The 57,671-nt window shown below is 48.7% G+C and carries 52 protein-coding genes, 1 pseudogene and 1 riboswitch (1 of these 54 running past the window's edge); of the genes and pseudogenes, 13 read left to right on the forward strand and 40 right to left on the reverse strand.

The features are described 5' to 3' along the window. A protein-coding gene (locus tag BBR47_RS21735) for a PadR family transcriptional regulator (RefSeq protein WP_015892572.1) crosses the window boundary here: on the reverse strand, positions 1–394 show its 5' portion. It extends 179 nt beyond the left edge of the window; 394 of the gene's 573 nt are visible here — the first part of the coding sequence; the start codon lies at positions 392–394; its stop codon lies beyond the left edge, outside the window. A gap of 240 nt (positions 395–634) precedes the next feature. On the opposite strand from BBR47_RS21735, the gene BBR47_RS21740 reads away from it, so the two are divergent. Then, positions 635–1,915 carry an MFS transporter gene (locus BBR47_RS21740; protein ID WP_015892573.1) on the forward strand — a complete coding sequence of 427 codons (1,281 nt, stop codon included), beginning with the start codon at positions 635–637 and terminating at the stop codon, positions 1,913–1,915. Positions 1,916–2,034: 119 nt separating this feature from the next. Here BBR47_RS21740 and BBR47_RS21745 read toward each other — a convergent pair whose 3' ends face one another. From BBR47_RS21745 to BBR47_RS21750, 3 genes and pseudogenes are all read right to left on the reverse strand, one after another. Then, positions 2,035–2,286 carry a hypothetical protein gene (locus BBR47_RS21745; protein ID WP_015892574.1) on the reverse strand — a complete coding sequence of 84 codons (252 nt, stop codon included), beginning with the start codon at positions 2,284–2,286 and terminating at the stop codon, positions 2,035–2,037. Next, positions 2,274–2,388 (reverse strand): annotated as a pseudogene (locus BBR47_RS31665) (GNAT family N-acetyltransferase); the annotation flags it as partial. The pseudogene BBR47_RS31665 and the gene BBR47_RS21745, both read right to left, overlap by 13 nt. 29 nt (positions 2,389–2,417) lie before the next feature. Then, positions 2,418–3,872 carry a PLP-dependent aminotransferase family protein gene (locus BBR47_RS21750; RefSeq protein ID WP_015892575.1) on the reverse strand — a complete coding sequence of 485 codons (1,455 nt, stop codon included), beginning with the start codon at positions 3,870–3,872 and terminating at the stop codon, positions 2,418–2,420. 137 nt (positions 3,873–4,009) lie between these two features. Between BBR47_RS21750 and BBR47_RS21755 the strand changes: the two genes are divergently transcribed. Then, a complete protein-coding gene (locus BBR47_RS21755; protein WP_015892576.1) occupies positions 4,010–4,912 on the forward strand; it encodes a DMT family transporter in 903 nt (300 codons plus the stop codon). A gap of 363 nt (positions 4,913–5,275) precedes the next feature. On the opposite strand, the gene BBR47_RS21760 is transcribed toward BBR47_RS21755, so the two are convergent. The 4 genes from BBR47_RS21760 to BBR47_RS21775 form a co-directional block, all read right to left on the reverse strand. Continuing rightward, complete coding sequence (locus BBR47_RS21760) at positions 5,276–6,358, reverse strand: glycoside hydrolase family 15 protein (protein ID WP_015892577.1); 1,083 nt, start codon at positions 6,356–6,358, stop codon at positions 5,276–5,278. A 166-nt stretch (positions 6,359–6,524) separates the two neighbouring features. After that, positions 6,525–7,349, reverse strand: a complete 825-nt coding sequence (locus BBR47_RS21765; RefSeq protein ID WP_015892578.1) for an inositol monophosphatase family protein — start codon at positions 7,347–7,349, stop codon at positions 6,525–6,527. A 285-nt stretch (positions 7,350–7,634) separates the two neighbouring features. Beyond that, complete coding sequence (locus BBR47_RS21770; RefSeq protein ID WP_015892579.1) at positions 7,635–7,847, reverse strand: YbdD/YjiX family protein; 213 nt, start codon at positions 7,845–7,847, stop codon at positions 7,635–7,637. Further along, positions 7,844–9,934, reverse strand: a complete 2,091-nt coding sequence (locus tag BBR47_RS21775; RefSeq protein ID WP_015892580.1) for a carbon starvation CstA family protein — start codon at positions 9,932–9,934, stop codon at positions 7,844–7,846. Before BBR47_RS21775 ends, BBR47_RS21770 begins: the two co-directional genes overlap by 4 nt. Before the next feature lie 256 nt (positions 9,935–10,190). On the opposite strand from BBR47_RS21775, the gene BBR47_RS21780 reads away from it, so the two are divergent. Next, the gene (locus BBR47_RS21780; protein ID WP_015892581.1) at positions 10,191–10,676 is read left to right on the forward strand and encodes a hypothetical protein; all 486 of its coding nucleotides are present in this window, start codon (positions 10,191–10,193) and stop codon (positions 10,674–10,676) included. A 59-nt stretch (positions 10,677–10,735) separates the two neighbouring features. Here the strand turns inward: BBR47_RS21780 and BBR47_RS21785 are convergent, their stop codons facing one another. The 5 genes from BBR47_RS21785 to trxA form a co-directional block, all read right to left on the reverse strand. Then, the gene (locus BBR47_RS21785) at positions 10,736–11,518 is read right to left on the reverse strand and encodes a LytR/AlgR family response regulator transcription factor (RefSeq protein ID WP_015892582.1); all 783 of its coding nucleotides are present in this window, start codon (positions 11,516–11,518) and stop codon (positions 10,736–10,738) included. Next, entirely contained in the window at positions 11,493–13,220 is a 1,728-nt protein-coding gene (locus tag BBR47_RS21790; protein WP_015892583.1) for a sensor histidine kinase, read from the reverse strand. The genes BBR47_RS21785 and BBR47_RS21790 overlap by 26 nt, the downstream gene beginning before the upstream one ends. 165 nt (positions 13,221–13,385) lie before the next feature. Then, positions 13,386–13,796 carry a GNAT family N-acetyltransferase gene (locus BBR47_RS21795; protein WP_015892584.1) on the reverse strand — a complete coding sequence of 137 codons (411 nt, stop codon included), beginning with the start codon at positions 13,794–13,796 and terminating at the stop codon, positions 13,386–13,388. Between the two features lie 306 nt (positions 13,797–14,102). Then, positions 14,103–15,194, reverse strand: a complete 1,092-nt coding sequence (gene hppD / locus BBR47_RS21800) for a 4-hydroxyphenylpyruvate dioxygenase (RefSeq protein ID WP_015892585.1) — start codon at positions 15,192–15,194, stop codon at positions 14,103–14,105. Between the two features lie 226 nt (positions 15,195–15,420). After that, positions 15,421–15,738: a thioredoxin gene (gene trxA, locus BBR47_RS21805; protein ID WP_015892586.1), complete on the reverse strand. Its 318-nt coding sequence runs from the start codon at positions 15,736–15,738 to the stop codon at positions 15,421–15,423. 290 nt (positions 15,739–16,028) lie between these two features. Here trxA and BBR47_RS21810 point away from each other — a divergent pair, with 290 nt between their 5' ends. Both BBR47_RS21810 and BBR47_RS21815 read left to right on the forward strand, forming a co-directional pair. Beyond that, a complete protein-coding gene (locus tag BBR47_RS21810; protein ID WP_015892587.1) occupies positions 16,029–16,427 on the forward strand; it encodes an RrF2 family transcriptional regulator in 399 nt (132 codons plus the stop codon). Between the two features lie 102 nt (positions 16,428–16,529). Continuing rightward, positions 16,530–17,210 (forward strand): class I SAM-dependent methyltransferase, encoded by a 681-nt coding sequence (locus tag BBR47_RS21815; RefSeq protein WP_041749564.1) that lies wholly within the window; start codon positions 16,530–16,532, stop codon positions 17,208–17,210. Positions 17,211–17,877: 667 nt separating this feature from the next. Here BBR47_RS21815 and BBR47_RS21820 read toward each other — a convergent pair. Beyond that, positions 17,878–19,296, reverse strand: a complete 1,419-nt coding sequence (locus BBR47_RS21820) for a hypothetical protein (RefSeq protein WP_015892590.1) — start codon at positions 19,294–19,296, stop codon at positions 17,878–17,880. Positions 19,297–19,429: 133 nt separating this feature from the next. Here BBR47_RS21820 and BBR47_RS21825 point away from each other — a divergent pair, with 133 nt between their 5' ends. Further along, positions 19,430–21,094, forward strand: a complete 1,665-nt coding sequence (locus BBR47_RS21825) for a M14 family metallopeptidase (protein ID WP_015892591.1) — start codon at positions 19,430–19,432, stop codon at positions 21,092–21,094. A 62-nt stretch (positions 21,095–21,156) separates the two neighbouring features. On the opposite strand, the gene BBR47_RS21830 is transcribed toward BBR47_RS21825, so the two are convergent. The 4 genes from BBR47_RS21830 to BBR47_RS21850 all read right to left on the reverse strand — a co-directional run bounded on the left by BBR47_RS21830 (position 21,157) and on the right by BBR47_RS21850 (position 25,588). Beyond that, positions 21,157–22,038 (reverse strand): methyl-accepting chemotaxis protein, encoded by an 882-nt coding sequence (locus tag BBR47_RS21830; protein WP_015892592.1) that lies wholly within the window; start codon positions 22,036–22,038, stop codon positions 21,157–21,159. 30 nt (positions 22,039–22,068) lie between these two features. After that, positions 22,069–23,526 carry an aldehyde dehydrogenase family protein gene (locus tag BBR47_RS21835; protein WP_015892593.1) on the reverse strand — a complete coding sequence of 486 codons (1,458 nt, stop codon included), beginning with the start codon at positions 23,524–23,526 and terminating at the stop codon, positions 22,069–22,071. A gap of 85 nt (positions 23,527–23,611) precedes the next feature. Further along, positions 23,612–23,697: riboswitch (cyclic di-GMP riboswitch) on the reverse strand. A 175-nt stretch (positions 23,698–23,872) separates the two neighbouring features. Next, complete coding sequence (locus BBR47_RS21845) at positions 23,873–24,808, reverse strand: methyl-accepting chemotaxis protein (protein WP_015892594.1); 936 nt, start codon at positions 24,806–24,808, stop codon at positions 23,873–23,875. Positions 24,809–24,832: 24 nt separating this feature from the next. Then, positions 24,833–25,588, reverse strand: a complete 756-nt coding sequence (locus BBR47_RS21850) for a hypothetical protein (protein ID WP_015892595.1) — start codon at positions 25,586–25,588, stop codon at positions 24,833–24,835. Between the two features lie 85 nt (positions 25,589–25,673). Here BBR47_RS21850 and BBR47_RS21855 point away from each other — a divergent pair, with 85 nt between their 5' ends. Beyond that, positions 25,674–27,086, forward strand: a complete 1,413-nt coding sequence (locus tag BBR47_RS21855) for an RsmB/NOP family class I SAM-dependent RNA methyltransferase (protein WP_015892596.1) — start codon at positions 25,674–25,676, stop codon at positions 27,084–27,086. Positions 27,087–27,163: 77 nt separating this feature from the next. On the opposite strand, the gene BBR47_RS21860 is transcribed toward BBR47_RS21855, so the two are convergent. The 6 genes from BBR47_RS21860 to BBR47_RS21885 form a co-directional block, all read right to left on the reverse strand. After that, positions 27,164–27,409 carry a hypothetical protein gene (locus BBR47_RS21860; RefSeq protein WP_015892597.1) on the reverse strand — a complete coding sequence of 82 codons (246 nt, stop codon included), beginning with the start codon at positions 27,407–27,409 and terminating at the stop codon, positions 27,164–27,166. 152 nt (positions 27,410–27,561) lie between these two features. Further along, positions 27,562–28,200, reverse strand: coding sequence for a LysE family translocator (locus tag BBR47_RS21865; RefSeq protein ID WP_015892598.1), 639 nt, complete (start codon positions 28,198–28,200; stop codon positions 27,562–27,564). A 5-nt stretch (positions 28,201–28,205) separates the two neighbouring features. Continuing rightward, on the reverse strand, positions 28,206–28,640 hold the full coding sequence (locus tag BBR47_RS21870; protein ID WP_015892599.1) for an Lrp/AsnC family transcriptional regulator: 435 nt from the start codon (positions 28,638–28,640) through the stop codon (positions 28,206–28,208). A gap of 192 nt (positions 28,641–28,832) precedes the next feature. Next, the gene (locus tag BBR47_RS21875; RefSeq protein WP_015892600.1) at positions 28,833–29,993 is read right to left on the reverse strand and encodes an MFS transporter; all 1,161 of its coding nucleotides are present in this window, start codon (positions 29,991–29,993) and stop codon (positions 28,833–28,835) included. Further along, positions 29,983–30,819 (reverse strand): MerR family transcriptional regulator, encoded by an 837-nt coding sequence (locus BBR47_RS21880; RefSeq protein WP_041749913.1) that lies wholly within the window; start codon positions 30,817–30,819, stop codon positions 29,983–29,985. Before BBR47_RS21880 ends, BBR47_RS21875 begins: the two co-directional genes overlap by 11 nt. Positions 30,820–30,950: 131 nt before the next feature. Continuing rightward, a complete protein-coding gene (locus BBR47_RS21885) occupies positions 30,951–32,432 on the reverse strand; it encodes a DEAD/DEAH box helicase (RefSeq protein WP_015892602.1) in 1,482 nt (493 codons plus the stop codon). Positions 32,433–32,751: 319 nt separating this feature from the next. On the opposite strand from BBR47_RS21885, the gene BBR47_RS21890 reads away from it, so the two are divergent. Together BBR47_RS21890 and BBR47_RS21895 are read left to right on the forward strand one after the other, a co-directional pair. After that, the gene (locus BBR47_RS21890) at positions 32,752–33,285 is read left to right on the forward strand and encodes an RNA polymerase sigma factor (protein ID WP_015892603.1); all 534 of its coding nucleotides are present in this window, start codon (positions 32,752–32,754) and stop codon (positions 33,283–33,285) included. Then, a complete protein-coding gene (locus BBR47_RS21895; RefSeq protein ID WP_015892604.1) occupies positions 33,272–34,378 on the forward strand; it encodes a DUF4179 domain-containing protein in 1,107 nt (368 codons plus the stop codon). The genes BBR47_RS21890 and BBR47_RS21895 overlap by 14 nt, the downstream gene beginning before the upstream one ends. A 57-nt stretch (positions 34,379–34,435) precedes the next feature. Here the strand turns inward: BBR47_RS21895 and BBR47_RS21900 are convergent, their stop codons facing one another. The 7 genes from BBR47_RS21900 to BBR47_RS21930 form a co-directional block, all read right to left on the reverse strand. Further along, positions 34,436–35,515, reverse strand: a complete 1,080-nt coding sequence (locus BBR47_RS21900; protein ID WP_015892605.1) for a M42 family metallopeptidase — start codon at positions 35,513–35,515, stop codon at positions 34,436–34,438. 30 nt (positions 35,516–35,545) lie between these two features. Then, on the reverse strand, positions 35,546–36,823 hold the full coding sequence (locus BBR47_RS21905; RefSeq protein WP_015892606.1) for an MFS transporter: 1,278 nt from the start codon (positions 36,821–36,823) through the stop codon (positions 35,546–35,548). Between the two features lie 75 nt (positions 36,824–36,898). Further along, positions 36,899–37,501, reverse strand: a complete 603-nt coding sequence (locus tag BBR47_RS21910) for a TetR/AcrR family transcriptional regulator (RefSeq protein WP_015892607.1) — start codon at positions 37,499–37,501, stop codon at positions 36,899–36,901. A gap of 150 nt (positions 37,502–37,651) precedes the next feature. Further along, positions 37,652–39,088 (reverse strand): dipeptidase PepV, encoded by a 1,437-nt coding sequence (gene pepV, locus BBR47_RS21915; protein ID WP_015892608.1) that lies wholly within the window; start codon positions 39,086–39,088, stop codon positions 37,652–37,654. Next, positions 39,075–39,806: a GTP pyrophosphokinase gene (locus tag BBR47_RS21920; RefSeq protein WP_015892609.1), complete on the reverse strand. Its 732-nt coding sequence runs from the start codon at positions 39,804–39,806 to the stop codon at positions 39,075–39,077. The genes pepV and BBR47_RS21920 overlap by 14 nt, the downstream gene beginning before the upstream one ends. 133 nt (positions 39,807–39,939) lie before the next feature. After that, entirely contained in the window at positions 39,940–42,021 is a 2,082-nt protein-coding gene (locus BBR47_RS21925) for a methyl-accepting chemotaxis protein (RefSeq protein ID WP_015892610.1), read from the reverse strand. A gap of 122 nt (positions 42,022–42,143) precedes the next feature. Further along, on the reverse strand, positions 42,144–42,617 hold the full coding sequence (locus BBR47_RS21930; RefSeq protein WP_007722846.1) for an N-acetyltransferase: 474 nt from the start codon (positions 42,615–42,617) through the stop codon (positions 42,144–42,146). A 200-nt stretch (positions 42,618–42,817) separates the two neighbouring features. Here BBR47_RS21930 and BBR47_RS21935 point away from each other — a divergent pair, with 200 nt between their 5' ends. Next, positions 42,818–43,411 carry a TetR/AcrR family transcriptional regulator gene (locus tag BBR47_RS21935; protein WP_007722843.1) on the forward strand — a complete coding sequence of 198 codons (594 nt, stop codon included), beginning with the start codon at positions 42,818–42,820 and terminating at the stop codon, positions 43,409–43,411. A gap of 38 nt (positions 43,412–43,449) precedes the next feature. Here the strand turns inward: BBR47_RS21935 and BBR47_RS21940 are convergent, their stop codons facing one another. From BBR47_RS21940 to BBR47_RS21945, 3 genes are read right to left on the reverse strand one after another with little or no spacing between them, the layout of a single operon-like run. After that, entirely contained in the window at positions 43,450–45,126 is a 1,677-nt protein-coding gene (locus tag BBR47_RS21940) for a peptide ABC transporter substrate-binding protein (protein WP_041749566.1), read from the reverse strand. A gap of 3 nt (positions 45,127–45,129) precedes the next feature. After that, positions 45,130–45,303: a hypothetical protein gene (locus BBR47_RS31380; RefSeq protein WP_016743111.1), complete on the reverse strand. Its 174-nt coding sequence runs from the start codon at positions 45,301–45,303 to the stop codon at positions 45,130–45,132. Next, entirely contained in the window at positions 45,263–46,591 is a 1,329-nt protein-coding gene (locus BBR47_RS21945) for an ATP-binding protein (protein WP_015892614.1), read from the reverse strand. Before BBR47_RS21945 ends, BBR47_RS31380 begins: the two co-directional genes overlap by 41 nt. A gap of 181 nt (positions 46,592–46,772) precedes the next feature. On the opposite strand from BBR47_RS21945, the gene BBR47_RS21950 reads away from it, so the two are divergent. Beyond that, positions 46,773–49,265, forward strand: a complete 2,493-nt coding sequence (locus BBR47_RS21950) for a DUF3656 domain-containing U32 family peptidase (RefSeq protein ID WP_015892615.1) — start codon at positions 46,773–46,775, stop codon at positions 49,263–49,265. Positions 49,266–49,296: 31 nt separating this feature from the next. Next, positions 49,297–49,527 (forward strand): DUF1128 domain-containing protein, encoded by a 231-nt coding sequence (locus tag BBR47_RS21955; RefSeq protein WP_015892616.1) that lies wholly within the window; start codon positions 49,297–49,299, stop codon positions 49,525–49,527. A 65-nt stretch (positions 49,528–49,592) separates the two neighbouring features. On the opposite strand, the gene BBR47_RS21960 is transcribed toward BBR47_RS21955, so the two are convergent. From BBR47_RS21960 to fabF, 3 genes are all read right to left on the reverse strand, one after another. Beyond that, positions 49,593–50,666 (reverse strand): DUF4179 domain-containing protein, encoded by a 1,074-nt coding sequence (locus BBR47_RS21960; protein WP_015892617.1) that lies wholly within the window; start codon positions 50,664–50,666, stop codon positions 49,593–49,595. Then, positions 50,641–51,189, reverse strand: a complete 549-nt coding sequence (locus BBR47_RS21965; RefSeq protein WP_016743115.1) for a sigma-70 family RNA polymerase sigma factor — start codon at positions 51,187–51,189, stop codon at positions 50,641–50,643. Before BBR47_RS21965 ends, BBR47_RS21960 begins: the two co-directional genes overlap by 26 nt. A gap of 127 nt (positions 51,190–51,316) precedes the next feature. Continuing rightward, positions 51,317–52,549 carry a beta-ketoacyl-ACP synthase II gene (gene fabF / locus BBR47_RS21970; protein ID WP_015892619.1) on the reverse strand — a complete coding sequence of 411 codons (1,233 nt, stop codon included), beginning with the start codon at positions 52,547–52,549 and terminating at the stop codon, positions 51,317–51,319. Positions 52,550–52,692: 143 nt separating this feature from the next. Here fabF and BBR47_RS21975 point away from each other — a divergent pair, with 143 nt between their 5' ends. Further along, a complete protein-coding gene (locus BBR47_RS21975) occupies positions 52,693–53,556 on the forward strand; it encodes a helix-turn-helix transcriptional regulator (protein ID WP_041749567.1) in 864 nt (287 codons plus the stop codon). Between the two features lie 337 nt (positions 53,557–53,893). Here the strand turns inward: BBR47_RS21975 and cimA are convergent, their stop codons facing one another. The 3 genes from cimA to BBR47_RS21990 all read right to left on the reverse strand — a co-directional run bounded on the left by cimA (position 53,894) and on the right by BBR47_RS21990 (position 57,669). Beyond that, the gene (cimA, locus tag BBR47_RS21980) at positions 53,894–55,516 is read right to left on the reverse strand and encodes a citramalate synthase (RefSeq protein ID WP_015892622.1); all 1,623 of its coding nucleotides are present in this window, start codon (positions 55,514–55,516) and stop codon (positions 53,894–53,896) included. 119 nt (positions 55,517–55,635) lie between these two features. Further along, positions 55,636–56,475, reverse strand: a complete 840-nt coding sequence (locus BBR47_RS21985) for an alpha/beta hydrolase (protein WP_015892623.1) — start codon at positions 56,473–56,475, stop codon at positions 55,636–55,638. Between the two features lie 102 nt (positions 56,476–56,577). Next, on the reverse strand, positions 56,578–57,669 hold the full coding sequence (locus tag BBR47_RS21990; protein WP_041749568.1) for a YheC/YheD family protein: 1,092 nt from the start codon (positions 57,667–57,669) through the stop codon (positions 56,578–56,580). Positions 57,670–57,671 lie beyond the last annotated feature (2 nt).

Genomic DNA, 57,671 nt, shown 5'->3' on the forward strand with positions numbered 1-57,671 from the left:
CAAGAAAATCCAGTCGTTTCCGTAAAGCAATGACGGCCTCTTCCTTCCCGATATGGGGCAAAGCAGCCAAACCGAGATCGAAGCGGTTGTCACGTTCCCGTGTAGACGACAGACTATCAAAAATTTCATTTCTCAGCTTACGTGTACCCACTTCGGTGAGGGCAAACCGGGTCGGCGCAGGCCCCTTACCGGATTTCTCGTCGGATGTCTCAGGTGCGATCCATCCTTTATCGCTAAGTTTCTTCAATCCTGTATATATCGAAGTTGTACCGATATTTGCCCATTCTTTATAACCTCGCTGTTCGACTACCTTCATAATATCGTATCCGGAAGCTTGGCGATGTTCCGCGATCAATTGCAGGAGCATGAATTCGACATTCGATAATCTATGCATAGAGAGACTCCTTATCTTGAGTATTTCATATATGAAATATAACGCAGGTGTAATAAAAATTCAATAACCGAATCTTCTGCGGCACTTGAGCTCGCGGCATCGACCGATCATGCCGATCTTTTTTTTGACGTCGTGCTTTGACTATGATAATGAAAGAGCAAGATCTTGAAACATAATTTCCCCTATACTAAAAATACGAAAAATGGCAATTAGTTGTGACGAAAAATTGGGGGAACGAACATGAGTAACAAGGTGGAAGGATTGTTAACGAACACAGATTTTCGCAGGCTGTGGATTGGGCAAACGGCATCACAGTTTGGGACTCAGGTTGCATTATTAGGTATGCCATTAGTGGCAGCTCTCTATTTAGGGGCCAGTCCCATGCAAATGGGGTTGCTTGGTTTTGCCGAGTATGCGCCATTTATCCTTTTCGGTTTGCTCGCTGGTGTATGGATAGATAGATTTCCTCGGCGACCCATTCTTGTCGCCGCTAACTTTTTCAGGGGTGCATTACTGCTCATAGTGCCGCTGACAGCCTTAACCGGATTCCTGAATATGACAGTGCTATATTTGATAGCCTTTATAGTGGGGATCTGTACTGTCTTTTTCGATGTCGCCTATACATCCTTTTTGCCTTCCATTGTGAGCAAGGAGCAGCTTGTTAATGGGAATAGCAAACTAGAGACAAGTAAATCTACCGCGCAAATTGCTGGGCCGGGTTTATCAGGTGGACTGGAACAGTTAATCACCGCTCCTTTTGCAATATTATTCACTTCGGTATCCTTTTTTGTATCCGCTGTGTACATAGCCCGGATTCGCAAGTTGGAGACAGTCGTGACAGATGCGAAAAAACAAAAAAACATGTGGCTGGAAATCAAAGAAGGGCTGCATACGGTTTACACAAAACCGTTGCTGTGGGGAGTGGTGCGCTGCTCAACAATCTTTAACCTTTCCTGGAATGTTATTTTTAGTGTTTATGTTCTATATGCATCGCAAGAACTCAAAATCAGTGCGAGCATTGTTGGCATCATTTATGGAACGCTAGGAGTAGGGTACCTATTTGGCTCTCTGCTTACCCAAAGGGCTGTACGTCGTTTTGGAGTAGGTCCAACTATTGTGGGTTCCGCTACGATCGCAGCAAGTGGCGGTTTGCTTGCTCCATTAGCAGTAGGATCAGAATTAAGCATGGCGTTGATTATGATGACGGGACAGCTTCTTTTCGGAATGGGTGTCTCCATGTTTAGCATTAGTACCGTCAGTTTACGTCAAGTAATTGTACCCGATGCCCTGCAAGGTCGCGTGAATGCTACCTTTCGCTTTATCTCGTGGGGTTCTTTACCGCTAGGCTCGTTGATTGGAGGGATGATAGGGGGGACAATGGGTTTACGGTTCGCTTTATTTGCGGGTGGCATTGGATTGTTAGCTTCGGCTTGTACATTATTGTTCACCCCATTTTTACAACTGCGTATGAAATCATTTCATGAAGTAACATTGGAAAAAGATGTGTCTATAAAGAGCTAAGGAGTTTGCCTTAAGAAGTATGAAACTAACAGGTATTCAGGAATGTATTTTTGCTCCTGAATACCTTTTTAAAATTATCCCGGTTGATCGCTACCAACCAGAAAGACCTTCTTTACTGGCTAGTACGTAATGCCGAGCTCTGCCGCTAACACGAGAAACATCGCGTGCGACCATAGGAGCGGTACAGCGGGGTGCCCTGTTCTCTCCACCCACATCTCATAATGAGCCGGGGAAAGCAAATGCTCCTGTACTTGTTCAGGCAGTCCGTTCACTTGCCGCTGGGACACAATCCACGCCGCTATCTTTTCGGCTTCTTCACGCCTGCCCGTTTTCACGTAATACCAGCCCAACCACGCAGATCTGTCAGCCACTTCTTCTTCTCAGCTACTGAATGTTTGTATTGTTTTGCACCTAATGCACAGCATATGTGCTCCGCTTCTATTATTCTTTTTCGTGATTTCTATATACCCCATTGTTTACCGCCTCCACCTTTCCTCTGCTTTTATCTATGATCGCGGACGATTTGACCAAGCCTCTCAATGCCAGATTCAAAATCGGCGATCGAAGCGTACCCATACGAGAGCCGCACATACCCTTCTTTCGTCTCCCCGTAAATGTTGCCCGGATTCAGCAGAATGCCCTGGCGTTTGGCTGCTGTAAAGAGCTCCATCGTCGAGAGCTTTCCATTCATTTTCAGCCAAATGAAAAATCCTCCGTCAGGTACTTCCCACGTCGCGAGCTCACTCATGTGCTTCGTAAGTGCCCGGATGGCAGCCGCTCGTCTTGTAATGAGCTGCTCTCTGACCTTGTGTACATGCCTCTCATACAAGCCACTTGCCAGCCACTCCTCCGCCACACGTTGTGATAGTGAGCTGACTCCGTAATCCGTCTGCATCTTGATATCGGCCAGGCGTTCGATAACTGGCTCGGGCCCCACTACCCATCCAATCCGCAAGCCGGGGGTCAATGTCTTTGACAGGCTCCCGATGTACAGGACATGTCCGTGTTTATCTCTAGCCTTGAGCGGCAGCGGTGGAGGCTCTTTCGTCCACAGCTCGCGGTAAATGTCATCCTCGATAATCGGCAGACGCTCTTCTTCACATACCCGCAGCAGCTCCAGCCGACGTTTTTCTGTCATCAGGATGCCTGTTGGATTATGAAAGCAAGGATTGGTGTACAGAATCGCCCCATGCTCCTCTTTTCGCCTCGCATAGATCGCCTGTGCAATCATCCCCTGACGATCCATCGGCAATCCGGCAAGCTCCATCCCCCCCGACTGGAACACATGCAAGGAATTGAGATACGAAGGCTGTTCCAAAAACACAGTTGAACCTCGATGCAATAACCCAACCGAAATGAGCTGGAGCGCCTGCAATGCACCAGACACGATTAAGACAGAAGACGGCGAAGCTGTAATTCCTTGTCGTCCGACATAATCACTGACCGCTTGGCGCAGGGGAAGGTACCCTCTCGGCTCTTCATATCCAAATCCGCTAAGGTTCCTCGTTACCCGCTCCATGACTTGCTTCATCGTATCGACTGGAAACATGTCTGGGGAGAGCTCTCCTTTGCTCAGCTGAATCAGGTCTGTCTGGAATTCACGCTTATTGATTTCTTGCACCGACGTCATACTTGGCTTGTGCAATCCAGATCTGACGTACTTACTCCAATCCGGCGGTGGTGTCGTAGCCAACAGCGTCCAGGTATTATTGACAACGACAGTGCCCATTCCCAGCTTGCCCTCGATCAACCCGTCTGCGGTCAACTCCTCCAATGCCGCAATGACCGTGCTCCGATTGACTTCGAACGCTTGTGCCAAGTCGCGTTGGCTGGGGATTTTGCTGCCAATCGGCCATTCTCCTGTAGATATTTTTCCTTTGATAAAATCAATAATTATCCGATATTTCGGCAACCGTTTCTCTCTGTGCAACCTGATCGATCCCTTCCTCTTCCTCATCTTCATAGGTAAAAGTGGTTGGTTTTTTTGATAGCCGAGTGGTTGCAGATATTTTACCACTTCTTGTTTACCATGGAAAAGAAAGAAGAAGCAGAGAATAGCAGGTTGGTTTTTTCATTCGAAGGAGGGAAGTTATCTTGTTTCATCCTGTCAGAAGTCGTATTTTCGCTGCACATGCCATCAGCATTTTGTTATGGGCCTCGGCCTTTGCCGGTATTCGCGTTGGGCTGCAAGCATACTCGCCGGAGCATCTCTCGCTGCTTCGCTTTCTGATTGGTTCTCTTTTTCTCGGGATACTCACACTGTTTTTCCGCATCCGTCTGCCGGAGTTAAAGGATGTCCCAGCTATCCTTCTGCTTGGGGGCTTGGGTTTCGCCGTTTACCATACAGCGCTCAACTACGGGGAGATGAGCGTAAGTGCAGGGGTAGCCAGCCTTTTGGTCACGACGACGCCGATCTTTTCCGCTCTCCTCGCTCTCCTATTCTTCCGGGAGCATTTCGGTGTGAGAGGCTGGTTCGGTGCACTGATCAGTTTTCTAGGAGTCGCCATCTGTACGATTGGCACAGGAGAGACCCTTCAAATAACAGACGGAATATTCTTGATTTTGTTGGCAGCCAGTAGCGAAAGCATTTACTTTGCGTTTCAGAAGCCACTCGTAGAAAAATACGGCGTTCTCGCGTTTACCGCCTACACCTTATGGGCAGGTACCTTCTGCATGCTCTTCTTTCTGCCCGGACTTGGCACAGCGATAGCCCAAGCGCCTTGGGATGTGACACTCAGTGTTGTGTATTTGGGCATTTTCCCTAGCGTTGTTGCTTATTTGTCCCTCGCCTATGTGACTTCTGTCGTTGGCACCTCGGAGGCTACTACCTCCCTTTACATGACGCCAGTGCTCGCTTTTCTGATTGCTTGGGTGTTGCTGGGTGAAGGTCCTACGCTTGTGACGATGGCTGGTGGCGTTGTGACGCTTGTCGGTGTCCTGCTCGCAACGATGAAGCCTCGGTTATCCAGAAGCACATTCAAACACCAACCCTTTTAGAAACGCCAGTATTTCCATGCTTGTCGCTATAGGCGTATCGATCGGAATCAAATGCTTGGAGCTTGGAATGACTACCGTTTTGCTTTGCGGATGCCTCGTAACCATTTGGATCAGAGAGAGCTTCACATCGAGCTTTGACTCAGTCTCCGCCGGGAGAAACAGAACCGGGCATCTCATTTGTGCGCAGGCATCCTCAAAGTGCAAATCACAGACTGTCTCTATGCTCAGCGAGGCAGGTGCTCACCCTGTCTGTGATAGCCAAGCTGCTTGCGAGTATTCCAACAGAGTCCTGAGCTGAGCATAGCAACAACTGGTGTCAATAGATGTCAGCAATAAGAAAAACCAGGAAGACCCTCTTCCTGGCTAGTACGGAATGCCGAGCTCTGCCGCCAGCACGAGAAACATCGCATGCGACCAAAGGAGCGGTACAGCGGGGTGCCCTGCTCTCTCCACCCACATCTCATAATGAGCCGGGGAAAGCAAATGCTCCTGTACTTGTTCAGGCAGTCCGCTCGCTTGTCGCTGGGAAACAATCCACGCTGCTATCTTTTCGGCTTCTTCACGCCTGCCCGTTTTCACGTAATACCAGCCCAACCACGCAGATAACAGCAGCCACTGCCCCCCGCCGTAATACGTATCAGCCGGGTAGCGATGCACGCCGTGTCCTGCGCGCAGTTCCTCTTCTATGGCCTGCACGGTCCGGATCATAAGCGGATCATTCACGTCGACGATCCCATACGGCAGTGCCAACCAGAGAAGACTTGCATCCACAGAAGGATCCCCGACGGATTTTATCAATCGCCCATTGGCTGTGCCATGCTCGCGTATGAATTGGCGGATGGTCTCTCCTTGCTGAGCGAGTTCGAAAGCTCGTTCGGGCAAATAAGGCTCCATCACCTTGATCCCGGCATAAATGGCTCCCAGCGTCACTGGATGGATTCGGTCTCCTCCCTCTTCCCAGCAATCAAAGTTCGGGAGCTGCCAGCACGCCACGACATAGTCAATCGTCAGTTCAATCGATGGCTTGAGCTCGTGAATCAAGTCATGCTCTCCACTCATCCGCACATGCTCAGCCAGCCCCCACAGCCATGTCCCGTAGCCATCGAGCTGAAAGCTGCCCCATTCACCTGCCACTTCTTCTCCGTCCGCTGTATAGCGCGTATGCAAAAAGCGGTCTCTTCCCGCATCATTTTTGTCTAATCCATTTTTTACTGCCGAAATGGCTGTTCTTGCCTTTGTCTCATGCTTTCGGATCACATCATTACACCATTGGTAAAACTTGCGGGCACTCTCATGCTTGCCGATACGATTCATCGCGTAGGCCGTAAATGTTCCATCGCGGAGCCACGCATACTGATAGTGGACAAATGCGGGTGAAGCGAGATACGCCCCGGTACTCGCTTGATGCTGTAGGATCAACTTTACACTTTCCTCGATCAGGGTCATGGTTATCCCCCCTTATTCGGACAAGCCGACTTCGTAACAAATACAGTCGCTGCTCGTCTTCGGGCTATGCTTTTATAGCATATGCACCCGACATCCAAACGAAAACCCAAGATGCATAGCAAAAGAAAACCCACTGGATGCGCATGTCCGGTGGGTTCTTGTACACTTAATTTTGTGAAGGTACATCGGTATGTTCCGATTTCAGGAACTGCTGCAGCTCCTCATAAAAAGTCGGATTGCAAGCCATCACGCTGCTTTTTTGGTCGTACGGTAGTGGTGTCCCCGTCATGGTCGTCACCCGACCTCCAGCTTCCTCTACAATAATGCGAGCTGCCCCAAAATCCCACGCATTGAGCTGCATACTGACGTAGCCATCCAGTCTTCCCGCAGCCACATACGCCATTTCCAGAGCGGCGCTTCCCAAGAGGCGCATTCCGCGAACCTTCCCAGCAAGCTTTTTCACAATCAAATCAATGCCGATCTGCTCAGCACGCTTGTTCCAAAATACGCTCGTACATAACAAAGCTTGCTCTAGGCTCACTTCTCGATTCACTTGCAAGGGACGATCATTGAGAAAAGCCCCTTCCCCTTTTACCGCATAAAACAACTCGTCTCTGGAAGGATCATAAACCGCTCCGACCATTCCCTCTCCCTTATGATACACAGCAATGGAAACGGAAAAATTGATTTGCTGATGCACAAAATTGGTCGTACCATCAATCGGGTCGATGACCCAAAGCGTGTCATACTGCTTGTAATCCTCCACATGTGCACTCTCTTCTCCAAGAATGCCGTGATCAGGGAAGCGTGCAAGAATCATCTGAATGACGTGATTCTCCACTTCTTTATCTACGGCTGTAACAAGATCGGAGGCAGATGTTTTATACTCGACGGTAAAAGGCTCCTTCATTCGCTTCAAACTCAGCTCACCCGCTGAACGGGCGCATTGCAAAGCGAGCTCCTTGAGAGCCGCCAGTGTTGATGCTTGCACACGTATCGCCACCTAAAACTTGACTTATTTTTTCGCAAAGCACGCCCTTTTCTTCCAGAAAGAGAGGCTTCGATGTTTTAATTGAATATGATGAGACAGCTCGTGTTAAAAAACGGTCATGCTATATGATTTAGTGTACCATACTTTACCTGCTGTTACACCACACGTTAGCCATGGGGAGTGTGCCTGAAATGTCGTTGCTTCACCCAACTCCCGAATTATTGAAAAAGGGTGTATCCCTCGTCAATTTCTGACTGGGGAGACACCCTTTTTTACATGACCACTTTAGCAGCAGCGCGTTACGCCGCCTTTTTCAAATCGTTCGGTCAATGCGTACAAGTAGTACTCACGCTCTGTCATCGGAAAGATACCCGGTGCCCCATGCGTCTCGTACCAATGGGCGAGATAGCGGTCATAGTCAGGCATTCCGAAAATGGTTTTAATAACAGAGCTCACTTTGCGCATTGCCTTTCGCATGGCTCTTAGCTTGCGCCTCATGCTACGTGATGTCCTTTCCCGTCAAATACATTTCCTTTGGACTTGATGTACGGAGATTCCTGCAACGGATAGTGCTTGCCGCGGAGAATATTGATCCATACCCGCGCACCATCGAGAATGATCCCAATCGTAATGACCATGAAGATCGCACATACCACAGCATCGATCTGGTCGTTGAAGATCATTTTTTGTGCAGCTTCTATCGTTTTTACCCCTTTTGGCAGCGTCCCCGCATCCAGTGCCTTTTGGAATGCTTCTGCATGCGAGAGGAAGCCGATTTTCGGATCAGGATGGAACAGCTTTTGCCAGCCTGCTGTCAGCGTAGCTGTCGTTAGCCAAACCATCGGTACGAGTGTGATCCACGAGTAAGCCGCTTTGCCCATTTTGAAAATAATCGTCGTTCCCACCGTAAACGCAATCGCGGCGAGCATTTGGTTGGCGATACCAAAGAGCGGCCACAGGGTGTAAATGCCTCCCAATGGGTCCATGACACCTTGGAGTAGGAAGTATCCCCATCCGATGGTAATGATCCCAGAACCAATCAGATTACCTGGCAGCCAGTTGACTTCCTTCATTTTCGGAATGACGTTGCCGAGCATGTCTTGTACCATAAATCGTCCGACACGTGTTCCCGCATCGATCGTCGTCAAAATAAAGACAGCCTCAAACAAGATCGCAAAGTGATACCAGAAAGCCATTAATGCCTTGCCACCCAATACTCCCGAGAAAATCGTCGCCATCCCGATTGCCAGTGACGGTGCTCCGCCCGTCCGGGAAAGGATCGTCTTTTCTTGAATGTCGTTGGCGAGCGTTGTTAAATGGTCAGGGGTTACGGTATAGCCCCAGCCTGTTATCGTCGTCGCAACCTGAACTACATCCACGCCAATTGCTGCGGCAGGTGAGTTGATCGCAAAATAGACACCGGGAGTCAACACGCACGCTGCAATCATCGCCATAACCGCAACGCCAGACTCCATCAGCATCCCGCCATAGCCGATCAATGGCGCATGCGATTCCTTCGCGATCATCTTCGGCGTCGTTCCGGATGATACGAGTGAATGGAATCCTGATACGGCTCCGCACGCGATGGTAATAAACAAGAAGGGAAACAGATTTCCTGCAAAAACAGGGCCAGTTCCATCAATGAACTTCGTCAGGGCTGGCATTTGCAATGGCGGCAGTGTCAGCACAATTCCCACCGCCAATACCGCAATCGTCCCTACTTTCAAGAATGAGCTGAGATAATCACGCGGTGCCAATAGCAGCCACACAGGCAAAACAGAGGCAATAAACCCGTACACAATGATCATCCAGGCAAGCTGTACTTTGGAAAACGTGAAAGCTGGTCCCCATGTTGGCGATGCAGCAACGATTTGACCGAGCCAGAGGGAAAAGAACAAGAGAGCAAGCCCGATAATCGAGCCTTCCAATACTTGCCCAGGTCGTATATACCGCATATACAATCCCATCATTATCGCGATAGGGAGCGTCATGAATATCGTGAAGGTAGCCCAAGGTGATTCAGCAAGAGCGTTAACCACAACCATGGCCAAAACAGCAATCAGGATAATCATAATGGCAATAATACCAATCAAAGCGAGTGCTCCGCCAACAGGACCGATCTCTTCCTTGGCAATCTGACCGAGAGACTTTCCATTGCGACGCATCGATCCGAACAGAATAATAAAGTCTTGTACCGCTCCACCGATCACGACCCCGACGATAATCCAGATCGTTCCCGGCAAATATCCCATTTGCGCAGCCAACGTAGGACCTACGAGTGGGCCTGCTCCTGCAATCGCAGCAAAATGGTGCCCAAACAACACCCACTTGTTCGTGGGCACGAAGTCTTTGCCGTCGTTGTTCACTTCTGCTGGGGTAGCGCGATTATCATCGAGCGCCATTAGTTTTTTGGCGATGAATTTGCTGTAAAAACGATAAGCTACAGCATAAGTGCAAAATGCGGCTGTCAGTAACCAGAACGAGTTGACTGATTCCCCTTGCCAGAGGGCTATCATCCCGAATCCGACAGCACCCAATGCGGCTATCCCGCCCCAAATCAAGAGGGAAAGAAACCATTTCTTCATCCGAGTCGCCTCCTTCTATTTATTTAATATTCAGGCAATGGACCTTAGAAAAACGTATCACATCGAACAGCTTGCCAACATAAAAAATGACTGAACCGTACAAAAACATGCACAAGCTGCACCATCCTCGTTTGAGTGTAAGCGCGTTCAATTTGGGGACGTAGAAAGTCTCCGCCCCGAGTCCGATACAAACCCCTCCACAATATGTTAAAGTTATACATAAATTGGTATGGAAATCAAAAAGGAGAATACGCACATGCGACGAATCGGGGGTTACATCATTATCGGAATCGGAGCGATTTTTGTTCTGGCTACCTACCTGAACGTACCGCTCGCAATGGACATGCTTTGGCCAGTCTTTCTTCTCATCCCAGGAATCGGGTTTCATATTTTCTTTTTTATGAACCCAATGCCGAATCGCGCTGGATTATTAGTGCCAGGCGGGATCTTGCTCGTTTATGCTCCACTCTTCTTTTTCAGCCAGCTATTTTTTCATGGGGATATGAGCACGACGTGGCCCTTCTTCCTGATTGGTCCTGCCGTGGGGCTTACCGAGCTGTACCTATTCGGCAATCGCAAACCCGCTCTCTTGATCCCCATTGGCATCCTCACTGTTCTCGCTATCATATTTTTGATCGCGAATCTGGCGTCTACCCAAGTAGGCGGCATCCTCGGCTTGATCCTGATCGTTTTGGGAGGGATCATGGTGACACGGAAGAAAAACGATGACTATCCCGTGTAAGCAGTCAAAAAAACAGACCAATCCTCCCCCAAACGGGACGCAGGATTGGTCTGTTTCCTTTAAAACCCCAATCGTTTCTTCAATTCCTTTACGACATTGCGGCTAACAGGCACTTCTGTTTTGCGTTGATCCTGCATGACTAGATGAATCGAGCCTTTAAACCAAGGGACGAGCTCTGCCGTTTTAGATAAATTGACAATGAAAGCGCGATGGGTCCGAAAAAACTGTTGGCGTGACAGCCTGCTCTCCAGCTCCTGCAACGTAAAGGTGGTCGCATATTGCTCACCTGCTGTATAGATGCTCGCATACCTTCCTTCCAAGGTGGCATAGACGATTTCGTTTGGATCAATCAGCATGATCTTGCCGTTTTTTTCTACCGGGACACGATGTGGCTGAGTATCGACCAGTACATTTTGCAGAAGGGATTGTAGCCTTTCCTCCAGTAGTGGTGACGCGTCCAATGCAGGCTCACTTTTCCGCCTCATTTTTCGTACCCGGTTCATCGTCTTTTCCAGACGCATTTCGCTGAACGGCTTGACGATATAATCAACGGCTTCTGCCTCAAATGCTCGAACCGCATGAAATTCATACGCACTTGCAAAGATGATGACAGGTGGATTGACCATGGATTCCAGAAGCTCCTGCCCCACATCTACACCGTCCCTGTCCTGCAAATGGATGTCCAAAAAAACCGCATCCGGCTCTGTCTGAAGCACCGCTTCCAACGCCTCTTCCCCACTGCCCGCCTCTCCTACTACGGACACTTCCGAAAACTGCTCCAGCAAATACCGCAGTTCTTCTCTGGCAGGCGTCTCATCATCGACGATGAACACTTTGAGCACTGACGTTCACCCCTATCGGTAATTGTATGGTGCATGTTGTCCCGCTCCCGCTTTTGCTCTCGATCACGATTCCATATGGTTCTCCGTAGATCGATTGAAGACGACTTTTTACATTGGCAAGACCGATTCCAGATAATTGCCGTCCTGCGCGCTTCTCATCTGGTGCTCGCTCGGATGGGTCAACCTCCATTCCGACTCCATTATCTGCCACTGTCAGTTCGACGATTTGCTTTTCTTTGCGGCACGCACGAATCACTACGGTTCCCCCTTCGCGCTTGGGCAACAGCCCGTGCTTGACCGCATTCTCTACCAGCGGCTGCAAAATCAGTCCTGGCACGGTAAACCGCTCTACGCCGTCCTCGATGTCGTACTCTACATGAAGCTTGTCCCCGAACCTCGCACGTTCGATGGCCAAATAGGCTTCGATATGCTCCAGCTCACGCGCCAGACTGACATATCCGCCAGAGTCATGCAAATTACGGCGGAAGTACTCTCCCAAATGAATCAATAATTCACGGGCCTGTTCGGGACGGAAGCGAATAAACGAAACGATCGTATTGAGCGCATTAAACAAGAAATGCGGATTGATCTGCGCATGCAAGGCCCTGATTTCTGCATCTGCCAACAGGCGGGACTGCTTCTCTAGCTCAGCCAGTTCGAGCTGACTCGATATCAGGTTCCCCAATCCACGTACGAGTTCCAGGTCCACTGCCGACAGTTTGCGCGAGCGATCCTGATACAGCTTGAGCACACCCGCTACTTCACGTCTTCGCATCAGGGGGACAAGGATCGCATAGCGCAAGGGACAGTTCGTCTCCCTGCACCCAATCTCTTCCTTCGTCTGGGCAATCTTTACTTCTTTGGTCGATAAAACTTCACGGGTCGCCTTGGTCGTTATGCCTTCTCCCACTACGTGATGAGACGAGCCTGCACCAACATGCGCAAGTACAGAGCGCGTATCGGTAATCGCTACCGCTGCTACACGCGTCGTCCGCAAAATTTCCTCCGCGACCTTTTGGGCAGAATCATAGGTCAGCCCTTGACGTAAGTACGATAGTGTTTTGTCCGCTACTTGCAGCGTTCGCTGGGCTTGGAGCGCCCCAATCCGATCCTCTTCCTTTTTGGCCAAATCAATAATAATGATCAAAATAGCAATTCCGACCGAGTTGACGACTGACATCGGTACACTAATGGCCTGAACCAATGCCAAAGCGTCAGCGTATGGGCGTGCGATGAGCAAAACAATGCCCATTTGCAGCCACTCTGCCAAGAAACCAACGAAGAGTGCTGTCGTCCACCCGATTTTTTTGCTGCGGTTACGGAGGAACTGATAGATTAATCCCGCAAACAAGCCCTCGCTTATGGTCGAGATGGCACATGCCAAATCTGTAAAGCCGCCCAAGGAATAGCGATGAATTCCCGCGATCAGCCCTGTCATCAACCCTACCCAGGGACCAGCCAGCAAGCCTGCCACGACCGTCCCGATCACGCGTGAATTCGCAATCGCATCCTGATACCAAATGCCATTATAGGTACCCAGTATGGAAATAGCAGAGAAAATGACGACCATCAGTGCTTTTTCCCGCCACGTCGCTTGCTGGTTCAATATGCTGCGGAATGCACGTACACGCGTAAACAGCAAGGCCATCACAATCAAAACCGCCGTCCGCTCCGTCAATGGGACCATTAATGCCAGATTCATTGTTTTATCCCTCTCAATCGCTGCCCGATAGTTCCTGTCATTTCCATAACTAATCAAAATATTCACTCTTCACACCGTATTTCCCTTTTGCTTCTCTTCCTTTCCTGGTAAAAAAGGTTGCCGAAGTAATTTCGCCAACCCATGGAAACCCGTATCATTTTAATATTAAAATTCCAGTATTTTACATTTTCCCTTCCGCTCAAATCCTAGCTTTGTCCCCAGACGTACCGACTCCTCGTTGGTTTCTAGCGTGGTCCAGTGCGGTGTCAGTCCATGTTCCATGCAATGCTCCAGGTACGCTGCGCAAGCAAGGGTAGCAAAGCCTTTGTTCATATCGGCTTCCTCGTACGTTTCCACGCTAATTTCATGGTCACGCTCATGGACACAGCAGGACAGGCAAGCACTCACACCGGTTTGATCGACCAAGGCTGTCCGGGGCTGCTCCACATCATCTACGAAAATCGCTCCTCGATTTGTTCCATTGATAATCGCTTGGATGGTCAAATCGTTCACGTTCTCAGGTGACAGCAACGTCCTGATTTTTGCATAATCATTTGGCTCCAATCGATGAATCATCACAATTTCAGTCCTTTCACTTCTCTTTGGTCATCTATGTACTTATGCGGCTATTTGAACGACTCTACCAAAAGCTTCTACGCCTACCGTCCTGTGTTAGCTGAATGTCCTGCTGCACTTCCCTCTTGATACTCACATCGCATAATCATCTATTTATATCCAGCATTTGGTTCCTACTAGTATAGATGATAGATATGGGTAAATGGTTCATGAGATTTTATTTTTTCTGCTTCGCAAACAAAAAAAGACCATCCCTTCAGCGTTTTCAGCCTGAGATGGTCTTGTCATACTTGTTACGTCAATGAATTACAAGTTCCCTCTGCGCTCCTGCTCGCGCTCCAACGCCTCGAACAGTGCCTTGAAGTTGCCATTTCCGAAGCCGCGCGCTCCTTTGCGCTGGATAATCTCGATAAACAGCGTCGGACGGTCTACAATCGGCTTGCTGAACAGCTGCAAGAGATAGCCTTCGTCGTCTCTGTCGACCAAGACCCCTAGCTTTCTCAGCGCCTCGATGTCTTCGTCAATTTCCCCTACACGCTCTTTCAAATCTTCGTAGTACGCATCTGGGACCATGAGGAAATCTACACCGTTATCACGCAGCTTCGATACCGTTTCGATAATATCATTGGTCAGGATGGCAATATGCTGTACGCCTGGCCCTTTGTAGAACTCCAAAAACTCCTGAATTTGCGACTTGCGGCGTCCTTCTGCGGGCTCATTAATCGGGAACTTGATGCGTCCAGTTCCACTTTGCATCACTTTGGACATGAGCGCAGAATACTCCGTCGAGATGTCGTCTTCACTGAAATTTTGTACGGCTGTAAAGCCCATGACCTTTTGGTAATATTCTACCCACTCATCCATGATCTCGACGTTACCAACGATGTGGTCGATGCCGATGATACCCGTGCTCTCTCGTTTGACTGGAGATTGGTAAGCTTTATAGCCCGGGAAGAATGGTCCGTTGTAATTTTTCCGTTCGATAAAGGAATGAATGTTTTCGCCGTACGTACCGATAATCGCTTTTTTGACCGTCCCGAATTCATCGGTATACTCAGTCGGTTCCATGATCGGAATGGCTCCGCGAGAAACGGCCTCCCGGTAAGCCTGCTCACAATCCTCTACACGCAGAGCAACGTCTTTGACTCCGTCCCCATGCTTTTTCACAAAATCCGCGATCGGGCTGTCAGGCGTAAGTGCCCCACTGATCACAAACGTCATATGCTTCTGCTTCAAGACGTAGGAAACCTTTTCCCGAGAACCTGTCTCCAAGCCCGAATAGGCTACTGCTTCAAATCCAAACGCATTTGTGAAATAGTGCATAGCTTGCTTGGCGTTCCCTGTATAAAACTCCAGGTAGTCCCAGTCCTGAATCGGGAAAAAATCGGTATTGCTCATTGCCTACCCCTCCGCTTTCCTTTTCAATTATTGACATTATTTTGTGAATTGGGATTATTTTGTCGTTATCTTGAGAGTACATTGGAAGCGCTTCCCCTTGCAAGAGCACGAAACAACGCGAAAACGCTCAAACGCTTTTATTCATTAAAGTACGCATGCGAGTCAACAACTGGATACCAAAAAGCCACCGATCAAGTTGACCGATGGCTTTCCCTTCGTTTTCCTACTACCTATGCTTGAAAACAAATTGTTTCAGTTCCGCTAGAGGGGCAGCTCCTACGGCTTTGTCAATCATTTCTCCGTTCTTGAGCAAAATGGTCGTTGGCAAACTCATAATGCCATACTGATTGGCAATCTCTTGTTGTTCATCGACATTGACCTTTAGGACTCTCACTTCGCTGCTATGCTCCCTATCGAACGATTCGAGTATCGGCCCAAAAAAGCGGCACGGCCCGCACCAAGGTGCCCAAAAGTTGACGAGAGTATAGCCCTCGCTTTTTACATCATGTTGAAACGTAGAATCTGTCGTGTGGCAAATGCTCATTTGTAATTTCCTCCCCTTTTTATGTTGAACAGTTATCCAAAACGACCATTACAGAGCCTCAATATCCTTAATGGAGGCAAAAAAATAACTCCCCGTACTTGGATCATTTCAAATAACACATTCGCAGACTTATCATATCTATAATATCCCTCAAGGATTTTTTGTGTCAAGTTGCCCCATCCAAAAATGGGCGTCGAAAGTGCAGATGACAGCGCGAATCACTCTCCCCCTTGCTCATGCTCCCCATTCACTTTATGATGGATGTATTAAGTCCATGATTGAGGTGTATTATGAAGTATTCACAGGCAACAGATTATGCCCTCCATGCGATGCTCTATCTGGTAGCAGAAGCCCCTGATAAACCCGTTAGTGTTCAGCTTTTGGCAGAAAAGCTAGGCGTTTCACAAACATATCTATCCAAAATGCTGACCAAACTGGTCAAAGCTGGGTTGATCCACTCGGTCTCTGGCGCAAATGGCGGATACAAGCTCAAACGCAATCAGGATGATATATCGTTTCTGGATGTTATCCAAGCCATTGAAGGGACAACCTCCTTGTTTGAATGCAGCTTCCGTCATGATAGTGCCTGTCTGATTCAACAGGTTGTGACTGACGCCGAGCAGCAAATGATGCATACGCTAAAGAGTAAAAAAATTGCTGACCTGGTCCCACATATCCCCAAACCATGATCCTTTGACGTAAAACATCTTCCATGAAAAGCTCCGGCCGCCTTGACCGGAGTTTTTCTTCATAACGGTATCGTTCAATCGATGAGAAAGGCGTGAACAAGGATGAGTCAATGGACAGAACAAGCCGCCAAGCAATGGGATCAATTTGCAGAAGACTGGCGAAAACGAAGTGAGCATATGTGGGAAAAAGGGAGCCGCAGCACCATCCTCCCCTATTTTATGAAGCATGTAGCTGTCGGAGCTGGACCTGTTCTCGATGCAGGCTGTGGTGACGGCTATGCCAGTTGCAAGCTTGCAGAGCACGGCTATCAGGTGGAGGGCATCGACATTGCCGGGGAAATGATCCGCCTCGCTCATGACCGGGTCATTTCCTCCTCAGGCTCTGTTCATTTTCAGACGGGAGATATCAGCGCGCTTCCTTTTGCTAATGATTCCTTCTCCGGTGTGCTCTCGATTAACGTAGTGGAATTCACGCCGTCTCCGCTCCAGGCACTCTTGGAGCTTCACCGCGTGCTCGCACCCGGAGGAATTCTCGTCTTGGGTATCCTCGGTCCTACAGCTGGCCCACGCGCTCATAGCTATCGCAGACTTTATGAAGAGACGACGATCCAAAATACGATGATGCCCTGGGAAGCCAAGCAGTTAGCGAGCGAAAATGGCTTCACACTGCTGGACGAAGAGCCGGTATACAAAGAAGGAATTACGCCAGATATTGCGGGCCGCTTAAGCGTAGAGCTGCGGGAGGCTGTCAGCTTTTTGACCTTGTTTGCTTTGCGAAAATAGATGAGAATGCTCTCAACTTTCGTTAAGTATGCCGGTCACACCTATGAGAGGGAAAACCGGCGATTTTTTATGATCAATCACATCGAACAGTGTCCCGCTAGTCTAGGCTTTGCTATTCCATATCTGGGCAGTTTACTTACCAATATTTCGTTGTTAAAATGGTCGTGCTAATAAAATTTATTTATTTTTATTTTTTTATTAATCCTAATACAACTTTGTGCGACACACATCTCGGAAGGTGAGAAGAATTATTATCAACGAATGTAATTTTACAATTGTAGCCCCTATTATTTGCTTTCATTGTGGGAATGGGAACTTTCACAAATCTGATAAGAAACACCAAATATACAAAGATCTCATCAATAATGAAGTCATTGAGATACCGGTAAAGCGTCAACGGTATCGATGCACTGCTTGTGGTACGAAAGAATGGGACGTTGTATTGGGCGCATCAACGCATTTGAAAAAAACGAGAAGACTGCTTTCCTTTGAAAAGCGCAACACATGATTCCAAGGTTCATGTGCCATTGCGAAAGGATCCACCAACGATAGTTAAGAAGCCGCTTCCCTGAAGCTCACAGGGAAACGGCTGATTCTTCTCACATACTGCATTATCGATATCATCAATTCGTACGGGTCACATTCCATATCCATACCGTCTTTTTCCTTACCGATACTGAACATTATTCAGTTGCATCCACATCCATTTACTGTCAATCAACAAGGCAAGGGTCATCTCATCTATCCCATGCAGTTGACGGTACAGACGCTGGGTTTCGACCAAGTCATTGTAGGTCAAGAACGGATAGTCCTTCCTGCCGAATGTTCCATCCGGAAAATAAGCGTAATGCAAATCGCCATTTCCGAGAATCCACTGCGACCCAAGGTTTACGACACCGTAAAGCATCGTATCCGCTAAATCTTTGTCAGTCCGATCTCCGAATTGCATGTAGCTTTTGTAGAGAAAATTAATTTCAGCCAATTGATGATTCAAAGAAACATGTGTCCGAATCATCGGATTCGTTGCTGTCGCGTAGTCCGGAATCAGCCAGCCTTGCTGTACACCAGCGACGACCAAACGGTTCACGGCTGCATGATTGTGAAAATAAGAAGCATATTTTTTCGCCGCTTGGCAAAAGTCCTTTTCTTGATACTGATCGCAGCCCCGTAGAATCAGATCAGCCGCTCCTGTGTTGAATCTCGTATCGTAAAAGCCCTCTGGTATCCCGTAATCGTCACTTAACCACAAAGAGCGCGGCTGCGTCTTCCAGTACCCCTCAGGCTCCTGCTGTTTCAAGCTCGCTCTCAGCATCACATAGCCCATATCCCGGGCAGCATTGCTTCCACCTGTATATAAAAAGGAGCGAAGGACATAGTTTTCGGGAATCTGCCAAAAGGAGGACTCGGAAGTCGGCTCATACGTAGAAGGGCTTTGATAGTAATACCCATCGTACAGCCATTTTGCCTTTTCCGTAACGTCCAAGTTAAGCCAGATGCTGTCAAACATTTTTTCTCCCCAAGGAACAAGCGGTTCCCTCGAATCGAGCGCCCACATTTCGCTGATAAAGCCTGCTTTCATCGGTAGCTTGAACACGAGCTCGACACCAGAAGGCGTCTGTTTTACTTCGACTGGCAACGCCAATGCCGGCTTTTCTTCAATCGTGGCTCTACCTTTATCCACATAGGTAATGGGCTTACCTAACCAAATATACCTGCCCTCTGTCTCTAGGAAACCAGCGGAAAGCGGAAGGGTCTGGACTTGATCAAGCGTGACAACCTTCCAATACGGCTTCTTCGACTCATCATAGTCTCGGTAGCGGAACATCATGTTCTGACTGTTACCCTGAATGGGGATGGTGAAAACGTAGGGCATCATATTGCGCTGACCTGTCATTTTATGGGCCCAATACGTGGCACCATCTGAGAATCGAAACTCTTGTTTTTGGTGAATCGCGCCATTCAGGTGCTCAACATTCTCTGTTTCTATTGGTTTTTTCCATTCATTTGCAGAAATACCGCTCGGAAGGATACTACATACGGCGATGGCCGTCATCAAAAGGAGCATTCTGCTGATTTTTCTGACCATGTCATCCCCCAATTCTAGTAAAGGAGAACCGAAAGTCCTACTTTAAAATGAATATTTCGTAGTGATTATTATTTTAAAAATAGTCTGATAAATTAACCATAGGTGTCTACTTCTATTACGCAGGAGGGAATTTATGGACAAGAAAGTACGCTACGTTGTTTCTACAGCACTCGTAATATCTCTGTTCACCAGCCCCTCAATCACCGAAGCTGAACCACAAACCCACATTCCTTATTACGGAATCGGGCCAACCTATGTACAACCTGCACAGATTGAGAGCTTATTTCCCAAGCCAACTATCCGGTTTGGGACACCCGGCTTCCAAGAAGGAAAAGAAGCTTTTACGTCCCAGGAAGAAATGATGGCTTACATAAGTAAATTGGTTGCAGGCAACAAGGAAATCCAGCTGCTATCCATCGGTACATCATTGGAAGGTCGGGACATCCCCCTGCTGTTATTCAGCAAAGACCACGGCAAGCTCAAACAAACCAATGAGAAGCCACTCATCTGGCTACAGGCACAAATCCACGGGAATGAGCCCGCCGCTGGTGAATCTGCCCTTGTCATCGCCAAATGGTTGGCAGAGGGAAAGCTTGGGACCAACCTCTTGGATAACGTAAACGTTGCGATTGTTCCTCGCATCAACCCGGATGGCTCCTACCAATTCAAACGCTACATCGCGACAGAGCTGGATGCCAACCGCGACTACATGAAGGTAGAATATCCAGAGGTGCAAGCGGTTCACCAAGCCATGAATACCTACCAACCTGATGTGGTGCTTGATGCCCACGAATACGGCGTCTCTTCTAGCCAGCTTCGCGATGTTGGAGAAAAAGGCGCGATCTCTTCCTACGATGTTCTGATCTCCTCTGCGAAAAACTTAAATATCCCCACCAACCTGCGCAAAATGTCAGACAACCTGCTCTTGGCTAACGTTCAAAAAGCACTCGACAAGGAGCAACTTTCTCATCACGCTTACTATACGCTGGCAAAAGGCAAGGACGGAAAAGTGACCGCAACAGAAGGCAGCACAGAGACAAGAATCGGACGCAATGCCTTGGGATTGAAAAACACGTTAACATTTTTGGTGGAAACACGCGGCATCGGCATTGGACGCGCCGATTTTGAACGACGTGTATACAGTCAGGCCATAACTCACGCTGCTGTCATTCAATCAACAGCGGCCAACGCCAAGGCAATCAAGTCCGCCGTGACCCAGGCACGCGCAGAAATCACGGAAAAAGGCAAAAAGGCAAACGACAACGACAAACTCGTTATCCTGAGTGAGAATAAGCGAATACCGGGTCAATCTCTCGAAGTAGTCGATCTCGCAACAGCAAAAAAAGTGTCTACCCCCATCGACTGGGTAAGCTCTACAGATGCCTATCCTGTACTCGAACGTGAGCGACCCACTGCTTATCTCATGCCTCCTGGCTATCATGACGTTGCAGCCAAGCTGGAACTGCTCGGTGTTTCGGTAAGCAAGCTATCAAAAGAAACGACCATAGCGGTAGAAAGCTACACCATTTTGGAAAACAAGGTGAATACGATATACGAGAATGGGCATTTCACCAATCAAGTGACTGCAAATGTAACAGAAACAACGAAAACCTTTCCTGCGGGTAGTTACGTGTTCAGCATGGCCCAACCAAACGCGAACTTTATTGCGTTGGCCCTGGAACCGGAATCAGTGGACAGCTACGTCACGTTTAACTTCCTGCCCGTTGAAAAGGGCGATGAAGTACCGGTGTATCGCTATATGCTGGAGCATCCACTACCCACCACAAATAAGGACTAAAGGAAAAATTCCCCTCTCTAGAGTTAGACTCCTGAGAGGGGAATTTTGTTACATGTATGGGCTTACTTTATTTCAAACACTTCTTGGGCAAGCCCTGCCAGCTTATTCGTATTGTCGCTCACTTCGACCATCGTCGCAGAAATTTCCTCCGTAGCGGCTGCCTGACTCTCCATGGTTTGATTGATCAATTCAATCGAATTTTGTAGCAGGGTTATCAAATCCCGGATGGAATCCGTGGTTTGCTTGATTTTGTCTGCATTCGTCCGTGAATCTGTCGCCATATTGCGAACCTCATTCGCGACGACAGCGAATCCACGCCCTGCATCTCCTACTCTCGCAGCCTCAATGCTCGCATTTAGTCCCAAAATGTTACTTTGATCAGCGATTTTTTTCACGGCGAGTGTAATTTGCTCGATCTCAGTTGTACTTTGGCTCACATCATTGGCTTGCTCTGAGATCGCCTTCATTTGCTCGTTCAAATTCCCGATCTGCACGGCCATCTCGTGTGTGGTGGCACTGACCTGCTCGACGACGCTCGAGAGATTTGCGGCAATTTCATACAGCTCATTGGCTCGTTCCATACTCGAACCAATGCCAACACCGCCGATAACTTTTCCCGTGTGATCATGCAAGGGGATCGCCCGTGCGACGAGAGGAAAACCAAATAATTCCTTGGGAACCATCATTGCCTGCTTGGTGTTTTTTCGAATCGCGTTCGTGATCACATCTCCCTCCTGGAGTGGATCACCAGACTTTACCTGCAGGGAAAATGTTTGGGCAGGCACATTGCGCAATAGCTTTTCCGTGTCGTAGACCCCAATGGTAATGTCATCGTTGAGCAAATCATTTAAATAGGGAGCAACCTTGATGAAAGCCTCGAGAAGTTCTGCATTTTTCCCCTTTTCGGAGGCTTCTGTTTCGTTCCATCCTTCGTATCCGTTCATGACCCTCTTCACCTCTATCTTTTGCTAGCATTAGTACGGAAATTGACGCTTTTTGTGCTGAACCGAAATCCATTTTAGCGTAGTAAACTCTTCTAGGCTCCATTGACCATTCAAGCGTCCCAATCCGGAATGCTTTTCACCGCCGAACGCCACAATTGGTTCGTCATTGATCGTTCCATCGTTGATATGAATCATGCCGGTCTCAATGCGCTTGGCCATCTGGGCACCTCTCTCCAGATCGCGGGTATGAATCGCCCCGGACAATCCAAATGGTGTTTCGTTCGCCATGCGAATTGCTTCTTCCTCGGAAGCAAACGACATGATGCAAACAGCCGGACCAAACAGCTCTTTGGATGCAATCGACATGTCTGTGGTCACTCCTGTCAAAACAATCGGCTCGACCACGTTTCCTTTTACTTCCCCTTTCAGTGCAGGAACGGCTCCTTCGCGTATCGCCTCATCGATCGTTGCCATCAGGTTGGCGACTTGCCGTTGATTGATGAGTGGACCGATTACCGTGTCTGGATCATTTGGGTCGCCTACCTTGAGACCAGATACTTTTTCCACATACAGATCGAGGAATTTATCGTATACATCTTGGTGAACCAGAACCCGGTTAGCCGACATGCAAATCTGACCTTGGTGGGTAAAGCGGCTGAATACCGCTGCATTGACGGCATACTGGAGATCCGCATCCTCCAAAACAATGAGGGCACTATTGCCACCTAGCTCCAAAATCGCCTTCTTGAAATGCTTCGCTGCCACTTGCGCGATATGGCTTCCTACTTGGCTAGAGCCTGTAAACGAAAGGATGCGCGGAATCGGGTGGGAGACAAACCCATCGCCAATTTCAGCAATATCCGTTACAACGACGTTGATCAAGCCTTTGGGCAGACCTACTTCTTCAAAAATTTTCGCGATGAGAGTCCCACCCGTGATTGGCGTGTGCTCATGCGGTTTGAGGACGACACCGTTGCCCGCGCCAAGAGCTGGAGCTACGGACTTCATCGACAGATAGAACGGGAAGTTGAACGGACTGATGACACCGACAACTCCTGCGGGAATCCGATACAAGCGATTTTCCTTTCCGTCTACGGGAGAAGGGAGAATTTTTCCTTCCATGCGCACCGGGAACGTAGCCGCTTCGCGAATAATATCCTTCACAAGCCCGATCTCAAAAAATGCCTTCAGTCGGGTTCCACCTAGTTCACGAATGATGATCTGAATGATTTCTTCTTCATGCTCTTCGATATAGCGAACTGCACGCTCCAACATTCGGGATTTGGTATAGGCATTCACTTCATCCCACTCTTTTTTCGCGTTGGCTGCCGCCTTGTAAGCCGCGTCGATATCCTCCAGATTTGCCATTTTGAATTCTGCGATGATTTCCCCGTTGTAAGGGTTGATATCTTGCAATGTCTTCGCGCCAAGTCCGTCGCGCCACTCCCCATTGATGTACTGCTTGTCCAGTGTTTGAAGGATTGACATGCTACAACCACTCCCTTTTGAAAAATAAAGAGGCCCCTTTCGCATGAAAGGAGCCGTCATACTAAAACAGCAAAATACACTGCTCGTTGGCAACCCGGCTGCCATCGTAACGTGTACATTAGGCCCGTGGCTTTGCGTCCCCACTTTTCAATGGGTTTGCCCATTCATAGCGAATGCTGATAAGATTTTGTCGAAAAAAGGAAAGATATGGAGAAACATACTTTGATTATAGTACTCCATTTCGAATAGTCAAACGTAAACATGTAAATATTTCGTGAAAGGAAAGAACAAATATCAAAAAGTCCGCATCGCTTGGATACGGACTCCTAATTTTTCTTCCTCATGATCACAATAACTTTTTGACATCCTTTACGCTCGTCGCGAGCATTTGCTCTACCGCGTTGGCGTCTCTTACGTGCTTGGTCATGCCTTCATTCAGCTCGTCCAGTAAGCCCTTTGCCTCACTTACCTGCTGGGACACATCGTCAGCAAAATGCTTTTGATGCGCGATGATTTCCATCACACCCGCCACTTCGACGTTCAGTACCTGGAAAGCGTTCGCGATCTGATCCGTCTTCTGTGCAGCATCCTTGCTGATGGAAAGTCCATTTTTGATCGCACTGCTGCTTTTTTCACTGTTGGACAATGCTTCTTTGATTTCTTCTTGAATCTTGCCGATCAATTCCGCAATCGTCTTGGTCGAGTTCGCTGTCATCTCTGCCAGCTTCCGTACTTCATCCGCTACGACAGCAAAGCCTCGGCCTTGTTCCCCCGCACGTGCAGCTTCTATCGCTGCATTCAGAGCGAGAAGGTTAGTCTGATTCGTAATGTCGCTGATTACCTTGACAATACTCGTAATTTCCGAAGAACGCTCTTCCAAGCGGCTCATGGACTTGGACGTATGAACCGATTCTTTGTCGAGCAGGCTCATGACTTCCACAACGTCCGTCATAGCCTTCTTGCCTTCATCTGCACGCGCTACCGATTGTTTACAGATGTCTGTCAGGCGCTCTCCTCGAACCGACAACTGGCTCGCAGATTCATCATCCCGCTCGTTAATGGCCTGGATATTCTCTACGGCACGCTTCATCCTCGTCACCAATCGCACCATTTGATCGGAATCGGCGTTCATTGCTTGGTCCGAAGCGAGGATTGCACCCAGCTGTTCGTAAAGACCGCGAAGCTCATGTTTCCATGCGTCTTGCTGTCCTGCCATTGTGGTTGTGGCTGTCGTCGCTGCTGTCTCTTTTTCTGCCAGGCCTTTGTCTTTTTTCCAAAACATCCGCTTCCCTCTCCTTTGTACCCATCAATTGTCACCTCGGCGGCTATATACGCGGGACTCGATTATTCCCGGATGTTGTTTCGCCAAGCTCAGCAAGTTTTCCAAGAAATAATAGTGACCCTCCAAGAGCTCCACGTCTTTACGCTCAAAATGCTTCACCTGCAAATACTGCTGCATTTCCAAAGCATAGCGCTCCAGTTTATCGTGAAAATCGTTGGCACGAAGCATTTGCTCCACTTCTGGATATTCTGTTTTCAGGCGACTCAGCTCGCTGTATACACGCCCACCCTCCAGAATCATCTGGTAGGCCGTGCGCTCAAGCGTAGCTGTTGTAGCTGCCTCCTGCTCCTCACGCTCCTCGCGCAAAGCTGCCAAGTACGTGATAAAATGGTAGACAGTTAAAAATAATGGTCCTAAAAATAGAATGATCCCTGCCTTGTACACATGCTGATTGGACAAATTGCTGATGAGCAGGAATAAGTGAAACAAGATCGCACCCAACCATACATAGATGATGATTTGGTGATTGATCTTCCCTGCCTTTTGGTGGCGTGAAAAGGCAAAGGTAAGTCCGAGCAGATAAAAGGCAAGCAACGTAAAGCTGGCAGAAAACAAAGCCATCTCCATATCGGTCAGCCAATCTGCATCGGCGGGTATTTCGATAAAGAATTCAAAAGCGAGCACCAGCAGTGAGAACAACAACCCCATGATCCAAAACCGGCTTACTTCCGAGTCATTCCTCCGCCGGGAGCGGTAGCGTTTTGCACGGGATCCTTCCATAATGCTCTCACCTCATTCTCTATGATTCGCCATGATTCTATCTTTTCCTTTCACACGGGGCCAAAATCTGACATCGGAGGCTGTTATGACGAAAAATTTACCAACACCATTTATCGAGCGCATGAAAACCTTGCTCGGACACGACTATGAGGCCTTCGTTTCCTCGTATGATCAGCCTGTGACACACGGCTTGCGAGTCAATCCGTTGAAGGTGGAGCGTGACGATTTTTTGAAAATCTCGCCGTTTGCTGTAGAAGCAGTCCCTTGGTGCGAAAACGGGTTTCGCTACAAAGAGCCTGCTCGTCCCGGCAAGCATCCTTTTCACTCCGCTGGCATGTACTATTTGCAGGAGCCAAGTGCGATGTCCGCTGCCGAAGCACTCGGTGCACAACCTGGTGAGCGAATTCTCGACCTGTGTGCAGCGCCAGGGGGCAAATCGACGCAGCTTGCAGCGTTTTTGCATGGACAAGGAATGCTCGTGGCAAACGAAATCCATCCTGTTCGGGCAAAAGCCTTGTCAGAAAACCTGGAGCGCTGCGGCGTGACCAATGCCGTCGTGACCAACGAAACGCCCGAACGCTTACAGGAGCGATTCCCTCAGTTTTTTGACCGAATTTTAGTAGACGCTCCTTGCTCTGGCGAAGGAATGTTTCGCAAGCTGCCCGAAGCAATCGAAGACTGGAGCCCAGCAAAAGTAACGGAGTGCCATGTCATGCAAGGCGATATTCTCGAGGCGGCCGCTGCTATGCTGAAGCCAGGCGGGACGTTGGTCTACTCCACCTGCACATTCGCTCCGTTGGAAAACGAGCAGTCCCTGGTTAACTTCCTCGGCCGTCACCCGGAATTTGAGATCGTCCCGCTGCCACATGCAGATTGCTTTTCTGCTGGTCAACCCGAGTGGGCGTCGCCGCAAAACGAGCAGCTCACCCAGACAGCCAGATTGTGGCCTCATCGTCTACAGGGAGAAGGTCATTACCTCGCCAAGCTGCAAAAGAGTGAGACCGCTGAAGTTCATGAACCTTCCGGGAAGCGTAAAGAAAAGCGTGCGGCAAAATCAGCTCCAGCAGGTCGAAAAGAAGCCCTGGCAGCCTGGCGTACATTCGCAGCCGAAGCACTCCCTGCGCTTTCCAAACCATTCGAAGATGAGTCAGCTTTTCTTTTATTTGGCGAGCAGCTCTACTACTCACCTGCCCCCGAGCTCGCCTGGGACAAGCTCAAGGTCGCGCGCGTCGGTCTGCATCTAGGAACGGTAAAGAAGAACAGATTTGAACCTGCACACGCCTTGGCACTCGCTCTCTCTCCTGCGGAGGCAGCCCGTGTCGCTTCGTATGGCGCGGACGATCCTGAACTGTTGCGGTACTTAAAAGGAGAAGCGCTCACGCGTGAAGGGGAAAGTGGTTGGACGCTGGTTACTGTAGAGGGATTCTCCATCGGTTGGGGCAAGCAATCAGAGGGGCAACTCAAAAATCATTATCCAAAAGGTCTACGCTGGTTGTAGATTTCCATCCCAAATAAAAAAGCCCACAAAGCTACACGAAATGCATTCGTGACTGCTTTTGGGCTTTTCTCTTTTTCTTATGATCGCCCTCTGCGGGACGGATTGTCTACTACGGACAAAGAGCCATTTCTAATATAACGCAATATTTTTGAAACAGATATCCCTGTTGCGTTGGCAATTTGCATCGCATTCGAATTCGGATACGTTCTCACGTAATTGCGAATCATCTGGTAGTCTTGCATTTCGTTTTCTCCGCAAACCTGGCAACTGTACTCTCCCCGGCCCATCGGACTGCCGCATTTCAAGCACGTATCCGTCGTCATCACTGGTTCTCCTCACACCCTGTACTATGGTACTTTTACAAGAAAGGGTTCTATCTTCCTATCTATTACCCAATTCACATGGGAGGAAAACACTATTTTCTATCGCAATTCCTGTATTCTATTAAAATTCGATACAGTCATTCCAAATTCCTTTAAAAAGGCCAGTATGGAGGCTTCAAACCGCTTTTTGCGAAAAGGACAATCGCAAACCCAATGAGAAAGACACCACTGAGCACATGAAAAACGTTGAACCATCCTGGACGAAAAAAGCGAGCCAAATACGCGGCCAACAAAGCTACCAGCCCTAGAAACAAAAAAGTCGATAACAGACAGCCTGTCGCAAACAAGAACAACTCCGTTGAATGAACAAAAGTGCCAGATGCCAATAGTGAGCCAAATACTCCCGCCCAAAACAGAACGGTCAGAGGATTTGCGAGCGTCAGAAGCACGCCGTGCCAAAAGCTGCTTCGACCCGATGGAGCCTGCTGAACTGGTGCCTGTTCTTGTTCTCCCCTTCCTTTTATGGCACGCAAGGTTTGAATCCCAAACCAAGTCAAAATCAGGGCCCCCATAATCAAAACCATCTGTCTGACCCAATCGATTTGTAACAGCAGCGACAGTCCCCCGATCGCCCCTACCATATAAACCGCATCTGCGAGTGCAACACCCAGTACCATCATGAATGCATCCCGCAATCGCCGAGTCATCGAGCGATGCAACACCGCCAGACAGACCGGACCAACGGATAGCTGGAGCATCATCCCGAATAATAGACCGTGCCAGATCGCCATCAGGCTCACATCTCCTCTTTCATGGAAGACAGGACGATCATCGTATTCGTCTTGCTTACCCCTTCTACTTGCTTCAATGTTTCAGAGATGAATCGTTCCAGATCAGCCGTCCCTTTTACGGCAACCTTCAATACATAGTCGTAAGCTCCCGCAATATGATGGCATTCCAGCACACAGTCTGCCTGCATGACCGTCTCACGGAAGCCAGCGATATGCTCCGTTTTCTCGATTTGCACCATCACAAACGCAATCAGGTGAAGCCCTAGCTGCTCCCGATCCAGCTTTACCGTGAATTGCCTGATGAGCCCTGTATCCTCCAGCTTGCGTATTCGCTCGGAGACCGCAGGCACGGACAAATGAACCTGCTTGCTGATGTCGGAGCTGGTGATTTGGGCATTTTCCCGCAATAAGCGAAGGATTTGTTCATCAATCCGATCCATAGTGGTGCCCCTCCTTTTTATCATGATTATACCAATTCCTTCATAATAAAAAGGGTTTTGACGCTATCACCGTATATTTTAAAGAGATGATATGGCTTAACTTTCATTTTTTCTGCCACACGAATGATCTTGGGGCGTATTCCTAATACAATGCGGCCGAGAGAGACAAGAAGTTATCATACAACCATCTTCTTACGCTGATAGCTGCTCTTTCTTTGTGGAAAACAAGCGGATCGCGAGCAACAATGACAGCAACGCTATAACAAATCCGGACCAGCCCAGATGCTCCACAGAGGAGTTGCTGATCACCAGTCCCCCAACCCACGATCCCAAAGCGAAGCCAAATTGAATAAAGGATGTATTGATGCTAAGTGCGATATCTGGCGAACGGGGCACCTGGGTAACCAAATATAGCTGTTGGGCCGGAGACGTTGCCCAAGTTGCGAGCATCCACAGCATGATGATCACGATATACGTAGTGATTACTCCATCCATGACCGATAGCAAAAGCAGCATACCTGCCTGAAGGGAGAGTCCAAAATAAATCGTAAACTTCGGCCCTTTGCGATCTGCAATAACCCCTCCAATTTTTGACCCCATAAAACTGCAAATGCCTGCTAAAAACAGAATCCCGGAAATCTCGGATGCCGAAAGCACGGCCCGGCTTAGCAGAAAAGGCGCAATATAGGTAAACAATGTGGAATAAGCGCCGATGTACAACAGCGTGATAACAACCGCAGTAAGAATCTTTCTATTTTTTATAACAGCTAGCTGTGCCCGCGGTGTTACAGCCTCCTGCGCTTTTATAGGCGGGACTTTTTTATAAATGACAAGCAACGGAACCAAGCCCAGCAGTCCAATAAAAATAAACAGCAGTCTCCAACCAATCGCTTCACTTAAAAAAGTGCCAACGGGAAGACCAAGTACAAGTGAGCTACTCAATCCCATCAAAATGATGCCGATTGCTCGCCCACGATTGCCTTCTTCAACTAGCCGTGTAGATACAGCCATCGCAACAACAGTAGCAACTCCTCCACTGAGTCCTTGAATCATGCGTGTAACCAGCATCATCTCAAAGGAAGGACTCACATAGACCAGCCAGTTGCTCAAAATAAAAATGCCAAGCATTATAAGTAATAATTTTTTTCGGTCAAGATGGATCGTGGCAGCGATGACAATAGGAGCCCCTACTGCCGCAGAAAGGGCAAATGCAGTGACAAGCAATCCAGCAGACGACGTCGTGACACAAAGATCAGCTGCCACCGTTTGAATGATCCCGCTTATCAGATACTCCACTGTCCCAATCAGGAAAACTGCCAAAGCGAGAATATGGACAACCCCTTTATTCCCCATGCTCACTTTGCCCCCTTGCTACAATTGGAATCTGGATTTCTATGAGCTCAACTCCAGGTTCATCTGATAAGGGTACATAGATTTCTCTGCCGGGCTGCTCATCTCGAATACAGTAACCATGCTGTTCAATCCACGTAGCCAAATCCAGGCAAGCTGATTCTTTCATGGTCGAATCCGAACGGAATAGTAACGTAGCCATTGTCTCGGCAGGCAAGAAGCTTCGTTCCATTTGCTCGGGCAGTTTGACAGATTCTGTTTTAATGCCATAGCCCACCCCAAAATCGAAAAGCTGATCCTTCGTTCCGGTTTCCTTCCATAGCACTGTTTTGGGACCTGTCAAGGATGACTTCATGCTGGGATCAAGCATGCTGTCGAACATTTGAAACAGCCAAGGAATATCTTCAGCAGTACCCCGTGCCGAATAGGAGATCAAGTGCATACCATCTATCTGCTTCAAAACCACCTCTTGCTCCTTCTCGATCCTTCCCTCCCGTTCTACAAGCTGCACTCGTTCTTTAATACGGGCAAGCTTTGCCATTTCCATCTCTAGCAGGGATTGGATTTCATTTTCTTTGAGCCTCAGCATGCCCCGAATTTGTTCGGCTGGTATATTCTCGTGAAGCAATTGCGCAATCTGCTGCAAGGTGAACCCCAATTCTTTGAAGATGACAATTCGATTGATCTGCAGAAGCTGTTCGGCACAGTAATATCGGTACCCGGTCGTATCATCGATTTTTGCTGGTTTTAGAATCCCAATCTGATCATAATAGCGCAACGTTTGCAACGGAATTCGACTCAGTCGGGAAAACTCGCTGATTTTGAACAATTCCACACCTTCCCTCTCATTACTTCGATCTGAGTATAAACCTTCTAGTCGGGTATAAAGTCAAGAATCGAAAGGCGTTTCTACAAAAAAACTGCCCAGATCCTTCTCGGATCTGGACAGCCTTTTCTATCTTATTTTCCCCGAGATTTCCCTTGGGATTGACTAAATGGTCTTCCACCCTTGGCAGAACGGGCTGCTCCACCTTTTCCTGCTTTTTTGGCATCGGCAGGCTTGGCAGATTTACCCGCTTTGCGTGCTGCAATCGCTTCAGCCTTCTTGCGGTTTTTCTCGTACTGCGTTTGCAGATCTCCCAGCTCACGCGCCATCTTCTTTTTGTAGCCTGGCTTTACCTTCGTCTTTTTCTTTATCGCTTCCCGTACAGGAGAGAACTCTTTGTCTTTTTCCTTCTGTTGCTCTTTCGCCTGTTGCGCCCGCAGCTCAATGAAATGAGCTTCCCGTTCTTCTGCGCGCTGACGACGTCCGGCATCCAGATGGCGTCCTTCCTGCAAAATTCTTTCTTCGATCGAAGCCTTCGTCGCTTTCGCAAAACGAGCCATCAAGTTTTTCTGACGAGGAGAAATGAGGGAGATCGCTTTTCCCTTTTGTCCTGCACGACCCGTACGACCGACGCGGTGAATGTAACTGTCCACGTCATTCGGCAAATCGTAGTTGATGACGTGAGTTACACCTTCTACATCGAGTCCACGAGCCGCGATATCTGTCGCGATCAAAAATTGGAAACGAATTTCGCGGAATTGCTTCATCAGTTGTTCCCGCTTGTTTTGGGACAAATCACCGTACAGGGCTTTCGCCGAGAGGCCATTTTCCTGCAGGCGGGCTGTAAGCTGTTGCACACGTACTTGGGTATTGGCAAACACAATGGTCAAGAACGGCTGCTCTTGCTCCAGCACATCGACGAGAGCATCCGTCTTATCGCTTTGGTTCACTACATAGTAAAATTGTTCAATGCGCTCCACAGTCTTCTGCTTACCCTCGATCTTGATATGCGGTGGCTGTTTCATGAAGCGGTGCGCCAGTTTTTTCACCAAATCAGGCATCGTAGCCGAGAACAACAGCACCTGGCGTTGGGAAGGTGTGTGGACGATTACTTGCTCCACATCTTCCAAGAAGCCCATTTCCATCATTTTATCGGCTTCATCCAGCACCAATGTGGAGATACGTCCGAAATGGAGCGATCCGCGCTTCATATGATCCAGTACACGTCCTGGTGTTCCTACAACAATTTGGACCGTTTCTTTCAGCTTGCTCAGCTGTTTGTCAATATCCGTTCCACCGTGCAGGGAGAGTACATTCACATTCAGGTGTTTGCCCAGCTTTTCTACTTCTTTGGCAATCTGGATGGAAAGCTCACGCGTCGGAGTGAGGATGAGCGCTTGAATGTCGCGTTTTCCCTCATCCAATGCGTTGAGGATCGGCAGCATGAATGCAGCTGTTTTACCCGTACCTGTCTGAGCTTGTCCGATCAGATCCTTGCCTTCCATAATGAGAGGAATGGCTTCCTCTTGAATTTGTGTTGGTTCTTTATAATACAGGTCTTGAATCCCTTGCATCAGCTCCGGACGAAAACCAAAAGACGCAAACGATTTTGCCATAACTTCCACTTCCTTTCACAAGCGATCCGATTCGCCACACCATGACTGCATGGACAGTGGATGCGATAAAACCGGCTCTCATCAATCAAAATTCATCCTAGGCAGGTTGTTGCCCTTGCGAAATCCTATCCTACCTATACTAAAGGAGTCCTTTCGAAAAAACAACTAAACCGTTCAACTCCGGGGCATTTTTCTTCAAGACTCGCGACGCTGAAGCAAGCCTCGCTAAAATTTTTGCTTACATCATGTGACCATGTATCGATCTCGCTGATCTAATTACTGTCCATGCGAAAAACCAACACAGAAAGGAGTGTGAAAGATGAATCTAACAGAACAGGTTCTCTTGGCAAAACAGGGAGATCGTGAAGCTTTTATCGCTGTTGTCAAACAAGTCGAGAGCTCCTTGTACCATACGGCTAGATCCATCCTGAAAAAGGAGGAAGATATTGCAGATGCTCTCCAGGAAACCATTTTGAAAGCTTTTAAATCTCTGCATTCACTTCGTGAGCCCCAATTTTTCAAGACATGGATGTTCCGAATTTTGATCAATGAATGCAACAAGATCGTAGCAAATCGCTCCCGTAACGTTCTAATGGATGAATTCCCTATCCAATTGTCACTCTCACCGAAAGACGAACTTATTGACCTGCGGGACGCCGTTGAGAGATTGGATGAACAGCAGCGCCTTGTTATTGTGCTTCACTATTTTGAAGACATGCCTTTAAGACAAGTAGCAGAGATACTGGAAATTTCGGAGAGTGCTGCAAAAATGCGACTCAGTAGGGCACGGAACAACTTGATGGAGAAATTACATACATTTCGGGAAGGGAAGATACATTATGGATCAATCTAAATTCGATGTAGAACTACAGGAGTACAAACGTACAAAAGATTCGACGATGTCACCATTGGTACGGGCTCGATTGGATGCAACATACGCCGCTCTCCCGGAAATGTCTCGTGAACGAAAAGTCCAACGATTACGCAAAGCACCCTATGTTGCGGCCGCAGCAGTCATTCTAGGTGCAACTGTATTCACCTCCGGATTTATCTCGCCAGTCATGGCGCAATCGATTAAGCAGATCCCATTGGTGGGCAGTCTCTTTAGCTTCATCGAAGCGGACCTCGGCTTACGAGCTGCAGGCGAACAAGGTCTTTCTTCCAAGGTCAACAGAAGTATTTCTCATCATGACATGAAGCTCGAGGTAACAGAGACGGTCTTCGACGGAACACGCGCTGTCTACCTCCTCAATGTAACGGCTCCAAACCTGAAGGACGGCATGTTTGATACGGGAGCGGAGGTTGTCAAACTCAGTGACGCTATCGAAAATGTCACTTTTAGCATCGATGGAAAAGGGCAAGATGACCCAGATAGTTTGGTAACAGGCGGTTTTTTCTACTCAGCTGGCGAATCGCACCCAAACTTTCTTGTCTTCGAAGAAATTTTGAAGACACCTGACCACAATTCTACGGGCAAGATTCCAGACTCATTCCATGCGGAAGTGGTTGTTAAGCTTGCTGGTATTGATCAAGCCTTCAAGCTAGACATTCCGTTCCAAAAAGCGACGAACAACACCATCCAGCTTAAACCGAATGCTATTCAATCAAACGATGGGATTTCTTTCGAAGTATCCGAGGTCAATGTGACGCCAGTGACGACGCGCTTGTTGTATTCGGTCAAACTGGATGGCGCGACATCAGATAAGTCCATCAGAGCTGCCCTGTTTGACGACCAAGGTCGTCAACTGACATCCCTCCACGGAGAAGGGGAACGTAAGGATAACACTCTCACATTTGACGCCCGCTATGCTTCTGCACAAGGACAGCCGAAGTATTTCATAATCAAGCCTTTTGTCGTAAAAGATCATTTCGCTGAAACAGTCACAGACGATCAGTTTATTAAGGGTCTGGAAATAAAGGTAGACCTCCCCGAGAAGAACAAGTAACAAAACGAAAACCCTCCCCAATGCATTCATACATGGGGAGGGTTTTGCTTTCCTTGCCTATCTGTCGATCAATTGTTGAATCGTTGCCTTATCGAGCTTCTTGATAACGGCTGTCAGCAGTTGGGCAGCCTGCTCGAAATCGCTTTTAGACATAATCGCATTATGGCTGTGAATATACCGTGTCGCAAAGCCGACGACAATCGATGGGCAGCCAATTCCGCTTAAATGGAATTTCGCTGCATCTGTTCCACCTCCTGCGAGGGCATCCACCTGGATATTGATGCCGAGCTCCTCTGCTGTGTCGAATACGAGATCACGCAATCCGGTATGTGGAATCATCGTAGCATCAAATAACATGACGAGCGGACCGTCTCCCACATTGCAGGTCATCGGATACGATTCATTTCCAGGTGTGTCATACGCGAGTCCAACATCAACAGCAAAAGCAATATCCGGTTCAACCAGCCTCGCTATTGTGCCCGCACCACGAGTCCCTACTTCTTCCTGAACGGTTGCACCAGCGTATACCACATTCGGATGCTCTTCCGTCTGTAACCGTTTCAGTACCTCGATTGCCATCGCGCACCCCGCCCGATTATCGAGCGCCTTTGCGACCCACAGCTCTCCGTCATGCATCGTCGTAAAATTACTGTCAGGGACAATCCAGTCACCTGGGCGAACACCCATTTCCTTTGCATCCGCTTCATCTTTTGCCCCGATGTCGATGTACAACTCCTTGAGCTTCATGACTTTTTCCCGTTCTTCTTTTTCCAGCGCGTGTGGTGCCTTCGAACCAATGAGCCCCAGATACTCACCTTTGCGTGTCTTGACCTTCACACGATGCGAGAGCATATTGTGCGTCCACCATCCGCCAAGCTGGATGAAACGCAAGTACCCTTTTGGCGTGATATGTGTCACCATGAAGCCTACTTCATCCAAATGTCCCGCGAGCAAAATTTTCGGACCGTTTTCTGCACCCGTCTTCTTCCCGAGCACTCCACCCAGCCGATCCTTTACCAACTCATCGCAAAGAGGCTGCAAGTACTTCTCCATCTTTACTCTGACTTCGCGCTCGTGCCCAGGTACTCCGTCCGTTTCCGTCAAATCCTTGATCAATTTCGTAAGATCGTCCATCATTTATCTCCTTTTTGATACTGAATTCCCTTATTATTGTTTCCCCAACCGCTGTCCCGAATGCGCTCGAGTAGTGATCCGATAAAACAGTACGAGACAAATCAGTCCCATCCCTACAAACATCCCAGTAATCGCGACGTTGGGAAGCCACGCACTGACAAGAATAAATAGACCTGCACTGCTGACTCCCACAATGCTAAACAGAGAATGTACAGCCATATACGTACTCCGCGCATGATCTGGCACCATATTGGCGAGTAATGCTTGTTTTACCGGAATGTGCATCACCTCACCCAGGCTCGCGAAGAACATGGCAATGAGCAAGACAGCGGGAGAGCTGCTGTAGCTAATCCATGCATACCCGCAAAAATACAGGACAAGGCCTACCAGGAGCACCGTCCTATCTCTCATGCTCTTCACCACGTAGGAGATCAAAACCGTCAAGCAAACAACCAGCACCGTGTTTTCTGTTTTTAATAGACCTAACAAGTTCATCCCATCCACCTGAAGGGCAAGAAACGAAAATAACTGCTCAGGCTCTGGGATTTCTTTCACTAAACGCAAGCCGATGACATTGGTCAATTGCTCCTCTACAGCAATAATGAGCAAATTCGCTATGGTAAACAGCAGAAAAATCCGATGCTTGAGCACTTCTTGATAAGCTCCCAAGACATCTGCCATGAAACTCGAATCTTTTTGTCCTTGCTTGCCAGATGCCTGGCATGGACGTTTTTCTGGCACATACGTTTCCTTGATCAACAGGATCGTAATGGCGAGCGAAATCGCGATGCTCACAGCCACACCGAGAAATAAAGCAAAATAATGCTCGTCGAACAAAAAAGCCCCCACCAATCCTCCTATCGCTACCGCCAGATTATTCAACCAATAGGAAGCAGTAAAAATCGCTCGTCTGTTCTCGGGCTGACTCACATCAATGATGAGTGCTTGGTAAGCAGGACCTGACGCCCCCAAACATAAGTGATGGAACAGAAACAAAATAAATGTCACATAGGGCAGCTGGAGCCAGGGCGAGTTAACGAAGGCCACACCAAGAAAGCTGAGGAAAATGACCGCCTCACATGCAACGATGACTTTTTTTCGCCCGATTCTGTCCGCCACATATCCCCCTGCAAAAGAACCTGTGACACTCGCTACCATCACGCCTAAAAACATAAAACCCGTTACAACCGTCCCCAATTGCTTGGAGAAAAAAACAATCAAGTACGGGGTCACAGTCATACTCGCCATCGTCGTCAAAAACTGCAACATTAGTCTGATCTGGATGTTCCTGTCGAACTTCCAAAAATGCATTGTGACCACTCCTTTTCATTATAATGATTGATTAATCAATCATTTATATTCCGAAAAAAAGACCGATGGAGAATGCTAGCTATTCTTCGGTCCAAAAAGCTGCATGGCAACCGGAACAAATTTTTCCCACATGTTGCTTTGTGGCTCATCCGTCAAATTCACACGCAGGCCAATTAACAGACTCATGTAAGCTGTCGCCACGTATTTGGGATCCTGGACATGCAAGAGTCCTTTCTGTTGTCCGTTGACCAAAAGCTCCGCAATTTTTTCACGGAAGATGTTGTGAAACGCGTCTAGCTCAGCAAAAGAATAGGGAAAACGATTGTAGTAGCCGACTACTTGTACGACCAGACGCAAGTACAAATCGAACGCAGCGAACATCTTGATGTGATTGGTCACCATTCTCTCTAATTCTAGTAATAGCTCTGATGCTTGGGGATCAAAGTCCAGAAGTTTGACGGAATGCTCTTGTAACGGCTCCGTAACAGCTGCATGAAAGAGCTGATCCTTGTTTTCAAAGTACGTGAAAACACTGCCAAAGCTCACTCCCGATGCCTTCGCGACTTTTGCAATGGTGGTATCATCATAGCCGCGCTCGGCAAACAGGAGAATTGCCTGCTGGAGAATCGTTTCCCGCTTTTGCTTCATTTTTAGTACTTGTTCTTCTGAAAGTGGCATGCTATACAGACTCCTTGCCAATGAATGATTACTTGATCAATCGTCACTTGAATTATTATAGTACTGACTTCCAGTATTTGCAAAGATTTTTGTCTCGCCTGATCGCAAAAATAAAAACGGCTGGAGCTTCTGTCCAGCCGTTTGCTATTTCTACTTCGCTAATTCATAGATCGCTTGCGCGTAAATCGCTGTCGCTTTGATCAAGTCATCCACGAAAATATATTCATCTCGCTGGTGAGCACTGTCAGGTCGTCCTGGGAAAAGCGGTCCGAATGCCACCCCAACATCCAACGAACGGCCGTAGGTAGCACCGCCAATTGCAATGATGCCAGCTTCCTCACCCGTTTGTTCTGTATACACGCGTTGCAGTGTCGTCACCAAAGGATGATTCGGGTCGACGCGGTGCGGTGTCAGATGCTCTGCCACTTCGAGCGTAAATGCTCCTTCACTGAATCGTTCAGCCAGAACCGCCGACCATTTTTCGAAGGCAACAGAATGTGGGTAACGGATATTCAGACGGAAAAGCGCATCCTGCTTTTCGTCATACTCGATCACACCTGTGTTCACTGTGAGCGCGCCCATTTCTTCATCATTATGCGCGATGCCGATCGCTTCCCCATAATGCTGCTTGTGCAAGTAACGATCAGCCAAGCCTACGAATACTGCTCCCCGTTCATCCAAGGACAAGGTGCGCAAAAAGTGAATGAGCTCGGTACCCGCGTTGACACCTTTGCTCGGGTCCATTCCGTGAACCGAGACGCCCTCCATGTGCAGCACAACGAGGCCATCCTGCACCTCCGCCTTGCCTTTTAAGCCAGTCGCGTCCAAATGCTGACGATAATTTTGTGCAATCGCCTCACTATTCAAGCCGATTGGCACAAGCGTTGCTACAGCCTTGTCTGGAACCATGTTCATCCGCAAGCCAGCCTGTAAGGAAACGAGCTTTGCCTCCACATTTTCCGCAGCAGGTATTCCTAGGCTTTGGAAGGATGCTAGCGTCTGGCGCAATGACAGGTCAGTCAAGCCTTTCTCCGCATAGATCAGCGGGAAATCGGCATCTGGCGTAAAGCCCATCGTCGGCATTTCTTCCGTTTCAAAATACGTGTTCACACATTGCCAGCTCGATTCTTCATCCGTACCGAAAATAAAGCGCACGCGCTTCGACAGCGGCAATCCAAGCTCCATCACGATCTTCGCGGCGAAAATGGCCGCCATCGTCGGTCCCTTGTCATCAATCGCACCACGTGCCACCAAGCGTCCATCCACGATCTCAGCCGCATACGGTGGTGTACTCCAGCCATCGCCTTCCGGTACGACATCGACATGGCTCAGAATGCCGATCAATTCCTCGCCTTGTCCGAATTCAGCGTGCCCTGCATACCCGCGGACGTCTTTAGTTGTCATGCCTGCCTTTTCACATACGCCTAGCGCAAAGTCAAGCGCTTGCCGAATCCCTTCTCCGAAAGGGGAACCTTCCCGCGCGGACTCGGGGTCGAGTACGCTTTTTATTTGCAAAAATTGTTGCGTCGTCGCAATGAGTTCTTCCTTGCGTTTATTTGTTTCTTCTAGCCAATTAATGCTTGTCATTCTCTTCTCCAGTCCCTTCATTCATACTTCCATCGTCCATTGCCGCATCGACGTCGAGATCCAGCTCCACCAACGATAATAATGACTCCATCGGCACTTCTTTTTTCGTAAACTCTGCTTGGGCGTCTTTAATTTCGTCCCGGATATTGTTCATTTCGCTATCCAGCTTGTAGGACGCCTTGGCAGCTTCGAACAATCTTTGCCGTATATCGGATGGGATAATTCCCTCGTATTTATAATTCAGCGAGTGCTCAATCGTCGCCCAAAAATTCATTCCCAATGTGCGAATCTGAATTTCTACCGGAATGGTCACTTGCCCACCCGCCATCATGATCGGATACTCCACAGCAAGGTGATAGCCGCGATAGCCGCTTTCTTTTGGGGTAGAGACATAATCCTTCTCCAAATACACACGCATGTCCCCGCGGTTGCGGATCATCTCTACAACTGCCGGTATATCATCGATAAACTGGCAAATGACACGGATGCCAGCGATATCGCGAATTTCCCAGCAAATATTTTCATCAATAGGAAACTGCAAGCGGTTTGCCTTGTTGTAAATGCTCGGGATCGATTTGACCCTGCCCACCGCAAACTCAATCGGTGAATGCTCCTTGCGTTTGCGCAGCTCGTTACGGATATTTTTAATTTTGACTTTGATTTCTTCTACAGCTTGTTCGAACGGTAGCAGATATAGTTCCCAATCTAGTTTGTGCACGCTTACGTCCCTCCGGCTTGAAACTCTCCATCGTCCTTATCATTCAACATTTTGTGTGAGATATCCTTCCAAAATACAAAAAGAGACGGGAGAAAAGGCAGTTTTCACCGGCTTTTGCTCCGTCCCTTTTTTCTTAATTTTCGCGCGAGACAAAGGTTGCAAGGGAGCTCCTCAGCTCTTCTGCTAGAGTCGCCAACTGATTCGCAGCATCTGCGATGAGCTCCATTGCAGCACTCTGCTCTTCTACCGCAGCCGAAATGCTCTGGACACCAGCAGCGGCTTGCATCGATGCGGATGATACTTCCCCAGCGACTACAGCTACCTGTTGGGCATCTGGCGCCATACGCTTGAAGGCTTCACTGACACCGTTAATTTCTTGCGACACCCCGAGGATGTTTTCCTCGATGTGCTGGAACATCTCTTGCGATTGATGGGCTGTCTTCATGCCACGGGCGGTTGTTTGGGCACCCTCGACCATTCTGGATACTGCTTCCTTCGTATCCTTTTGCACGTCTCCAATCATGCCTACGATCTGCTGGGCAGCATGGTTGGTATCCTCCGCCAGTTTGCGCACTTCCCCTGCTACGACAGCGAATCCCTTGCCATGCTCTCCTGCTCTGGCCGCTTCAATCGCAGCATTCAAGGCGAGCAGATTGGTCTGGCGGGCTATTTCTGTAATGACGGCGATAATTCTCGAGATGTCCTTCGAGCGCCCTTCCAATACATGAATGACATCCGTTGCAGCTTCTACCGAACGATTGATTTCGTCCATGCTGTCCATCACATCTGCGATCGCGCGTCTGCCTGCGTGAGCATGCTGCTTCATTTCTTCCGCAGAAACGGTCACTCGCTCTACATTTTCCGTTACTCCTTCCACATCCTTCGTCAAATCAACAGCCAGATTCAAGGTTTGTCCCATTTTCTCAACCTGGCTATCAGCAGAGGCAGCCACTTGATCGACGACGAGGACTATTTGCTGGCTGGAAGCAGCAATCTCACTAGTGTTTCCCTGAATATTTCGCACCGCCCCGGAAACGGAAGCAGCTGCCTGCTGAATCTGAAACAAGATTTTGCGCAATTGCTTCTGCATCGTAACGAGAGACCCAGCCAGTTCTCCTAATTCATCTTTTCGTTTTAATAGCTTGTCAGGAATCTCTCGTGAAAAATCACCATGACCGATCCGTTCTGCGACAGCAAGCATGCCTCGAAACGAGCGGCGAAGCCAGTTTGCTGTAAATAACGAGATGATGACGATGAGCATGAGGACGGCACCATTAAAAGCAATCATGGCATTCCGAATGCGGGTTGGGCCCTCCAGAATTTCGGTCATATTCCTCTCTGCCAAAATCGCCCACGTCTTCTTCCCCACTTTAACCTGATCGTAGGACACGAGCACTTGCTGACCTAAGTAATCCATGCTCTCGACCGTTCCTTCTGATTGTTGGGTGAGCAAGACTTGATCGACGATGGGCGTATCTACTTTTTGCTGTAACAACGTATTGGGTCCACTGCCCAGTTGCGATCGCATGAGCTTGTCCGGACCACCAACCAAGTAAATCTTCCCGGTTTCCCCCAGCCCTTCCCGTTGGTTGAATATTCTTGAAATATAGTCCATGGATACTTCGACCACTATTTGCCCGATGATGTAGCCTCGTTCATAGATCGGCGCTGCAATGTATACCCCTGGCGCCCCTCCGGATGGTTCGTAAATGCCTAGATCTGACATTTCTGCGCTTTGGGTTTTCTGAACTTGCTGCACAGTCTGGCCAAGTACAGAGCTAGCATGTGGGCCTGTCAGGAGATTGGTACCGAAATCGGCCTGCGGCTTTGTCTCGAACACGATGTCCCCTTGTGCATTCAACAGAAAGGCATTTCCGAAGCCGTAGCGAGCGACCTCCATCTTCAATTCGTTCGTATACCGTGCTTGCACTTCTTCATAAGCAGGTGAGCCCAGGCCTTGCCGCCACACGTCCTCAAACGAAGAAAGGGCAGACATTACTGTTCCCGATGCAGCCAACGTATCCACGTTCCTGGCTCGCTCGCGAAAGTAATTTTCCACCTGTTCCTTGTTGCTTTGACGTAGTGCTTCTAGTGTAGCGGCACTTCCATTCAACAATTCCTGCTTGGATTCCTGATAAGCAAACACTCCCGCTGCTGTCAGCGGTACACTTCCTGCCAATAGTAGTACGAGCAGTATACGAGCGCCTAGTTTCATGGAAAAGCCCCCCATTTTTGCCAATCGGTTTTTCTGGTATACTAATAGAATATTATTTATATTTCTACTATTTATATGAATATAGTACCAGAAAAGGAAAAAGGAAGGCTAGACCAAATGTATCAGGCTGTTTCGAAAATCATAGCAATTTCGTCGCACATCGGCAGCTTGGAGCAGTTAATGCAATCCTTCCAGGCTTTTTGCGGCAGTGTTTCCTTGGCAACCACCCAAAACCCGCACTTTTCAAAAAACACTTGTTGATAGGTCAGCGCCAGTACACGCTTAATTCCCAAAAGACGGCATTGCTCAACCAAATGAAGAACCAGATGTTTCCCGACGCCCATCCCCTTTGCTTTTTCCGAGATAGCCAAGGAGCGGATCTCCGCCAGGTCCTCCCACAAAATATGCAGGCCTGCGACACCTACGACCGAATCTCCGTCATGAGCGACAATAAAGGATTGCAAGTTTTCCAAGAAAGACAGCTTCGTACGTGGCAGCATCAAGCCTTGCTGTGCATATTCATTAACAATCTCCAACATGGCATCCACGTCTTTCATCGTAGCCTGACGTACTGCCAGCGCCTTTGCAACACCCATTTTACTCTCCTCCACCCCATGCATCACGAGCCTGGTATGATTTAATATTTATTCATTATAGTATATAAATATACATTCGACCTTCGCAGAAGTCTATCCTTTTTTCACCTAAATTATGCTCAATTGCATGAACTGTTCTTTTGTTAGGTAACCGTTGTGTTATAATCAAGCGTACGAGTTCATAGGGAGGTGCTACATACTTGACGACGAGACGGGAACGGAAAAAGCGCGAAACACGCGAAAAAATCTTCAATGCTGCCATCAAGCTTTTCAAAACACATGGCTTTGAAGCAACTACCATCGACATGATTTCCGAAGAAGCGGATGTTGCACGCGGTACGATCTTTCTGCATTTCACTTCAAAGGAAGCCATTCTTGCTAACTGGGGATACGAGCGTCTGCATGAAATCGAGGAGCGCCGGGAAGAGTGGGATTATGGTGACGAATGCAAGGCGAAGGTGCTGCGGATCTACAAGATCATGAATGAAGTAACCATCACCAATTTCGATTTCATCAAAGTCGTCGTAGAATCCTCGATGAAACATCGGAAAGTGCTTGAGAACGAAAAGAACATGTACTTTGAATTGCGCCAGCTGTTCGCCGACCTGATTGAAGAAGCGCAAGAAAAGAATCAATTGAAAAGCAAATTCAACCCACTTGTTGCTGCGAATATGTTGGAAAACATTTACTATAACGCTCTTTATGATTGGGTACGCAGCGAAGGCGCCTGGGCACTCGAAGAAATCATGGAAGAGAAGGTCTCTATCGTATTCGAAGGGCTGGTCGTGGAATAATCCGACTGACCAGCCCTTCGAATGTGACAACTTATGATTTATTCAAAATAGGCCCATTTGTACTGCGCGTATCCCAGACCTGAAATGACTACACCTTTTAACTTGGGATTCTGCGCATACACCGTAGACTTAAAGTAAAACGGAATAACTGGCATGTCATCCACCAAGATTTTCTCAGCCTCTTGCAAGATCGCTTTTCGTTTGGCAGCATCCTTCTCCTTGGCAGAAGCCGCCAATAGATCGGCATATTGACGATTCTCCCAACGAGTATGGTTGTTGCCTTCCTTCGTTCGGAATATTTCCAGGAAGTTGATCGGATCGTTGAAATCCCCCGTCCACCCCATCCGCGCTACTTGGTACTTCCCGTTTTTCACGTTTTCATAGTAGACATTCCATTCCTGATTCTCCAGCTTGACATGCACACCCAAGTTCTTTTGCCACATATCCTGTACAGCTTGCGCGATTTTGGTCTGTGCTTCCTCCGTATTATAGGACAGTGTAATTGGCGGGAGCTGGTCGACGCTAGCGTACCCTTCTTCCTTCATCCCTTCCGCCAATAGCTGCTTGGCTTTTTCCATGTCGTTGTCTGTAAACAAGCCTTGCTCGTTCTCAGCAAACATCGTAGGCGGTACTACGGCTGTCGCAACCAATTCCCCTCCCTGCGTGATGTTCTCCACGATGTCTTTCCGGTTGATCGCGTATGAAAAGGCTTGGCGAATTTTTTTGTTGTCGAAAGGCTTTTGCTCTGTGTTGAATTCATACCAATACGTTCCGGCTTTTGGCTTGATCACCAGCAATCCTTTTTCCTTCAAGGTCGGCATCGCGTCGAGCGGAAGATTGCCAGCCGGGGCACCTGCCCAATCGAGATCGCCGCTCTCCAGCATGGACAGCTCTGTATTCGCGTCATTGATCATATTCATTTCGATTTTGGTCAGCTTGACAGCGTCTGCGTCCCAATAATGCTCATTTTTCGTTAGCGTTAGCTTGTTTTTATGCTCCCACGCAGCGAGTTTGAACGGTCCATTCGAGGTGTAGGCTGGTCCTGCTTCCTTCGCCCAGTCTGGATTGTCTTTCACCACTTTGGTATTTAGCGGAAAGTAGCTGTAAAAGGCTGTCAGCTCCAGAAAAAACGGCGTCGGGTTTTCCAGTTGGACGACGAGTGTCTTGTCATCTGTTGCCTTGACCCCGATCTCTTCGGGCTTCGCTTTGCCAGCAAAGGCTGCCTCTGCATTTTTTACATAAAACAGCTGGTAGGCATACTGGGAGCCGTTTTTGGAATCGAGTGCCCATTTCCAAGCGTTTTCAAAATCGTGCGCAGTTACGGGATCGCCGTTCGACCACTTCGCATTGTCGCGAATCGTGAAGGTGTACGTCAACAAATCGTCTGATGCCTTGATTTCCTGGGCCATCGCGGGCTGAGGAATGCCCTTGTCGTCAATGCGAGTCAGCCCCTCAAACGTTTGAAAAATAACATTGGATGACCAAACATCCGAAATGAGTCCGGGATGAAGAGAGAGCGGTTCTGTAAAGTTATTCAGTCTGAGTATTTGTTCGGGTTGCGCCGATGCATTAGCCGGGGTAGCTTCATTCGTTTGTTGTGCGACAGGCTTTGCTGCTTCCTGTGGTTGTCCGCATGCAGCAAGTGCTAAAGCCAAACCTGCTGCGAAAAAAGCTTTTCCTGTTTTTTGCCACCATCTGTTTGCGGATCGTCTCATGGTCTATTCCCCTTCGCTCGAGAGCCTTCGCTGTTCTTCACGCTGCTGCCATTCTTTCAGCTCGCTTTTGATTTGATAGAGTTCTGCACGTGTTTCGAGCTTGAACGCTTTTAATTCACTTCTGATGACAGCCAACTCATGTAAGAGTCGCTCCCACACCTCTTGATCTTTGTCCATGTTCCTCTCCTTTTCCGGTCAAATACACTGCAGGCAGTTGAATCGTCACCTGCGTTCCATGCCCGTGTTGACTCTGAAAGTGGATCGTCCCTTGCATCGCCTCGATGATCCGGCAGGTTACCATCAAACCGAGACCTGTCCCTTTTTCCTTTGTAGAATAAAAAGGTAGCCCTATCTGTTCAATCTGCTCTGGCGTCATCCCCTCTCCCTCATCCATGATGGAAATCACATGATAGTTCCCAGCTGCTCGTACGGTGACCTGAAGTATGCCACCTTGTCCCATCGATTCGATACCGTTTTTCATCAGATTCATCAATGCTTGCTTGAGCTTAACGGCATTGCTCTCAACGAATAGTCCCGGCTCGGTCTCACAGGCGATTTCCACTCGGTTCATGACGCTGTAGGAGGACATGATAGCAGTGACTTCTTTCACGGTATGCGCAATCTCCAGTCGCTCCAGCGTCTCAGAATGAGGCTTGGCCAGATTTAAATAGTCGGAAATGATAAATTCAGCCCGATCGAGTTCATTTAAGACCAATCGGATATATTCAACGTTTTTCGGATTCGTCTCCTCACGCAACAATTGGACAAAGCCACGTACCACCGTGAGTGGGTTGCGCACTTCGTGGGCGACACTGGCTGCCAGCTCGCTGATCAGGTTCAGCTTTTCCGAGCGTTCGACCTGCTTGCGGATAATATGAGATTCTCGAATAAACTCGATGAAGTAAACGGCTGCACCCTGTACGATCAAAGCGAGGTAGCCGATTTCCACCAGCGGCTCCAGATAATTGTTAATGATGGACAACGGGAATCCTCTCCAGATCAAAACAACCATCCCTCCACCAATGATGGATAGCTGCTTTAAGCACCCGATCAAGAGAACGAGCCCTAGTTTCTTTTGTAAAGAGTAGCCATACCAACGATTCACCAATAAAAACGGGATGATCGCATAAACCATCGTTCCAAGAATCGTTACGAGTACGCCATCGCCACCTAAAACGATCCTTACGATAAACATCACCAAAATCGTCAAAATGCCCGGGATATACCCAGCGTATAAAATGGTAATAATGATCGGTATCGAGCGTAAATCGTACTCCATACCATTACTGAGTTGTACTGGAAAGCTCATCGCAAAAATAACACTGATCGAGCTACAAACGATAACCATTGATGATTTGATGCTCATCTTGTTCGAGGTTGATCGCCCCAGCCAAACATTTCTATACAGCAAAACAGGGACGATAACGAACAGTAACTGTAGCAAAATGTCTTTGATGATTAACATATATCGGTTCCCCTGGCTCTTAGAATATTTCGATTTTTCTTACAGAATAACATTACAGATGTCTTTCTGGAAGGCACATTTTCAACATCTGGCAGAAAGGATGTTTTTGTTGCGGTGACCAGCACATTTCCCTATGATGAAGAAGAGCTTGTTTGAAGACCTTGGAGGTAATGACATACACATGCGAAATGGTATAAAACGTGAAGATATCGAGCTGTTGGCACCTGCCGGTAACTGGGACTGTTTGAAAGCAGCCGTGGCCAACGGAGCCAATGCCATCTTTTTTGGGGTAGAAAAGTTCAACGCGCGTGCTCGTGCTGAGAACTTCCAAATGGCGGAGCTGCCTGAGATTATGGCTTATTTGCACATGTACGGGGTAAAGGGCTTCCTTACCTTTAATATTCTCGTATTTGAAAATGAACTAGAGGATGCACGCGAGCTGATTGACGCCTGTATTCACGCTGGAGTAGACGCTGTGATCGTTCAAGACCTCGGTCTCGTAAAGATGATCCGCGAGATATCTCCAGACTTCCCGATTCACGGCTCTACACAAATGACGATTACTTCGCCGGAAGCGGTGGAGTTCACGAAGCCGTTTGATATGGAACGCGTCGTACTCGGCCGTGAAAATTCATTAAAAGAGATCAAAAAAATCGGTGAAAAAGCAAAGCTGCCGATGGAAGTATTCGTTCACGGTGCCTTGTGCGTTTCTTATTCGGGACAATGTCTGACCTCGGAAATGTGGGGTGGACGCTCGGCAAACCGCGGGGAGTGTGCCCAAGCCTGTCGCTTGCCGTATGACCTGATGGTAGACGGTGTGCAAAAGGAAATGGGGAACATCGCTTACGTGCTGTCTCCGAAAGACTTGGCTGCTATCGATTTGGTTCCTGAGCTGATCGAGGCTGGTGTGACTTCCTTTAAAATTGAAGGCCGCCTGAAAACACCTGAATACGTGGCAAACGTCGTGAGTAAATACAATGCCGCCATCGAGCGTTATTTTGCCGGACAAGATACAGGACCAACCGAGGTAGAAGTACGCGAGCTGCAACAAAGCTTCTCTCGCGGATTTACACACGGATTTTTGACCGGGACAAACAACAAGCAGCTCGTAGATGGTTCGTTCCCGAAAAGCCGCGGCGTGTTTTTGGGAACCGTGAAAAAACTGCTTCCTACAGGCGTTTTGGTGGACATCACTTCTCCTGTCAAACGCGGAGACGGAATCGTGTTCGACGCTGGTGACCCCACGCAAAAAGAAGAAGGCGGTCGCATCTACGATATTTTGAGCCGTAGTAAAAAGGTTGAAGGCGAAGTTTCCAAAGGCATGTACGAAATCGTCATGGGACGCAATGACGTGAATCTGAAGCGTCTTCATGTCGGTGACCGCGTATGGAAGACGAGCGATCCTGAGCTGGATCGTCGCCTGCGCAAAACGTTCGAGACGGAAAAGCCTTATCGTACCTTCCCGCTGTCTGTTCACGTGAGCGGAAAGCTGGGTGAAAAGCTCAGTGTCACTTGGGTAGATAAACAAGCGAATCACGCTGTCAGTGTTCCTTCTGAGGTATTACTAGAGACTGCTTTGAAGCGTCCTCTGACGGCTGAGTTGCTGCATGATCAATTAAGCCGTCTGGGCGGAACCATTTTCCACCTGGAAGCTCACGATCTGACTGTCGATCTCGAAGGGGATCTCATCGTACCTGTCAGTGAGTTGAACCGGATGCGTCGTGACGCGGTTGAACAGCTCGTGTTCCTGCGCTCCAAGCCGCCGATTTACCACCATCACGATATCAATGTATACGCGGATGCCCCGAAGAGCCAGCCAGTGGAAAAGCCACTCCTGACAGCGCTGTGCCGCTCGCTTGAGCAATTGGAGGCAGCCGCGCAAACGGATGTGGACTTCCTCTACGCTGACTTTGAATTCGTCAAGCAGTATCCAGAGGGTGTCAAGCTGGCCCATAAGTACGGGAAAAAGATCGGGATTGCTACGATGCGCATTCATATGCCGGATGAAAACGGTGTCCTTGCCCTGATCGCGAAAAGCAAACCAGACGCTATTCTGGTGCGCAATACGGGCGCACTCTATTACTACTTGTCCCGTCGTGACGAAATCGACATTCCACTGATTGGCGATTTCTCCTTGAATGTCGCGAACCACAAGGCAGTTGAACTGTTCCTTGCAACAGGTCTTGAGCGCGTCACGCCATCGTACGATCTGAACATCCAGCAAATGGTTGATATGCTCAGCCGCTCAAACGCTGCGAACATGGAGCTGGTTATCCACCAGCACATGCCGATGTTCCACACCGAGCACTGCGTATACTGCACATTCATGAGTGAAGGTACTGACCATACAAACTGCGGAACTCCATGTGAGACTTCCCGCATTTCTTTGAAAGACCGCGTCGGTTTTTCTCACCCTGTACGTGTGGATACCGGTTGCCGCAATACCGTTTATAACGCGATTGACCAGTCCGGTGCTGAATACTTGAGCGAGTTCCGATCCCTGAATGTCGGTAGCTATCGCATCGAGTTTTTGGAAGAAGAGCCAGAGCGCGTGAAAGAGGTAATCAGTCTGTATCGCAAGGCATTGCGTGGAGAAGTTAGCGGTACACACGTATGGCGTACCCTGAAGGCAACCAACCAGTTGGGTGTCACACGTGGGCAACTGACGAAATAAATACCAGATTTGTAGAGAGGAGAGAGAAAGTATGGCTGACCTGAATCAACCGACTGTAGAAAACTTGGCCATTATCATTGAGGGCATCAAAGCAAAGCTGAACATGGCGAATACAGCAGTGATGCGCCCGGAGGACTTCGATCTCGTTCATTACGAGGATTTGCTGTACCTGTACAACATGGTGCAGAAAAAAGCAGCGTTTGGCATCAATGAAATGACCGCCATCGTTGAAGAGCTGGGTGCGATGAGAAAGCAATCCTAGTTTTTGCCCCAACAAGAGAAAAAAGCGTCGCTCCTGTACATGGAGTGACGCTTTTTTGCGTGGTTTTATTTTTGCAAGGAAATTGTAAACGTATTGAACTTGATGTTCTTTCCATGCTTTTGTATCGTCTCGATTGCCGATTGGATCAATGTTTCTTTCCCTTTGCCATCCATTTCGACACCGCCACCGTTTGTAGGCAATGACATATATGGCGTGATCGTTAATTCTTTTACATCCGATGTCACCGGGTCGAAACGTCTTGTACCCATGAGATACTCTTTGCCGTCGGACTTTTTACCTTGGCTGCCGCCTGAGTATGCTCCCAGCTCGTTCCCTTTTTCATCGACCACCTTGAATTCCAAATAACTCGATAAATATCCAATTTCTTCGGTTACTGCCTGGAAGCTCACAACCAGCCCTGCTGGACCCACTGTGACATCCGAAACCGTCAGGTCAATGCCCCCAGCTTGTTGCTTGTGATTAACCGGAATGCGTTTCGTATCTGTACGCTCACTGATTGGTAGGGAGAAGCTCCACTTCTTGCCGTCCTCCCCCTGGAAGCTCAACCCTAGCTTAAACTCCTGAGGCAAGCCATTCATTGTGTCGATTTCGACAATTCCGGTCGCAAGCGTCGGAGAAATTTGTGTTTGCTTGCTGCTTCCTGCGTATCCAAACGCTTCTCCGTTCACTGTCAAATCTGGTGAGGAGCCTAAATAATGCTCTCCGACTGCCTCCTTTGTTTCCAATGTGTACCCAATCGTAAAGCGTGTCCCATCATAGTAGACTTCATTGACGGTAATCGCATTGCCACCCACGTCCTGCGACTCGCCGATGACAGTCGTTAAGCCTTTTTCACTCGCTTGCTTCAATCCGCTGTCACCGCAAGTAGTGAATATCGATCCGATCAAAGGCACCTTGGAGACTAGGTTCGCCATCGCGGGTGAGACAGTCGCTGAGCTAAACAAGATACCTACAGCAACGACTGCAGCCCCTGTGCTATACACCAGCTTTCGTTTGTTCAGGCGTTTTTTCTTCGGTACAGCCTTCTGAACGGTTTGGGCGATAATAGCGTCCAGCTTCTCTGTCGGGACTGGAATGCGATCTACTTGCTCTTTATAGGCATGAATTTTTTCTCTCATCGAAGTACTCCCCTTTTAGTTTCTTTTTTAATAGCGTCAATCCTCTGTGAATATTCGTTTTTACAGTGCCTTCCGGACAATCCAGCGTTTCCGCGATTTGTTTTACGGAGTAGTCCTTGTAAAACCTTAGCAGCAGTACCGTTACATACTTTTCTTCCAGCTCTTCCATTGCTTCCAGCAGATCGATCCGTTCCTCGAGCCTTACGCTTCCTGTATCCCGCACATTTTCAATCATGTCTTTGCTAAGCGAGATTACCTTGCGTTTCCTAGCCAAATAGGCAAGCGCCGAGTTGATCAAAATGCGCGTCAACCATGTGGTAAAATACTGCTCTTCCTTTAAGGTTGAAATGGAGAGTAACGCCTTATAGACCGTTTCCTGAAAAATCTCAAGCGCATCCTCTTCGTTGCGCGTATACACGAAAGCCATCTTGTACAAATTGGCTTTTTCCTGATGAATCAGCATTTGAAACGCGTCAGCATCACCAGCCTTGGCACGAGCAACGAGACCAAGTTGTCTATTCAAACAGCTCCCCCTCCTTTTCTCCCCTGTTAGAGAAATCAGGGCGACAAAACGTTTCATTTTTTTCTATCGAAATAAAAAAAGCCTGCTCTCACAGTCTACCTGAGACTACGAGAACAGGCTCTATCCGTTACATTTTTTTCAACACGATGACTGCATTGTGACCGCCAAAGCCAAAGGAATTGGACATGCCAATGTCGAGCGTGGCTTTGCGTGCCGTATTTGGCACATAGTCCAGATCGCATTCGGGGTCACGCTCTACCTGATTAATTGTCGGGGGAATGATTCCTTCCTGCAAGCTCTTAATCAGGGCGATCGCCTCCGCACCCCCGGCTGCACCAAACATATGTCCCGTCATCGATTTGTTGGCGGTGATCGGTACACGGTACGCATGGTCGCCAAACAGCTTTTTGATGGCCAGTGTCTCGGAGCGGTCTCCGAGTTCTGTGCTGGTTGCGTGCGCGCTGATGACATCCACGTCGGTCGGTTGGGCCCCTGCTTCCTGAAGGGCCCATTTCATCGCACGATAGGGACCGATTCCTTCCGGATGTGTCGCCACCATATGATAGGCATCAGAGCTTGCCCCATAGCCAATCACCTCGGCATACATGCGGGCGTTTCTTTTCTTGGCGTGTGATTCTGATTCCAATATCACAATCCCGGCACCCTCTGCCATGACAAACCCATCCCGCTTGGCATCAAATGGCCGACTCGCTCCTGCTGGATCATCATTTCTTGTAGACAATGCTGTCGCATTGCTAAAGCTGGCGAGAGATATGTCTGTCACTGCGGCCTCAGACCCTCCTGCGATGACGATATCCGCCCCGCCCGCCCGAATGAGCCGGAAAGCCTCACCGATGGACGTATTCCCAATCGAGCAAGCAGTAACAGGTGACATTGTCGGACCGTATAAACCGTACTTGATGCTGATCATCGCCGCTGCCATGTTAGAAATGAGCATGGGAACAAGCGTCGGGCTGACCCGCTCAGGACCTCGTTCACGTAGAACGTTATGCTGCTCAAGAAGCGTCCCTACCCCACCGATGCCAGAGCCTACATAAACCCCGATTCGCTCGCGGTCCAACTCGTCCAGCTGAAGTTCTGCATCCTCTAGTGCTTCTTCTACAGCAGCAAGGGCAAACTGGCAAAAGCGATCCATTCGCCGCGCTTCTTTGCGCCCAAACCGCTCCACTGGATCAAAATCTCGCACCAAACCTGCGATTTTCGTTTTATTTCGTGCTGTATCAAAAGTATCAATTGGAGAGATACCAGACTTTCCTTGCACGAGACTGTTCCAAAACTGATTCACTGTATTCCCTATCGGGGAGATTACTCCCATTCCTGTGACAACGACTTTTTCCATGATTAGCCTCCTATTCGAGTGCCTTATGGAAACCATCTTGTCACACGTGTTATCCTATTACAAGTTGTTGTTTATCCTAGTATAATGAGTACTAGTCTAACAAACTTACCCAGTTGAGGAAATTGGGAAATGGAGAGTGTACCATGAATCAGCAAACGCGTTTGCAGGCACTGTCTACTTTTTTGAAAGCGCAACGCGCCAAAATTTTACCACAATCGGTCGGGCTGGCCCCTGGGACACGTAGAAGAACACCTGGGCTACGAAGAGAAGAAGTGGCTCAACTCGCGGGGGTTAGCTCCACCTGGTATACATGGCTGGAACAAGGCCGCGATATCAAGGTCTCGCCTTCTGTTCTGGATGCGGTAGCAAGAGCCTTGCAGCTTACCGTCGATGAGCACAAATATTTGTATGCGCTGGCACTAGAGACGGGGTCTGGAGTCGGGCAAAGCCCGCAAAAAGATGAACCGCCGCAGATCAATCCAGCCCTGAAACGAATCTTAAAAGAGTTGCGCTCGTGCCCAACCATCATTTCAGATCGGCGCAGTCATATTGTCGGCTGGAACGAGGCAGCTACACATGTCTTTCTTGATTTTGAACAAATCCCTTATGAAGAACGGAATTTAATCCGCCTCGTGTTTACGCGTAAGGAATTACGACGGCTGGCCGTCAACTGGGAGCATTTTGTCAGCGGCTTTCTCGCGATTTTTCGCGCCAATTACGGTCAGTATGTAGAGGACGAGTGGTACGAGCAGTTTTTAAGTGAGATGCGGCAGGTTCATCCCGACTTTCACGACCTGTGGGAGCAGAGCCGCGTCAGCTCAGCCCCGGAGGTATTACTGGAATTCCGTCATGCGAAGGTAGGGAAAATGCTCTTTCATCTGACTTCGCTGCAAGTTTCCGGGAATGCGGATTTGCGGTGCAGCATTTACACACCTGACCCGAATTCTGCCACCGAGACAAAGCTGTGGCAACTGATTGATCGGCCGGTTTCTTCTTCGCAGCCGTGACCGAAGGTCTTTGTGGTTTGAGTCAACATGGTGGAGGAGAAGAAAAAGCACAGTTCTATTCGACTCTGACACGCCAGCTGGGGGATTGAGTGTCCGTCTACACTTCCAAAAGGGGACCGTCGAGCCAAAGCCACCCTACGGGCGGAAGTTTCTCAGAGAAGAAGTGTTCGACAAGCGTGGTCCCCTTTTGGAAGTTCCGACTGGGTAGGCGTTGTCAAGGTCTACGAGCCCTGTGCTTTTTCTTCTCGCCAGCTTTGTTCGTTGATCGGTACCTTTTAAAACTTGCATACCAAAGGAAAACCAGCCTGATGGCATTTGCCCAGGCTGGTTCCCTTTGTTAATGATTCACAATTCCTACACGCGTCCCGGAGGAAGCAAGGCTTCCGACTTCCTCGCAGCCTTCTTTCCACAGCAAGTAACGGATACTGTCTGCCAGCGCTTCCCAGCTCGCCTCGATGACGTTGGTGGAAACGCCGACTGTGCTCCACTTTTCGCCGTTGCTCGAGGATTCGATGAGGACACGTACTTTTGCAGCAGTCGCGCCGTTTTCGTCCAAGACACGCACCTTGTAATCTTCCAGCTGCATTTTTGCAATGCACGGGTAGTAGCTCTCCAATGCTTTTCGCATCGCATTGTCCAGCGCATTCACCGGACCATTGCCATCGGCAGCCGTATGGACAGACTCCCCGTTCACTCGCAGCTTCACGGTTGCCTCCGATGTGATCGATTGGATGGCTGCCTTTTCCAACATGATTTTGAAGGAGTCTAGCTTGAACAGGTTTTTTAGCTTGCCGGAGGCTTCCAGCAGCATCAGCGTGAGCGAAGCCTCTGCTCCCTCGTATTGATAGCCTTGGAATTCGCGCTCTTTGATGTGTGTAATGATTTCTCTCGCCTTTTCGCGATCCAGCGATAGATCGATCTCGAGCTCTTCCATTTTGGCGAGCAAATTGCTTTGTCCTGCGAGCTCTGAGACGAGTACGCGACGTTTGTTGCCGATATTTTCTGGCTCGATGTGCTCGTACGTTTTCGGATCGCGCATAACGGCGCTTACGTGAATACCACCCTTGTGAGCAAACGCACTGTACCCGACAAACGGCTGGTTGTTCGGCATCGTCATGTTGGCAATTTCCGCTACATAGCGAGACAACTGTGTCAGCTCCTGCAATTGATCACTGCTCACACAATGATGGCCCAGCTTGAGCTGCAAATTCGGAACCACTGAGATCAGGTTGACGTTCCCGCAGCGCTCACCGATACCGTTAATCGTTCCTTGTACTTGCTGTGCGCCCGCCTGTATCGCAGCTAGTGCATTGGCAACTGCCACTCCGCTGTCATTATGCGGATGAATGCCTACAGGCGTCCGTAGATGGCCCACAGTCGTTTTGACAATATCATAAACTTCATGCGGCAGTGTCCCGCCGTTTGTATCACAGAGAACAATCCAGTCAGCCCCAGCCTCTTCTGCTGCTTCCAGCACCCGCAATGCGTAGCGTGGATTGGCCTTGTATCCATCGAAGAAATGCTCTGCCAAAAAGAGAGTCGTCAGTCCGTTTTCTTTTAAAAATGCGACCGAATCAGCGACCATGCGTACGTTTTCTTCCAACGTCGTCTTGAGAGCATCCGTAACGTGCAAGTCCCATGATTTCCCGAAGATCGCGGCTGCCGAGGCTCCACTTAAGATCAACGCTTGCAGATTGTCATCATCTGCCGCTGCTACATTCGGTCTACAGGTACTGCCAAAAGCCGTTACCTTTGCGTGCTGCAGCGAAATCTCCCGGATACGCTCAAAAAAAGCCATGTCCTTTGGATTGCTGCCCGGCCAACCGCCTTCAATAAAATCGATACCAAATTGATCCAGCCGCAGTGCGATCTTTATCTTGTCTTCTACCGACAGGCTGATCCCCTCTCCCTGCGTTCCATCTCGCAGGGTCGTATCATACAGATACACCTTGCTATTCATGTTTCTTCTCCACCTGTTCTGTTATTTTTCTGAATAATCACATCATTCGAACCGTTAGAACGATTCCCAGTATACCACAGCCCAAATGGAAAGAAAACGCGGGAAAATTGAGGTTTTTTCTATGTCCGTGGGGTGCGGACAAATGCGACAGTTTGCTTGATCGCAGCTTCCAACGGAGCCGATGTACCCGCAAACGGATGACGCGTGTTAAATGTATGATCGCCGCCTTCTATCCAGTGCAGCTCGCTGTTTTTGGCAGCCTGATGAATTCTTTTTGCACCCTCTACCAGACGGACATAATCTTTTTCTCCTGTGATGATGCACAGTGGTTGCTCCATCGTAGAAACCAATTCCAAAATATCGTATTGTTGGCGATTGTTGTCCACATCCTCGATCACGACTCTGGTGATGGGCATGTCTTGACCGGTTCGTGCATTTGCTATGTATCCGACGCCTGTCTCTTCTATTTGTCTGCGCAGCTTCTCGTCGAACAAATCAACATGAGCGATTCCGTTCCAAGTCACAATCCCTGCCACATGCGGGTTGTTTGCTCCGAATAAAATCGCGTCGCCGCCGCCCTTGCTGTGTCCCAATACATACAGCTTCGTTTTGTCCACGTAATCGGGTAACGGGAGCTTGCCTGACAAAATCCGTTCCGTCAATGCTTGCAAATCAGCCAGTTCGCGCGCGTATGTATTGCGCCCGAATTTCTCCAGCTCGTCGAACTCCATCAAGCTCTCCCCTACGCCATTACAGCTAAAATTAAAGCGGATCGTGGTAATGCCTTGCTTAGCCAGCTCATCGGCCACGTAGGGAAAGCTTCCCCAATCCTTGAAGCCTTTAAAGCCGTGGCAAAACAGCAGGAGTGGCTGTGCTGAGCCTGCCGATTCCTCCGAATGAATGTCGCCACGCAGCGTTAACTCCTCGTCGAGTGCGATGGAAAAGGATTGTTTTTGCATGTGCGTTTCACCTCTTGTGCATTTTTTTATTATTATGCCGTGTCCCCCTCTTAAAAGAAACGGAAATAACAAAAAAAGACCTTCCTCTATGGAAGATCCTCTTTAGTTAGCTGCATTGCTCTTATTAACAAGATACAACGCATACTCCAACGGCCGTCGAACCGCCGTCGCATATCGCTTGTGCTGACGCATCTGCTTGAAAATTTCTCTCCCTGGCTTCGGATTGATTTCGATAATCCAAACCCTGCCATGAACATCAATCCCCAGGTCAAAGCCAAACTCCATCATCAGGCCGAAATGCTCTTCAATGCGTGTAACCGTCTTAATCGCGAGCTCCCTGCATTCCTGCACAATCCGCTCAGCCATTTCCTGACCAAATCGTGTGACCAAGAACGAAACAGCAGGCAAAGCTGTTCCTCCTCCATGCAAATTCGAGGTAGATGATTGGATCGGCCCAACCCGAATGCCCATCCCGGTCAAACACCATTGACCCTTCCCGTCCTTTTGCACAAGCATGCGAGCATCTACTGTTCGCTTGGGAACCAGTGACAATTGTAGCCCCTGTTGAAGAAAAAACTGCTCGTTTCCGCTCTTCTCATTCTTCATCCAATGCTCCAGCCGCTCGCACACCTCTGTGAGCGTCGCCAGTTTTTCACAGCTTTTGGCTTGCTGCTTGGTCCTGCCATGCAAAAGGTAACGACCTGCTCGTTTCTCCACACGCAGTATGCTTCTGCCACCTGTGCCGTTTGTCGGCTTGAGATAAACCAGACGATGATTGGCAAGCATGGTGGCAATCGTTTTTCTTTCGTAGGGGAGTGTTTCGGGAAGCCAGCGCTGTAGCTGTGGATCTTGTATCAAAATCTGATGAACGACATATTTGTTCGAGAAGCGATTATTCGCATAACGGAACCAGTTTTGCTTGCGAAATGGCAAATAGGCACTATGCTTGGGCAATGGATAGTAGCGATAACGGTCGATGACGATATCGGGCCAGGGAAAAGTCTCTCGTCTCCACTTCTTGCCATCTGGTACAAAACCGTTGATCCGCTTTTCTGTAAAACGGACATCTTGTGGGCTAAACAAAAAAACCTCTGCCCCCATTTCTCTTCCTGCCTCTACCAGCCTTCGCAAATAGCCGGGCTCGACAAAGCCTGATTCTCCTCGGTAGGTCAGTACGCCTATCCGTTTTCTCACCG

This window comes from Brevibacillus brevis NBRC 100599 (genome assembly GCF_000010165.1).
In the GTDB taxonomy this organism is placed as follows: Bacteria; Bacillota; Bacilli; order Brevibacillales; family Brevibacillaceae; genus Brevibacillus; species Brevibacillus brevis_D.

What these genes read in the sequence shown, in the direction of transcription:
- BBR47_RS21900 (WP_015892605.1), bottom strand. Translation starts at nt 35,515, where the DNA reads ATGATGGACGATCTTACGAAATTGATCAAGGATTTGACGGAAACGGAC.
- BBR47_RS21950 (WP_015892615.1), top strand. Translation starts at nt 46,773, where the DNA reads ATGCGAAATGGTATAAAACGTGAAGATATCGAGCTGTTGGCACCTGCC.
- BBR47_RS21870 (WP_015892599.1), bottom strand. Translation starts at nt 28,640, where the DNA reads ATGGATCGGATTGATGAACAAATCCTTCGCTTATTGCGGGAAAATGCC.
- BBR47_RS21775 (WP_015892580.1), bottom strand. Translation starts at nt 9,934, where the DNA reads ATGAAGAAATGGTTTCTTTCCCTCTTGATTTGGGGCGGGATAGCCGCA.
- BBR47_RS21810 (WP_015892587.1), top strand. Translation starts at nt 16,029, where the DNA reads ATGAAGTATTCACAGGCAACAGATTATGCCCTCCATGCGATGCTCTAT.
- BBR47_RS21860 (WP_015892597.1), bottom strand. Translation starts at nt 27,409, where the DNA reads ATGACGACGGATACGTGCTTGAAATGCGGCAGTCCGATGGGCCGGGGA.
- BBR47_RS21820 (WP_015892590.1), bottom strand. Translation starts at nt 19,296, where the DNA reads ATGGTCAGAAAAATCAGCAGAATGCTCCTTTTGATGACGGCCATCGCC.
- BBR47_RS21925 (WP_015892610.1), bottom strand. Translation starts at nt 42,021, where the DNA reads ATGAAACTAGGCGCTCGTATACTGCTCGTACTACTATTGGCAGGAAGT.
- BBR47_RS21885 (WP_015892602.1), bottom strand. Translation starts at nt 32,432, where the DNA reads ATGGCAAAATCGTTTGCGTCTTTTGGTTTTCGTCCGGAGCTGATGCAA.
- hppD (WP_015892585.1), bottom strand. Translation starts at nt 15,194, where the DNA reads ATGAGCAATACCGATTTTTTCCCGATTCAGGACTGGGACTACCTGGAG.
- BBR47_RS21740 (WP_015892573.1), top strand. Translation starts at nt 635, where the DNA reads ATGAGTAACAAGGTGGAAGGATTGTTAACGAACACAGATTTTCGCAGG.
- BBR47_RS21875 (WP_015892600.1), bottom strand. Translation starts at nt 29,993, where the DNA reads ATGGGGAATAAAGGGGTTGTCCATATTCTCGCTTTGGCAGTTTTCCTG.
- BBR47_RS21835 (WP_015892593.1), bottom strand. Translation starts at nt 23,526, where the DNA reads ATGTCAATCCTTCAAACACTGGACAAGCAGTACATCAATGGGGAGTGG.
- BBR47_RS21780 (WP_015892581.1), top strand. Translation starts at nt 10,191, where the DNA reads ATGCGACGAATCGGGGGTTACATCATTATCGGAATCGGAGCGATTTTT.
- BBR47_RS21930 (WP_007722846.1), bottom strand. Translation starts at nt 42,617, where the DNA reads ATGGGTGTTGCAAAGGCGCTGGCAGTACGTCAGGCTACGATGAAAGAC.
- BBR47_RS21750 (WP_015892575.1), bottom strand. Translation starts at nt 3,872, where the DNA reads ATGAGGAAGAGGAAGGGATCGATCAGGTTGCACAGAGAGAAACGGTTG.
- BBR47_RS21855 (WP_015892596.1), top strand. Translation starts at nt 25,674, where the DNA reads ATGACGAAAAATTTACCAACACCATTTATCGAGCGCATGAAAACCTTG.
- BBR47_RS21940 (WP_041749566.1), bottom strand. Translation starts at nt 45,126, where the DNA reads ATGAGACGATCCGCAAACAGATGGTGGCAAAAAACAGGAAAAGCTTTT.
- BBR47_RS21895 (WP_015892604.1), top strand. Translation starts at nt 33,272, where the DNA reads ATGGATCAATCTAAATTCGATGTAGAACTACAGGAGTACAAACGTACA.
- BBR47_RS21830 (WP_015892592.1), bottom strand. Translation starts at nt 22,038, where the DNA reads ATGAACGGATACGAAGGATGGAACGAAACAGAAGCCTCCGAAAAGGGG.
- BBR47_RS21945 (WP_015892614.1), bottom strand. Translation starts at nt 46,591, where the DNA reads ATGTTAATCATCAAAGACATTTTGCTACAGTTACTGTTCGTTATCGTC.
- BBR47_RS21890 (WP_015892603.1), top strand. Translation starts at nt 32,752, where the DNA reads ATGAATCTAACAGAACAGGTTCTCTTGGCAAAACAGGGAGATCGTGAA.
- BBR47_RS21815 (WP_041749564.1), top strand. Translation starts at nt 16,530, where the DNA reads ATGAGTCAATGGACAGAACAAGCCGCCAAGCAATGGGATCAATTTGCA.
- BBR47_RS21865 (WP_015892598.1), bottom strand. Translation starts at nt 28,200, where the DNA reads ATGGCGATCTGGCACGGTCTATTATTCGGGATGATGCTCCAGCTATCC.
- pepV (WP_015892608.1), bottom strand. Translation starts at nt 39,088, where the DNA reads ATGACAAGCATTAATTGGCTAGAAGAAACAAATAAACGCAAGGAAGAA.
- BBR47_RS21790 (WP_015892583.1), bottom strand. Translation starts at nt 13,220, where the DNA reads ATGAATCTGGCATTAATGGTCCCATTGACGGAGCGGACGGCGGTTTTG.
- trxA (WP_015892586.1), bottom strand. Translation starts at nt 15,738, where the DNA reads ATGAGCATTTGCCACACGACAGATTCTACGTTTCAACATGATGTAAAA.
- BBR47_RS21795 (WP_015892584.1), bottom strand. Translation starts at nt 13,796, where the DNA reads ATGATTCATCGATTGGAGCCAAATGATTATGCAAAAATCAGGACGTTG.
- BBR47_RS21850 (WP_015892595.1), bottom strand. Translation starts at nt 25,588, where the DNA reads ATGGAAGGATCCCGTGCAAAACGCTACCGCTCCCGGCGGAGGAATGAC.
- fabF (WP_015892619.1), bottom strand. Translation starts at nt 52,549, where the DNA reads ATGGAAAAAGTCGTTGTCACAGGAATGGGAGTAATCTCCCCGATAGGG.
- BBR47_RS31380 (WP_016743111.1), bottom strand. Translation starts at nt 45,303, where the DNA reads ATGGACAAAGATCAAGAGGTGTGGGAGCGACTCTTACATGAGTTGGCT.
- BBR47_RS21760 (WP_015892577.1), bottom strand. Translation starts at nt 6,358, where the DNA reads ATGACCCTGATCGAGGAAAGTGTAAAGTTGATCCTACAGCATCAAGCG.
- cimA (WP_015892622.1), bottom strand. Translation starts at nt 55,516, where the DNA reads ATGAATAGCAAGGTGTATCTGTATGATACGACCCTGCGAGATGGAACG.
- BBR47_RS21905 (WP_015892606.1), bottom strand. Translation starts at nt 36,823, where the DNA reads ATGCATTTTTGGAAGTTCGACAGGAACATCCAGATCAGACTAATGTTG.
- BBR47_RS21960 (WP_015892617.1), bottom strand. Translation starts at nt 50,666, where the DNA reads ATGAGAGAAAAAATTCATGCCTATAAAGAGCAAGTAGATCGCATTCCA.
- BBR47_RS21975 (WP_041749567.1), top strand. Translation starts at nt 52,693, where the DNA reads ATGAATCAGCAAACGCGTTTGCAGGCACTGTCTACTTTTTTGAAAGCG.
- BBR47_RS21825 (WP_015892591.1), top strand. Translation starts at nt 19,430, where the DNA reads ATGGACAAGAAAGTACGCTACGTTGTTTCTACAGCACTCGTAATATCT.
- BBR47_RS21955 (WP_015892616.1), top strand. Translation starts at nt 49,297, where the DNA reads ATGGCTGACCTGAATCAACCGACTGTAGAAAACTTGGCCATTATCATT.
- BBR47_RS21770 (WP_015892579.1), bottom strand. Translation starts at nt 7,847, where the DNA reads ATGAGGCGCAAGCTAAGAGCCATGCGAAAGGCAATGCGCAAAGTGAGC.
- BBR47_RS21910 (WP_015892607.1), bottom strand. Translation starts at nt 37,501, where the DNA reads ATGCCACTTTCAGAAGAACAAGTACTAAAAATGAAGCAAAAGCGGGAA.
- BBR47_RS21985 (WP_015892623.1), bottom strand. Translation starts at nt 56,475, where the DNA reads ATGCAAAAACAATCCTTTTCCATCGCACTCGACGAGGAGTTAACGCTG.
- BBR47_RS21845 (WP_015892594.1), bottom strand. Translation starts at nt 24,808, where the DNA reads ATGTTTTGGAAAAAAGACAAAGGCCTGGCAGAAAAAGAGACAGCAGCG.